Below are 56,123 nucleotides of genomic sequence, written 5' to 3' on the forward strand. Positions count from 1 at the left end.
GCGCTGGGGGCGGGGGGCCGGGGGCTCGCGCCGGGGGGGAGCGAACGACCGGGTTCGAACCGGCGACCTCAACCTTGGCAAGGTTGCGCTCTACCAACTGAGCTACGTTCGCAAAGCGCCGCTTGCGCGGTGCTCCGTGCGCCGAAGCGCGACGCCTACTATACCCAACCTCGCTCGCGTGCGATCCGCACCGCCGTGTGCCGGTTCTCGGCGCCGAGCTTGGACACGGCCGACGACAGATAGTTCCGCACGGTGCCCTGCGACAGGGCGGCCCGTTCGGCGATCTCCGCCACCGGCGCCCCGTCGGCGGCGAACTCCAGGACCTCCGCCTCGCGCGCGGTCAGCGGCGAATCCCCGGCGGAGATCGCGTCGGCCGCCAACTCCGGGTCCACGTAGCGGTTTCCGGCGTGCACGGTCCTGATGATCTCGGCGAGCCGCTGCGCGCTCACGGTCTTCGGTACGAAGCCTCGTACGCCGGCCGCGAGCGCCCGCTTCAAGTGGCCCGGGCGGCCGTGGCTGGTGACGATCATGGTCCGGCAGCCGGGCAGTTCGGCGCGGAGCCTTGTGGCGACACTCACACCGTCCGCGCCCGGCATCTGCAGGTCGAGCACGGCGACATCGGGCGCGTGCGCCCGCGCCATGGCGAGCGCCTCGGGCCCGGTCGCGGCCTCGGCGACGACGACGAGATCCTCCTCGAGCGCGAGCAGGGCGGCAAGAGCCCCGCGGATGAGGTGCTCGTCATCGGCGAGCAGCACACGCAGCGTCATCTGCCCTCCCCGCCCCGAGGCCCGCCGTGGGCGGCACGGACACCGGGCCCGGCATGTGCCTCCGACGAGGGGTGCGTCCCGGATGTCCTGGGCGCCTTCGGCGGAACCCCCGTCACGGGCGCCTCGGTGGGCTCCGACGGGGGACGAGCCTCGGGTGCCCGACCCGTTCCTGGCGCCCCATAAGCCTCCTGCACCTCATGAGCCTCCTGCACCTCAAACTCCCCGGGCGGCATCCCCCGTACCTCCTCCCCCGACGGAGTCACCGGTACCGATGCCGTCACCCGGAACACCCCCTCGCGCACCACACCCGCCTCCAACGTCCCGTCCACCGCGACCAACCGCTCCCGCAGCCCCGCCAGCCCCGATCCCCGCCCGGCGGCATCCGGCCCGGGCCGGGCCCCCGTGCCGGTCGCGCCGTCGTTCTCCACCGTCAGGACGACCTCGCGCTGCCCGGCGCCGAGCCGCACCGCGCAGGATTTCGCGTCACCGTGCCGCAGCACGTTCGTCGTGGCCTCCCGGACCACCCAGCCGAGCGCGGACTGCACCTCGGGCGGCAGCCCCGCCGCCGAGCCGGTGACCGTGCAGGCGATGCCGGCCGCGCCCAACACCCCTTTCGCTCCGGCCAGTTCGGCCCCGAGGTCGGCCTCGCGATAGCCCCGTACGACCTCGCGTACCTCCTTCTGCGAGTCCCGGGCGATGCGCTGCACCTCGATCATCTGGGCGACCGCGTCCTCGGTGCGCCCGCGGCGGGCCAGCTGGACCGCCAGCTCGCTCTTGAGGGCGACGACCGAGAGATTGCGGCCCATGACGTCGTGCAGGTCCCGGCCGAACCGCAGCCGCTCCTCGGCCACGGCGAGCCGGGCCTCGACCTCCCGCGCGTGCTCGGACTCCCACATGACGGAGAGGTTCCAGGCGCTGCACCGCGCGGTCAGCAGCTCCAGCGGGACGCTGATGCCCAGCACGACGGCGAGTCCGATCAGTTTGCCGACGCCCGCGCCGACCGCGGCGAACAGGACCAGCGCCGCCGCGACGCCCAGGGCGCTGCGCCGCAGGAACGTGCGGACCGGCACCGTCAGGACGTAGGCGCAGGCGAACGGCATCGGCACGAACAGCAGCGGCAGGACGATCAGGTTGTCCCGCATGCTGTCCGTCGCTATGACGGCGGCGACCAGGCCGAGCGCCGCCACGGTCAGCCCGGCCGCCACCCGCGTCTGTACGGGAGGCACGGTCCCGCGCCCGAGGTACTGGTCGAGGGCGCTGCGCAGATGGACGTGGGCGACGGCGCACTGGGCGAGGTTCACCGCGGCCAGCGCGGCGCCCAGGGCCACCGCGACCGCGTCGTGCCGCAGGGACCCGACGAGCGTGGGGCCCGACCAGGCCACGAAGTACACCCAGTTCACCGCCCGCAGCATGAGCCGGCTCTGCCATTCGACCCGCTCGACCTTGCTGCGCGCGCGCCAGCGGCCCCGCATCCGCATCATTACGCTCCTGCCCGCTTCACCGCCGCGGCTCCCACCGGAACCACCGTCGTACAGCAAACACCGCGAGGATGATCCAGGCCACCGCCGTGACCAGCGCGACCAGCACGTCCTGGGCGGCCGGCTCACCGCTCCAGCCGCCGCGGATCAGCGTGAGGGCCGGGGTGAGCGGCAGCAGTTCGCAGACGGACGCCAGCTTGTCGGGCATGACCTCCAGGGGGACGACCGTGCCCGAGCCGAGCATCGAGACGAGCAGCATCGGCATCGCCGCGACCTGCGCGCTCTCCACGCTGCGGCTGAACACGGTGGTCAGCGCGGCAAGGGCGACGCACAGCGGGATGCCCGCCAGCAGCCCCAGGACGGCGTAGTACGGGGCTTCGGGCGCGCCCACGTCGAGCACCAGGGTGCAGGCGACGGCGAGGACGACGCACTGGAGGAGCCCGATGGCGACGGACGGCAGCGCAGCGCCGGTGAGGATCTCGGCGTCGCGCAGTTCGCCGGTGCGCAGCCGCTTGAGGACCAGCTCCTCGCGCCGGGCCGCGTACACGCTGACGAGCGCGCTGTAGACGGCGAAGAGGAGGGAGAAGCCCATCGCCCCGGACAGCACGACGACACCGATGCTCAGGCCGGTGCCCTTGAGCGCCTTCTCGTCGAGTGCCATGCCGGCGCTGAACGGCAGCACCAGGGGGACGAACACGGCGCTGAACAGGACACCCTTGCTCCGTCCGAGGAGCGTCAGCTCGGCCCGCGCGAGCGCCCGCAGCCGCCCCGCCGGGGTGGTCGTCACCGTCGCGGTACTCATGCCGCCATCTCCTTCGTCCGCTCGTTCTCCGGCTGTCCCGTGCCGCGCTTCGCGTCCTGCGCGATCCGCAGGAACGCCTCTTCGAGGGAGGCCCCCCGCACGTCGAGCCGGCGCAGCTCCACACCCGTGTCCCTGGCCCACACCAGCAGCCCGGTGGCGGCCCGCTGGAGGTCGTCGGTGCGCAGCCGGACCAGGCGCCCGGTGATGTCGTGTCCGCTCACGCCGAGCTGCCCGAGGGGCGGCAGATCGCCCAGGTGGTACCCGTCGGGCAGCTCGAAGGCGATGTGCGAGGGCTGGGCGGCGACGACCTCGTCGACGCGGCCCTCGGCGGCGATCCGTCCCTCGTGCAGGATGGCGAGCCGGTCGGCGAGCGCTTCCGCCTCCTCCAGGTAGTGCGTGGTGAGCAGTACGGAGGTGCCCTCGTCGCGGAGCCGGCGCACCAACTCCCAGGTCTCCCGGCGCCCTTCGGCGTCGAGACCGGTGGTGGGTTCGTCGAGGAAGAGCACCTCGGGCCGGCCCAGCAGGGCGAGCGCGAGGTCGAGCCGGCGCTTCTCGCCGCCGGACAGCTGCTTGACGCGGACCCGGCGCCGGGCGCTCAGCCCGACCATGTCGAGCGCCTCGCCGACCGGGCGCGCGCCGCTGGTGCAGCCGGCCCACAGCCGTACGGTCTCCGCGACGTCCAGCTCGGCCGGGAAGCCGCCCTCCTGGAGCATCACGCCGATCCGGGGCCGGATCTGGTCGCGTGCGGTGTACGGGTCGTGCCCGAGGACCCGCACCCGGCCACCGGCGGGCGCCGCGAGTCCTTCGAGGAGTTCGACGGTGGAGGTCTTGCCCGCGCCGTTCGTGCCGAGGAGCGCGAAGAGCTCGCCGCGGCCCACGGAGAAGCTGACTCCGCGCACCGCCTCGAAGGAGCCCCGTCGGCCGTCCCCGTACACGCGGCGCAGATCGGTGACGTCGATCACGCGCTCGTTGCTGGTCATGGGTCAAGCCTCGGGGCGGCCGGGGCCGTTCGGCAGTGCGCGCTGTCATCGACGGCCATGACAAATGTCAGCAGCGCGGGCGGTCGAGGCCCGGACACGGAAAGGCCCCGCATCCGAAGATGCGGGGCCTTTCCGATATGGAGCGAACGACCGGGTTCGAACCGGCGACCTCAACCTTGGCAAGGTTGCGCTCTACCAACTGAGCTACGTTCGCATTGCCTCCGATCAGTACGCTTCTGAGAAGCGCGACCCGATCGGCGCGAGCATCAGCCTACCGCACCCGGAGGGGCACTCGGTACGCGATGCGGAGCGGGTGACAGGAATTGCACACTGCGCCTTCCCCCTGGAAGGGGGATGTTCTACTACTGAACTACACCCGCGTGACTCCGTGAGGTTCGGCCTTTTCGGCCTCGCCCCTCGGCGTGCTCCAGACTCTAGCCGACCGCTGGGGGTGCAACGCAAGTCGGTTGTGCCGAGGGGCTCCTGACGGCGCCGGCCGCACACTCAGTCGGCTTCGGCGAACGCCTCGTAGACCCGCTTGGGGATCCGGCCGCGCGGCGGGACGTCGAAGCGGTGCGAGCGGGCCCACGCGCGGACTGCCGCGGGGTCCGGGCTGAGGTCGGTGCGGGTGAACGCCGTGCCGGTCCTGGTGGACTGCTTGCGCCCGGCCCGGAGGTACGGGGCCAGGGCCGTGCGGAGTTTCTTCGCATTGGCTTGGGTGAGGTCGATCTCGTACGACCTGCCGTCGAGACCGAAGACGACCGTTTCCGCCGCTTCTCCGCCGTCGATGTCGTCAAAGAGAGTGACCACGACACGCTGCGCCACGAATATCGGTCCCTTCGTCCAGCACCCCCGCTTTGACGTGCGGTGATGCCGACTGTCCAGCTCTGAATGAGCAAGGCCCGGGTAATGCCGCTCCCCGAGTTCAGGCCGGTTGCCTGTCTGCGCCTTTTCCTTTTTACCCTGCCCGGCAATGCGCTGGGAAGCCCTGTCAATAACCTCCGCGTGTCCGCCGGGACAGTTATCAGGACTCTTTCCCTTAATTTTCCGTGCGGATCCGATGCCGTTGCCGTAACGTGATCCGGCTCTCGTAGCTTCCTACGGTCTACGCGAGTAGAAGATTTGGGCAGGTACGCTGAACGGACCTGCTCAGCACCACACACCGGGAGTGCCAGTGGCACGCGTCGTAGTCGACGTCATGCTCAAGCCGGAGATCCTCGACCCCCAGGGCCAGGCGGTGCAGCGTGCGCTGCCGCGCCTCGGTTTCGACGGTATCTCCGACGTTCGCCAGGGAAAGCGATTCGAGCTCGAAGTGGACGGGCCGGTGGATGACGCCGCCCTCGCCCGTATCCACGAGCTCGCGGAAAGCTTCCTCGCCAACACGGTGATCGAGAACTTCACCGTGAAGGTGGAAGACGCCGCGGGCGTGGAAGCGCCCGTTTCCGCTGCGGCGGGGGCCGAAAAGTGACGGCTCGTATTGGCGTCGTCACCTTTCCGGGTTCCCTCGACGACCGGGACACCCAGCGCGCCATCCGCCTCGCCGGTGCCGAGCCGGTCGCCCTCTGGCACAAGGACAAGGATCTGAAGCAGGTCGACGCGGTCGTCCTGCCCGGCGGATTCAGTTACGGCGATTACCTGCGCGCGGGTGCCATCTCGCGTTTCTCGCCGGTCATGGAGCCGCTGATCGACCAGGCGAAGGCGGGCCTTCCCGTCCTCGGTATCTGCAACGGATTCCAGGTCCTCACCGAGGCTCACCTGCTGCCCGGCGGGATGCTCGGCAACGACCACCTGCACTTCATCTGCCGCGACCAGAAGCTGCGCGTGGAGAGTGCGGACACCGCCTGGACGGTCGACTACGAGTCGGGCCAGGAGATCCACATTCCGCTGAAGAACATGGACGGGCGGTACGTCGCCGACGAGCGCACCCTCGACATGCTGGAGGCGGAGGGCCGCGTCGTCTTCCGCTACCTCGACGTCAACCCGAACGGCTCGCTGCGCGACATCGCCGGCATCACGAACGAGGCGGGCAACGTCGTCGGTCTGATGCCGCACCCGGAGCACGCCGTGGAGCCCCTCGTCGGGAGCGGCCGCACCGACGGCCTCCCGTTCTTCACCTCGATCTTGAAGAAGCTGGTCGCCGCCTCATGAGCCTCGACACCGTAGAGAACGCGAGCAAGACCCCCGACGTCGAGCTGCCCTGGGCCGAACTCGGCCTGAAGAAGGACGAGTACGAGCGCGTCGTCGAGATCCTCGGCCGCCGCCCGACCGGTGCCGAGCTGGCCATGTACTCGGTCATGTGGTCCGAACACTGCTCCTACAAGTCGTCCAAGGTGCACCTGCGCCAGTTCGGCGAGAAGGCGCCCCACTCCGACGCCATGCTGGTCGGCATCGGGGAGAACGCCGGGGTCGTGGACGTCGGCCAGGGTTATGCCGTCACCTTCAAGGTGGAGTCCCACAACCACCCCTCCTACGTAGAGCCCTACCAGGGTGCTGCTACCGGAGTGGGCGGCATCGTGCGCGACATCATCGCCATGGGCGCGCGCCCCGTCGCCGTGGTCGACCCGCTGCGCTTCGGCGCCGCCGACCACCCCGACACCAAGCGGGTGCTCCCCGGCGTCGTCGCCGGCATCGGCGGTTACGGCAACTGCCTGGGTCTGCCGAACATCGGCGGCGAGGTCGTCTTCGACGCCTGCTACCAGGGCAACCCGCTGGTCAACGCCGGTGCGATCGGCGTCATGCGGCACGAGGACATCCACCTCGCGAAGGCGTCCGGCGCGGGCAACAAGGTCATCATGTACGGCGCCCGGACGGGCGGCGACGGCATCGGCGGCGCCTCCATCCTGGCCTCCGAGACCTTCGACGACGCGAAGCCGTCGAAGCGCCCGGCCGTCCAGGTCGGTGACCCCTTCCAGGAGAAGCTGCTCATCGAGTGCACCCTGGAGGCGTTCGCCGAGAAGCTCGTGGTCGGCATCCAGGACCTCGGCGCGGCCGGCATCTCCTGTGCGACCAGCGAGCTGGCGTCGAACGGCTCGGGCGGTATGCGCGTCGAGCTGGACGACGTACCGCTGCGCGACTCCACGCTCTCTCCTGAGGAGATCCTCATGAGCGAGTCGCAGGAACGCATGTGTGCCGTCGTGGAGCCGGAGAAGGTCGACCGCTTCCTGGAGATCTGCGCGAAGTGGGACGTCATCGCCACCGTCATCGGTGAGGTGACCGACGGCGACCGGCTGGAGATCTTCTGGCACGGCGAGAAGATCGTCGACGTCGACCCGCGCACCGTCGCGCATGACGGCCCGGTCTACGAGCGCCCCTACGCGCGCCCCGAGTGGCAGGACGCGCTCCAGGCCGACGACGCGAACGCGCTGCCGCGCCCGTCGACCGGCGACGAGCTGAAGGCCCAGGTCATGGCCCTCGTCTCCTCGCCCAACCAGGCGTCCAAGAAGTGGATCACCTCGCAGTACGACCACTTCGTGCAGGGCAACACGGTGCTCGCGCAGCCCGAGGACTCGGGCATGATCCGCATCGACGAGGAGTCCGGCCTCGGCGTCGCCATCGCGACGGACGGCAACGGCCGGTTCGCCAAGCTCGACCCCTACAAGGGCGCGCAGCTCGCTCTCGCGGAGGCCTACCGGAACGTGGCGACGACGGGCGCCAAGCCCCTCGCCGTCTCCGACTGCCTGAACTTCGGTTCGCCCGAGGACCCGGCCGTCATGTGGCAGTTCGCGGAGGCCGTCCGCGGTCTCGCGGACGGCTGCCTGCAGCTCGGCACCCCGGTGACCGGCGGCAACGTCTCGCTCTACAACCAGACGGGCGAGGCGGCCATCCACCCGACGCCGGTCGTCGCGGTGCTCGGCGTCATCGACGACGTGGCCCGGCGCACCCCGGTCGCGTTCCGGGAGGAGGGCCAGCTGCTCTACCTGCTTGGTGACACCCGCGAGGAGTTCGGCGGTTCGGCCTGGTCGCAGGTGGTCCACGACCACCTCGGCGGCCTGCCGCCGGAGGTCGACCTGGAGCGTGAGCGGCTGCTCGGCGAGATCCTCATCTCGGCCTCCCGCGACGGCATGATCGACGCGGCGCACGACCTGTCCGACGGCGGTCTGATCCAGGCCGTGGTCGAGTCGGCGCTGCTCGGCGGCAAGGGCGCGCGCCTGGTCGTCCCGGACGGCCTGACCGCGTTCACCTTCCTCTTCTCGGAGTCGGCGGGCCGCGCGGTCGTCGCCGTCCCGCGCAGCGAGGAGCTCCGCTTCACCGACATGTGCGGGGCGCGGGGTCTGCCGGTCACCCGGATCGGTGTCGTGGACGGCACGGGCGAGGAGGCGACGGTGGACGTGCAGGGCGCGTTCGCGCTGCCGCTCGGGGAGCTGCGTGCGGCTCACGAGGGCACGATCCCGGCGCTGCTGGCCTGACGCCCGGCCGGAACCTCGGCCGAAGCCCCCTCCCCGTACTGGGGCGGGGGCTTCGCCGTGTCCGGGTGGGTGCGGTGATCTACCGGAGCGGTCCGTGGGCCGGGTTCCCTCGAACGAGGGATTGGATGGTTCTGCGTAATTACGTAATCTCGAAACATGACGGAACTTGAGCGGCGGGTCGCGGAGCTGGAGCGGCGGTTGGAGGCGATCGAGAGCGGGCCGGGTCCGGTGGCGCCGACGGTCGCGCCGGGCACGTTCTGGGCGCTCGACGGGCTGAAGGAGCAGCTCGTCGAGGTCGCGAGCGGGGGTGTGCTGTTCACCGGCGCGGTCCGCCTGCCCGGCGGGGAGGGCGAGCGGACGTACGAGTGGCAGTACGGCACCGTCACCGGCGAGTTGCTCGCCTCGGACTGGACGGAGGTGGCCGAGGCGTTCGCGGCCCTCGGGCACGGGTTGCGGCTGCGGCTGCTGCGCGAGGTGCTCAGCGGCCGCACCTCCGCCACCGAGCTGGCCGACCTCGACGACGTGGGGACGAGCGGTCAGATCTACCACCACCTGCGACAGCTGACCGCCGCGGGATGGCTGCGGTCCGCGGGGCGGGGCCGCTACGAGGTGCCGGCCGGCAGAGTCGTCCCGCTCCTGGTGGCCCTGACCGCGGCCCGACCGGTCTGGCCCGGGGCCGGGGCCGGGGCCGGGGTTGGGACGGGGACGGGGACGGGGGTGAGTGCCGGGTGAGGGCGGGGGCCAGGGGGGACAGGTCTCGGACCAGGGCTTGAGGTACGGCTCGGGCCAGGGCCGAGGCCAAACCTCAAGGCAGGCCTCAGGCCATGGCTCAGGCAGGTCGCGGGTCAGGGCAGGAAAGGGGCCGAGTGGGTGCGGTCGACGGGCGTAGGGTCGCCGTCATGACTCCTCCGCCGACCAGGAGCGGCCCGGGTGCCGCGGGCAAGAGGCGCCCCCGCTCCTATGCCGCAGCCAAGATCCGCACCGCTGTCCTGACCCAGTTCGGGCACGTACGGGAGGCGGCCGGGACCCTGACGCCCGAGCAGCTCTCCGGGCCGACGCGGCTCGGTGACTGGACGGTGCGGGAGCTGCTCGCCCACGTGTCGACGGCGTTGGGCGCGGTCGAGCGGGCCCTCGCGCTGCCGGAGCCGGCCAAGGCCGAGGTCGCCGCGCTCGACTGGCCCTTCGGCACGGCCGCGAACGCCGAGGGGATCGCCGACCGGGGCCGGGCCCTCGCCGACGGCGCCCCGGACATCGCGGCGCTGCTCGCCCGCACCGAGGAGCGGTTCACCGAGATCCTGGAGACCACCGCCGACGCCCGGCCGCTCGCGGTGGGGGCGGGTGCCATGTCCCTCGCGGACTACCTGGTCACCCGGACCGTCGAGCTCGTCGTCCATACGGACGATCTGAACGACGCGGTGCCCGGTCTCGACGTGCCCTTCGACCGGCAGGCCCTGGCCGCGTGCACCCGGCTGCTGGCCGACGCGCTCGCCGTGAAGGCGCCGGGAGCCTCGACCGAGGTGCGGATCCCGCCGTTCGCCGTCGTCCAGTGCGTCGAGGGTCCCCGCCACACCCGCGGCACCCCGCCGAACGTCGTGGAGACGGATCCGCTCACCTGGATCCGGCTGGCCACGGGACGGACGCGGTGGGAGCGGGCGGTCGACGACGCGGCCGTCAGGGCGAGCGGTGAACGGGCCGATCTGGGCGCACTCCTGCCGCTCATGGCCTGAGCGTCCGAACGTGGTGGGACCGGTTCCGGGAGGGGGCGGGCCCGCCACTTCGCCATGGTCACGCGACGCAGCGCCCGCGCCCCGGGTACGAGGAGGGGGCCGATCAGGCCCCCGGATAGGGCAGAAGCTCCCCGTTCGTGCTCTCCCAGACGGACTTCAGCTCGGCCAGCAGTTTCGGGCGGTCCGCGGCCCGGTCGGCCTGTTCGCGCCGGTCGGCCGCCAGGTCGAAGAGCTGGTCGGCGCCGCCCTTGCCGCGGTAGTACTTCCAGTCGCCGCGCCGCAGGGCCCGTTCGCCGCGCACCCGCCAGAACAGATCACGCTCGGCCAATGCCTCGCCGCGCAGCAGATATCCCGCGAGGCTCGTGCCGTCGAGCGGGTGGGCCGGGGCGGGGCGGGCCCCGCCGATCTCCAGCAGCGTCGCCGTCCAGTCGGGCGTGAAGACGGGCTCGTGGCTGACCTGGCCGCCGTCGATCCGCGCGGGCCAGCGCACGATCGTCGGCACGCGGATGCCGCCCTCCTGGAGGGACGCCTTGTTGCCGGAGAGGGGCCAGTTGTAGGAGAAGCGTTCGCCGCCGTTGTCGGAGGCGAAGAAGACGAGCGTGTCCTTCTCCCGGCCGGAGTCCTTCAGCGCCTTCAGCACCTGCCCGACCGAGCGGTCCAGGTCCTGGACCATCTCCGTGTACTTCTCGACGGACCCGCCGTCGGTGTGGAACAGCGCCCTCGCGTCCCCGGCCTTGATCTTCCGGACGATCTCGGCGCTCTGCGCCTTGTCCCCGTCGGCTATCCAGGGCCAGTGCGGCGTGGTGAAGTTCAGGTTCAGCAGCCAGGGGCGGCCGCCGTGGTCGCGCCGTACGTACTCGCTCGCGCGTTCGGTCAGGATGCGCGTGTAGTACCGCAGGTCCTTGTACTCCGCGTCGCCCTCCCGCACACCGCCCTCGTACAGGTCGTACTCCCCGCCGAGCCCCAGCTTGGAGTAGTACTCCAGGGCGCCACCGAAGTTCCCGAAGAACTCGTCCCAGCCGGACCTGGTCGGCGAGTAGTCCGGGAGGTAGCCGCAGTGCCACTTGCCGATCAGCGCGGTGGCGTACCCGGCGCCGCGCAGCAGCGAGGCGAGCGTGGGGTGGTTCGGGTCGAGGCCGACGGACCGGTCGGCGATCGGTTCCGCGAGTCCGCCCCGCGTACGCCCCGGGTAGCGGCCCGTGTAGAGGCTGAACCGGGTCGGCGAGCAGGTCGCGGAGCCGCTGTACGCGTCGGTGAAGCGGACGCCCTGCCGGGCCAGTGTGTCCAGGTTCGGGGTCTTGATGTGCGGGGCGCCGTACGAGGAGAGGTCGGCCCAGCCCAGGTCGTCGCCGAGGATGAACAGGATGTTGGGACGTTTGGCGCTCCGCCCGGTGGCCGCGCGGAACGGCCGTTCCGCGGTGGCGGTCGCGGTGTCGGCGGTGGCGGGCGCGGCGGCCGCGCCGAGGGCGGCGGCGGTCGCGGAGGCGCCGACCACCCCGCCGAAGGCGCGCCGGGACAGGTTCGAGGCATGCGAGGACATGAAGAGGCTCCGGATGAGCTGGAAGGAGGGAAACGGAATGGCGTCCCGCTCCTCCGGCGCAAAGGAGCGGAACACGGGTGTTCCGGGTGGATCGGACCGGCGGCCGCGACAGCGGGGGCGCCAGGCAGCGGTGCGGACTCAGGCGCAGCGACAGATCGCGCTGGCGACACGGACGAGGTCGACGTGCCGGCGCGCCACAAGGGTGACCGTCCGGCCACGGTGAGGCTGCATGACGCAGGACCATGCCCAGTCCGCCACCCCCCTGTCAACGCCGTCCCGCACTCCGGATACCCCTCGCCTCGCACTCGGCCGCACCGAGCCCGCCCTCCGGATACGGCTCGCTCCGCACTCGGCTCCCCCCGATCCGCTCCGGCACCGGGCCCGTACCTGGTCCACCCCCGAAACCCGGACGTGCACCCAGGGCCCGCCCCCCCCCGAACCCCCGACGTGCGTCCCGTCACACTCCCCGCCCCCGGCACCCCACCCCCGCCCCGCCCCACCCCGCGTCCCCATGAACCCCGCTCGAACCCCGGAATTGCGGGCCTGTGGCCCCCTGGCCCCGGCTTCGCGCTACGCGCGTCCAGTGGGTTCGGCCAACCGCGGAGGGCCCGCGCAGACGTAGGAAGCCACCGTCTCCAATTCGGACCCGTGGTCGATCTCGCCTACACTCGGTGGCGTGCCACGTGGTGACGGTCGACTCAGTCATGATCTGCTCCCCGGCGAGAAGGGCCCCCAGGACGCTTGCGGCGTCTTCGGTGTCTGGGCTCCGGGTGAAGAGGTCGCGAAGCTCACTTACTTCGGGCTCTACGCCCTACAACACCGGGGTCAGGAATCCGCGGGGATCGCGGTCAGCAACGGTTCCCAGATCCTCGTCTTCAAGGACATGGGACTCGTCTCCCAGGTCTTCGACGAAACCTCCCTCAGCTCCCTCCAAGGTCACATCGCGGTCGGTCACGCCCGCTACTCGACCACGGGCGCCTCCGTCTGGGAGAACGCCCAGCCGACGTTCCGTGCCACCGCGCACGGCTCGATCGCGCTCGGTCACAACGGCAACCTGGTCAACACGGCGCAGCTCGCCGAGATGGTCGCCGGCCTGCCCAAGGAAGGCGGCCGGGCCACCCAGGTCGCCGCCACGAACGACACGGACCTGGTCACCGCGCTGCTCGCGGGCCAGGTCGACGACGACGGCAAGCCGCTGACCATCGAGGAGGCGGCTCCCAAGGTGCTGCCCCAGGTCCAGGGCGCCTTCTCGCTTGTCTTCATGAACGAGAACACCCTGTACGCGGCCCGCGACCCGCAGGGCATCCGCCCGCTGGTCCTCGGCCGCCTGGAGCGCGGCTGGGTCGTCGCCTCCGAGTCCGCCGCGCTCGACATCTGCGGCGCCGCGTACGTGCGCGAGATAGAGCCGGGCGAGTTCGTCGCCATCGACGAGAACGGCCTGCGAACGTCCCGCTTCGCCGAAGCAAAGCCCAAGGGCTGTGTCTTCGAGTATGTCTACCTGGCCCGCCCGGACACCGACATCGCCGGCCGGAACGTGTACCTCTCCCGGGTGGAGATGGGCCGCCGTCTGGCGAAGGAGGCCCCGGCCGAGGCCGACCTCGTCATAGCGACCCCGGAGTCCGGCACGCCGGCCGCGATCGGTTACGCCGAGGCCAGCGGTATCCCGTTCGGTGCGGGTCTGGTGAAGAACGCCTATGTGGGCCGCACCTTCATCCAGCCCTCCCAGACCATCCGCCAGCTGGGCATCCGGCTGAAGCTGAACCCCCTCAAGGAAGTGATCAAGGGCAAGAAGCTCGTGGTCGTCGACGACTCGATCGTCCGCGGCAACACGCAGCGCGCCCTGGTCCGCATGCTCCGCGAGGCCGGCGCGGCCGAGGTCCACATCCGGATCTCCTCCCCGCCCGTGAAGTGGCCCTGCTTCTTCGGCATCGACTTCGCGACCCGCGCCGAGCTGATCGCCAACGGGATGTCCGTCGAGGAGATCGGCACCTCGCTGGGCGCCGACTCGCTCTCGTACATCTCCATCGACGGCATGATCGAGGCGACCACCATCGCCAAGCCGAACCTCTGCCGCGCCTGCTTCGACGGCGAGTACCCGATGGACCTTCCCGACCCCGAGCTGCTCGGCAAGCAGCTCCTGGAGACGGAACTGGCAGCGGGCCCGGCGGCCACGGCCGCGAACGACGCGATCCGTCGTCCGTAACCTCCGCAGCATCGACACGAAAGCTCTGATCACCCATGTCTACTGAGTCCTCCGAGCGCGCCCCGCACGCGGGCACCGGTGCCAGCTACGCCTCCGCCGGCGTGGACATCGAAGCAGGTGACCGAGCCGTCGAGCTGATGAAGGAGTGGGTGAAGAAGACGCGGCGCCCCGAGGTCCTGGGCGGCCTCGGCGGCTTCGCCGGCCTCTTCGACGCCTCCGCCCTCAAGAAGTACGAGCGGCCGCTGCTCGCCTCCGCCACCGACGGTGTCGGCACGAAGGTCGACATCGCGCGCCGCCTCGGTGTCTACGACACGATCGGCCACGACCTCGTCGCGATGGTCATGGACGACATCGTGGTCTGCGGCGCCGAGCCGCTGTTCATGACCGACTACATCTGCGTCGGCAAGGTCCACCCGGAGCGCGTCGCCGCGATCGTGAAGGGCATCGCCGAGGGCTGCGTCCTCGCCGGCTGCGCCCTCGTCGGCGGCGAGACGGCCGAGCACCCCGGGCTGCTCGGCCCGGACGACTTCGACGTGGCCGGCGCCGGCACCGGCGTCGTGGAGTACGAGAACCTGCTCGGCCCCGACCGCATCCGCGAGGGTGACGCGGTGATCGCGATGGCGTCGTCCGGGCTTCACTCGAACGGGTACTCGCTCGTCCGCCACGTCCTGCTGGAGCGCGCCGGGATGGAGCTGGAGCAGCGGATCGACGAGCTGGGCCGCACGCTCGGTGAGGAGCTCCTGGAGCCGACGAAGATCTACTCCCTGGACTGCCTCTCGCTCACCAGCACCACCGAGGTCCACGCCTACAGCCACATCACCGGCGGCGGCCTCGCGGCCAACCTGGCCCGGGTGATCCCGGACGGCCTGCACGCCACCGTGGACCGCTCCACGTGGGCCCCGGGCGCGATCTTCGACCTCGTCGGCCGGGCGGGCCAGGTGGAGCGCCTGGAGCTGGAGAAGACGCTGAACATGGGCGTCGGCATGATGGCGATCGTGCCGCAGGAGTCCGTCGACGTCGCTCTGGCGACCCTGGCCGACCGCGGCGTGGAGTCCTGGGTGGCCGGCGAGATCACCGACCGCGGAGCGCACACCACGGGCGCCGAGCTGACGGGCGACTACGCGAAGTAGCCACGACTGCGCAGGCCCCGCGGACCGGTTCCGCGGGGACCGCGCGGACGGGCGGTACAGCACGCGGACAGCACAAAACCCGGTCCGGCGCTGAAACCACCCCGGACCGGGTGCGTGCAGCAGTAAGCAGAGATCAGAAGGCCGACATCAGTTACGTGCTGACAGTGCTACGAGGTCAAGCGCCGCGGCGCTGAGACGAGGGACCGGACTCACCGGAGTCCTCGTCCTCGCCCTCGTCGTACAGATCCGCATAGCGGGCGTACGGGTCGTCTTCCTCGTCGTCGTCATCGAAAGGCTCGCCGTTCGGCGGCTGATTCGATACTGGGTTCGACGTCGATGCGCCCAGCTCATTGGCCAGACGCGACAGATCTGTCCCGCCGCTGCTGTACTTCAGCTGGCGGGCGACCTTCGTCTGCTTGGCCTTTGCCCGGCCGCGCCCCATGGCTCGACCCCCTCGGATACGGGGCTCGGTGGCCCCAGAGTCTTGACACGCGTTCATGATCTGGAACGGACTCCCCATGAGGAGACCGGTCCGTAGGGCTCCCACGGTACCTGAGCCCACGCCCATACGGTACGTCGCCCGCACCACGCGCCTGTGCACAGGACCAGCAAGGAGCCCCGTCCTCGCTGGTCAGCTGCGATTTTAACCTCTTCTGAGCGGGCGACCCGCCGATCGGCGTGACACTCGTTACGTACCGCCCGCGATCAGCGTGCCGCGCGTGCCTCCGCCATCCGCTGCTCGGCGATCCGGTCCGCCGCCGCGGCCGGCGGAATCCCGTCCGCCTTTGCGCGAGCGAAGATGGCGAGGGTGGTGTCGAAGATCTGCGCGGCCTTGGCCTTGCACCGCTCGAAGTCGAAGCCGTGCAGCTCGTCGGCGACCTGGATGACGCCGCCGGCGTTCACCACGTAGTCCGGGGCGTAGAGGATGCCGCGGTCGGCGAGGTCCTTCTCGACGCCGGGGTGCGCGAGCTGGTTGTTGGCCGCGCCGCACACCACCTGCGCGGTGAGGACCGGCACGGTGTGGTCGTCCAGGGCGCCGCCCAGCGCGCAGGGGGCGTAGATGTCGAGGTCCGCCACCTGGATCAGCGCCTCGGTGTCGGCCACGACGGCGACCCCCGGGTACTGCTCCGTGACGCGCCGCACGGACTCCGCGCGGACGTCGGTCACCACGACCTCGGCGCCGTCCGCCAGCAGGTGCCCGACCAGGTGGTACCCCACCTTGCCCACGCCCGCGACGCCGACCTTGCGGCCGCGCAGCGTCGGGTCGCCCCACAGGTGCTGGGCGCTGGCCCGCATGCCCTGGAAGACGCCGTAGGCGGTGAGCACGGACGAGTCGCCCGCGCCGCCGTTCTCCGGCGAGCGTCCGGTGGTCCAGCGGCACTCGCGCGCGACGACATCCATGTCGGCGACGTACGTGCCGACGTCGCAGGCCGTCACGTAGCGGCCGCCGAGCGAGGCCACGAAGCGGCCGTAGGCGAGCAGCAGCGCCTCGCTCTTGAGCACGGCGGGGTCCCCGATGATCACGGCCTTGCCACCGCCGTGGTCGAGCCCGGCCATCGCGTTCTTGTACGACATGCCGCGCGCCAGGTTCAGGGCGTCGGCGACGGCCTCGGCGTCGGTGGCGTAGGGGTAGAAGCGGGTGCCGCCGAGGGCCGGGCCCAGGGCGGTGTCGTGGAGGGCGATGACGGCCTTGAGGCCGCTCGCGCGGTCCTGGCAGAGCACGACCTGCTCGTGGCCGCCCTGGTCCGAGTGGAAGAGGGTGTGCAGGACGTCCGGGGCTGCTGCGGTCCCGGAGTGGGTGACGACTTCGCCGGTCACATCGGTCACTGTGGTGACTCCCAAGTACGTAGCGGCGGTGGGGCGGAATCCCGTGCGGGTGGCGGGCCTTCCGTCGTTCGGTGGGCACGAGGTTAGAACGTGCGCGGGCCCGCCACGGCCGCAGTGCCGAGGATCACTCTCTCGCGTCCGGGCCCGGTGGACGTACGGTCGAATCCCGTCGCGTCCCGCGCGCTCCCGTCGTGGGACGATTTGCAGTGTTTCGAGCCGTCGGCGGGGGAGGAGCAGCCGTGCCCAAGGTGTCGTCGGTGACCGTCCCGTATGCGGCGTACTTGCGCGTGTACGAACCGCTCGCGGCCTTCCCGCAGCCGGAGCGCGGCCACTGGGAGCGGTACGCGAAGCGGGAGCGCCATCCCTCGTACCAGGACGAACTGCGGCGCTCCCTGGCGGACTTGCTGCCCACCCCGCCGGTCGCGGTGCCGGTGCACGAGAGCGACGACGCGTTCGTGCTGGAGGCCGAGGGGGTGCTGTGCGTCTGTCCGTGGCGGACCCGGCTGCGCGGCTGGCAGGCCCTGGACGCGCTGCCCGGGCAGCTGCCGGGCCCGGTCCTGGACGCGGTGCTGCCGCCGGTCGTGCGCCGGCAGGCCTGCGACGACTACGAGCGCTGGCTGGAGCGCAATCCGGACGCGCGGCCCTGGATCCGCACGGCGACCTGGCAGGTGCCGCTGCACTGGTTCGTGCTCGTCGCCGACGAGGAGCGTGAGTACGCGGCGGAGCCGGAGAGCGGCGCCGGGCCCAGGCTGCGCTACCGCACCCCGATGGTCCAGGCCAGGCGCCGGGTCGCGCGCGGGCTCAAGGCGCTGCGGGACGCGGTCGACGACGGGCCGCTGACCGAGAGCCTGGTGGACGTGGGGCGCTGGCTGGAGGAGTTCCACCCGCGCTCGTACGTCGAACTGGACTACGGCGGGCTCGTGCACACCCTGTCGGCCGACCTGCTCGACGAGGACCACTCGGCGGCGGACGTCGCCGCGGGCATCGAGGCGCTGCGCCGCGGGGACGACGCCGGCGCGGGCGAGGCGTACGGCCGGCTCGTGGACCGCTGGCGGGCCGTGCGGGACCGGCTGCACGCCAACTGACCGGACACCGGGGCCCCTTCGGGACCTACGTCCCGATCCGGGCTTTTGGCTCAAGCGTGACGGACGGCACTAACTGCGCCCTTGCGCCCATCGCCCCTCCTCGTGCCAAAATAGGACAAGGAGTCCGGGGAGGGCTCCGTTCGTCCGTCTATGCCCATCCATAGGCATGCATGGGCGGATTACTCAGCATTGCACTGCCGTTGGGGGGTCTGACGACTCCTGATCGCTCTGTGACTGATCGTCACTGTGGCGTGACTGTCCGCTATGGCATGGTCCATCGGCTTCCGTCGCTGATGAACACCTGGGAGGGCAATTCCATCGGTTTGGCCGACGAGGCTGGACGGATGGTGTAGTTGTAGTGCCGAGGACAAGCCGTTCGTCCTATAACCGACTCGACCCGTGTCCGCCATTTCGGGCAACGCGGGTCAAGGTGCAGAATTTAAAGGAAAGAACCGAGATGGTTCGGTTCTCCCGAGGAGGCCGCTCATGACCGCTCGCACCCCTGATGCCGAGCCGCTGCTGACCCCCGCCGAGGTCGCCACGATGTTCCGCGTGGACCCGAAGACGGTCACGCGCTGGGCGAAGGCTGGCAAGCTCACGTCGATTCGTACGCTCGGCGGGCACCGTCGTTACCGCGAGGCCGAGGTCCGCGCCCTGCTTGCGGGCATTCCGCAGCAGCGCAGCGAGGCCTGAGGCACCGCACACCCCAGTAATACCGGGCGTTGCGGGCCCCCCAACCCGTTCCGCGCCCACTCTTGGCTCCATCCGACGCGGGTCCTGCCCCAACAGGCCCTCCGCCCACCGAAGCGTCATCTCCACTGCATCACTGGGTGCGTCGTCGATCGCGCTGGACTCCGCCGGGTCCAGCGCGATCTTTTTTGTGCGCCGGGGCCGGCCGGCCATGGTGCGCGGCGGTGGTCTCTGCGGGTCCGTGGTGGATCCTGGGCGGTCTCCGCGTGCTGGTGGGCCGGGTCCTGCGGGGTACTTGATCGTCACCTGTGCACGTAGTGCAATTGCACATATTAAATTGAGCAGTTGTAGGAAGGGTGTAAGAAACGGTGTTTCCAAAACTAGTTCAGTGACACCCGTCACACCCGCTACCGCTTGATGCCGGTGTCGCCCGTGCGTTAGAGGGGTTTTCGGCGGGCGGCCTACTTCCAGACTCCCACCGCACGAGCGCCCCGTGGACCGGCTTTGGTCACCCCTGGCGGGGACTTTCGTCCCCGCCGCCCTCCCGGGCGCTCTCGGCGTCCTCCTGGGCCTCTGCGGCGGGGTCCAGGGGCGGATGCGGGGGCCGGCGGCGGGCCGGGCGGTGCCGGGCGAGGTGGCGGTGGCCGGACGCGGCGCGCGGGAGCGGGGGAACGAGAAGAGGCCCGCACCGAATTCGGTGCGGGCCTCTCATCTACTGCGGTCCTGACGGGATTTGAACCCGCGGCCTCCACCTTGACAGGGTGGCGAGCACTCCAAACTGCTCCACAGGACCTTGCTCTGCTGCGCTGTTACCGCGTTGCGCTGCGAACAGGACTGTACAGCAGTGCAGGCCCGCCGGTCGAACTCACCTGGCGTGCGCGGGCGGTCACGGTGCGGCCGCGTCGATCGCCTTCACGATCCGCTTGTCCGAGACGGGGTACGCCGTGCCCAGCGCGTGCGCGAAGTAGCTCACGCGCAGCTCCTCGATCATCCAGCGGATGTCCAGGACCTCCCGCGGCACCGGCCGTCCCTGCGGCAGCTGTTCGAGCAGCCACGCGTACTCGTCCTGCATCTCGTGGACCTTCTCCATGCGGGTGGTGTCCCGCTGGACGGCGGTCGGCATCTGCTGGAGCCTGCGGTCGGCCGCGACGAGGTAGCGCATCAGGTCGGGCAACCGGCGCAGGCCGGTGTCCGTCACGAACCCGGGGTGCACCAGGGCCGTCAACTGCGTGCGCACGTCCTGCCGGTTGGGCAGCAGCGTCGGGCTGGTGGTCGCCTTCAGGCGCCGCTCGCAGGCCTGCCAGGCGGCCAGGACCTGCTGCACCTGCTCCACGGTCCGCACGGTCGTGTCGACGATCTCCGCGCGCACCTTCTCGTAGAGCTTGCGGTACGACTCCTCGTCCCAGGCCGGGCCGCCGAAGTCCGCGATCAGCTTGTCCGCCGCCGCGCTCGCGCAGTCGTCGAAGAGGGCCTGGACGGTGCCGTGCGGGTTCGCGGACAGGGCCAGCTTCTGGGCGTTGCTCAGCTTGTCCGAGGCGAACTTGCCGGGGTTGACCGGGATGTTGCGCAGGATCAGCCGGCGGGTGCCCTTCCACATGGCCTGCGCCTGCTCGGCCTCGGTGTCGAAGAGGCGGACCGACACCGTGCCCGCCGCGTCCCCGTCGTCGACGAGCGCCGGGTACGCCTTGACCGGCTGGCCGGCCCGTCGCGTCTCGAAGACGCGGGAGAGCGTACCGATCGTCCAGTCGGTGAGGCCGGCGCGCTCGACGGACTCGCCGCCGGAGCGCTCGGCCGTCGCCGCGGCGGCCTTGGAGATGGCCTGTCGGGCCTTGGGCCGCAGCCGGAGCTTGAGCGCTTCCAGGTCCTTGTCCTCGGCGACCGTGCGGCGCCGCTCGTCGACGATCCGGAAGGTGATCTTCAGGTGGTCCGGTACCCGGCTCAGGTCGAAGTCGCCGGCCGCGACCGGGACGCCGACCATGCGCTGCAGCTCGCGGGCGAGCGTCACCGGCAGCGGCTCCTGGAGCGGCACGGCCCGGTCCAGGAACGCCTTCGCGAAGTTCGGCGCGGGCACGTAGTTGCGCCGGATCGGCTTGGGCAGCGAGCGGATCAACTCGACCACCACGTCCTCGCGCAGGCCGGGGATCTGCCAGTCGAAGCCCTCGTCGGTGACCTGGTTGAGGACCTGGAGCGGGATGTGGACGGTCACACCGTCCGCGTCGGCACCCGGCTCGAACTGGTACGTCACCCGGAACTTCAGGTTCCGCTGGCGCCAGACATCCGGGTAGTCGTCCTTGGTGACGGCTTCCGCGGACTCCCGGATGAGCATGGAGCGCTCGAAGTCGAGCAGCTCCGGCTCCTCGCGCTGCCGCTTCTTCCACCAGGAGTCGAAGTGCGCGCCGGAGACGACGTCCGCGGGCACCCGCTGGTCGTAGAAGTCGTAGAGCGTGTCGTCGTCGACCACGATGTCCCGGCGCCGGGCCCGGTGCTCCAGCTCCTCGACCTCGGTGAGCAGCGCGCGGTTGGCGGCGAAGAATTTGTGGTGGGTGCGCCAGTCGCCCTCCACCAGCGCGTTGCGGATGAACAGCTCGCGGGAGGTCTCGGGGTCGATCCGGCCGTAGTTGATCTTCCGCTGGGCGACGAGCGGGACGCCGTACAGCGTCACCTTCTCGTACGCCATCACGGCCGCCTGGTCCTTCTCCCAGTGCGGCTCGCTGTACGTGCGCTTGAGGAGGTGCTCGGCAAGGGGCTCGACCCACTCGGGCTCGATCCTCGCGTTGACCCGCGCCCACAGCCGGCTGGTCTCCACCAGCTCCGCCGACATCACGAAGCGCGGCGGCTTCTTGAAGAGGGCCGAGCCGGGGAAGATCGCGAACTTGGCGTTGCGGGCGCCGACGTACTCGTTCCGGCTGCCCCCGCGCTCGCGCTGCTTGGGGTCCTTCTGGGCGGACTCCTTCGTCTCTTTCACGTCCTTCATCCCGATGTGGGAGAGGAGGCCCGAGAGGAGGGAGATGTGGACGGAGTCGCCGGGGGCGTCGTCCTCGTTCAGATGGATGCCCATCTGCTTGGCGACCGTACGCAGCTGCGTATAGATGTCCTGCCATTCGCGGATGCGCAGGAAGTTCAGGAACTCCCGCTTGCACATCCGGCGGAAGGCCGAGGAGCCCAGCTCCCGCTGCTGCTCGCGCACATAGCGCCACAGGTTCAGGAAGGCGAGGAAGTCACTGGTCTCGTCCTTGAAGCGGGCGTGACTCTGGTCCGCCTGCTGCTGCTTGTCGGAGGGGCGCTCGCGCGGGTCCTGGATGGACAGGGCCGCGGCGATCACCATGACCTCGCGCACGCAGCCGTTCTTGTCGGCCTCCAGGACCATGCGGGCCAGCCGCGGGTCGACCGGGAGCTGCGCGAGCTTGCGGCCCTGCTGGGTCAGCCGCTTGCGCGTGTCCTTCTCACCCGGGTCCAGCGCGCCCAGTTCCTGGAGGAGCTGGACGCCGTCGCGGATGTTGCGGTGGTCCGGTGGGTCGATGAAGGGGAACTTCTCGATGTCGCCGAGGCCGGCCGCCGTCATCTGGAGGATGACCGAGGCGAGGTTGGTCCGCAGGATCTCCGCGTCCGTGAACTCGGGCCGGGACAGGAAGTCGTCCTCGGAGTACAGGCGCACGCAGATGCCGTCGGAGGTACGGCCGCAGCGGCCCTTGCGCTGGTTGGCGCTGGCCTGGCTGACCGCCTCGATGGGCAGCCGCTGCACCTTGGTGCGGTGGCTGTAGCGCGAGATGCGGGCGGTGCCCGGGTCGATGACGTACTTGATGCCCGGGACGGTCAGCGAGGTCTCGGCGACGTTCGTGGCGAGCACGATGCGGCGGCCGGTGTGCTGCTGGAAGACGCGGTGCTGCTCGGCGTGCGAGAGGCGCGCGTACAGCGGAAGCACCTCGGTCGACCGGTACTTCTTCTTCTCCAGCGCGTCCGCCGTGTCGCGGATCTCGCGCTCCCCGGAGAGGAAGACGAGGATGTCGCCGTCGCCCTCGCGCTGCAGCTCCTCGACGGCGTCCGTGATCGCGGTGATCTGGTCGCGGTCGGAGTCCTCCGACTCCTCCTCCAGGAGCGGGCGGTAGCGCACCTCCACCGGGTACGTACGGCCGCTGACCTCGACGACCGGCGCGTCCCCGAAGTGCCGGGCGAACCGCTGCGGGTCGATCGTCGCCGAGGTGATGACGACCTTGAGGTCCGGGCGCTTGGGCAGCAGCTGGGCCAGGTACCCCAGCAGGAAGTCGATGTTCAGGGACCGCTCGTGCGCCTCGTCGATGATGATCGTGTCGTAGGCGCGCAGCTCGCGGTCGGTCTGGATCTCGGCGAGCAGGATGCCGTCGGTCATCAGCTTGACGAACGTGCCGTCCTGGTCGACCTGGTCGGTGAAGCGCACCTTCCAGCCGACCGCCTCGCCCAGCGGCGTGCGCAGCTCGTCGGCGACGCGCTCGGCGACGGTGCGGGCCGCGATCCGGCGGGGCTGGGTGTGCCCGATCATGCCGCGCACGCCCCGGCCGAGGTCGAGGCAGATCTTCGGGATCTGCGTCGTCTTGCCGGAGCCGGTCTCGCCCGCCACGATCACGACCTGGTGGTCGCGGATCGCGGCGGCGATCTCGTCCTTCTTCTGGCTGACGGGCAGCTGCTCGGGGTAGGTGACGTCGAGCGCGGCCCGGCGCTCGCGCCGGACGGCCGTGCGTACCTCGGCCTTGGCGGCCTCGGCGTCGATCTCGGCGACCACGGCGGCGCGCGCCTCGGGCTTGCGGATCTTGCGCGCCCCTTCGAGCCTGCGGCCCAGGCGGTGCGCGTCACGGAGGGACAGCTCGGAGAGGCGCCGGGCGACGGCGGCGAGCTGGTCGGCGGCGGGGGCAGGCTGCGTAGACATACGTCCTCCAGGATCTCACCTCGGGGAAATCCGTGGCGAACGGTTTTGCCACCGCCGGAAGATCGGGCGGTTCTCAGGGTGTACGTCCTTTATGTCTGCCTTAGCGTTTCAGCTATGTCCTCCTTGTCCGATCCGGAAGAGCCGCGCCCGCATCCGCCGCACGGTGAGCACGGCCGCCCGCCGAGCGGGGCCGAGCGCTGGGCCTCGTACAAGAAGTCGCCGTTCCTGCCGGCCTGCGTGCTGGTCGTGATCCTGGCCGCGGCGGCGGCGCTCTTCGCGGCCTCGTACACCTACTCCATGGCCAATCCGACGCCGCACGACATCCCGACGGCGGTCACCGGGGAGCCGGACGCCGCGCGGCGCAGCGCCTTCGTCGGCGCGATGGAGAAGGCGCTCGACGCCCAGCTCGACCTGAAGCACTACGCCACCCGGGCGGCGGCCCGCGACGCCATCGAGGAGCAGCGGGTCTTCGCGGTGCTGGACGTCCGCGACCAGGGGGCCCGCGTCGAACTGGACCTGTCCAGCGCCTCCGGCGTCTCGGTGGCCCAGGTCTTCCAGGAGGCGGCGCCGGTGGTCAGCAAGAAGACGGGCGTCCCGGTCACCGTGAAGGACCTGAACCCGCTCCAGGAGGGCGACCCGCGCGGCCTCGCCATCTTCTACATCTCGCTGGCCGCCGTGATCATCGGGTTCGTCGGGGCGATCCAGCTGAGCGTGCACGCGCGCGGGCTCAACCCGGCCGAGCGGATCGCGTTCACGATCGTCTACGCGCTCTTCGGCGGCTTCGCCGTGGCGGCCGTCGTGGACTGGGGGCTCGGCGCGCTCGACCTGCCCTTCGTGGAGTCCTGGCTGATCCTCGCGCTGACGATGTTCAGCTGCGGGATGGTCTTCACGATGTTCAACACGTTCTTCCACCGCTGGGCGATGATCCCGACCTGGGGGCTGCTCGTCCTGGTCGGCAACCCGGCGTCCGGCGGGGCGGTGGCGCCGCCCCTGCTGCCGACGGTCATCGGCCGGCTCGGGCAGTGGCTGCCGCCGGGGGCGTCGGTCAACGCCCAGCACACGGCGGTCTACTTCCAGGGCCACCAGCACGCGTTCCCGTTCCTGGTGCTCGCCGGGTGGGCGGTGGTCTCCAGCGGCCTGTTCTGGTTCTGGCGGCACCGGCACCCGGGCGGCCGCGGCACGCAGCCGCTGCACGCGGCACCCGTGTGACGGGCCGGAGCACGCAATAGGCCCCGTCCGGAGACGGGGCCTAATTCCTGTGGCTGGGGCCGGGATCGAACCGGCGACCTATCGCTTTTCAGGCGATCGCTCGTACCAACTGAGCTACCCAGCCACGAAGTCCACGAGGAACTTCAGCGGTCCTGACGGGATTTGAACCCGCGGCCTCCACCTTGACAGGGTGGCGAGCACTCCAAACTGCTCCACAGGACCTTGCTGTTGTGTGCAACAGTGTCGCACACGGACTTGCGTGCCCCCAACGGGATTCGAACCCGTGCTACCGCCTTGAAAGGGCGGCGTCCTAGGCCGCTAGACGATGAGGGCTATCGGCCCGCCTGGGCGCTTCGCAGCGCGTCGGGGACGTGAGAAGCATATGGGATGCGGGGAGCTATCGCCAAAACGGTTTACCCGGGTCCGGGGGAGGCCGCTTCGGAGCCGGTGGGCGAGGGGGTCGCGCCCGGCCGGTTCTCCTTCGGCAGATGGCGGCTGACCTCGGCGGTCGTCAGGCCGAGCCCTCCGAGTCTGATCTCGTCCCAGGCCTGGAGGCGCTTGGTGGTGCTGTCCAGATAGAGCACGGAGGCCTCGACCGGATCGGGGTACTTGTCGTCGACCGCGCGCAGCCCGCTGCCCCCCGTCGAGCCCTCGATGCGCAGCCGGGTACCCAGAGGGAGCAGCTCTGTCTTCTGGCGGTGGATGTGCCCGGCCAGCACCAGCGGCACGGCGCCGTCCGTCTCGCGCGCCGCCGTCGGGTCGTGCGCCAGCGCGATGTCGACCGGGGTGCCCGCCGCCCGCTGGTCGCGCAGGGCCGAGGCGAGCCGGATGCCCGCCATGTGCTCGGCCGGATCGCCCAGGGCCCGGGTGGAGCGGTCCGGGGTGTACTGCGGGTCGCCGGTGCCCGCGATGCGCAGGCCCGCGACCGTCACGGCCCTGCCCTCGTCGAGCACATGGACGTTCTTGAAGCGCTTGCGGGAGGCGAGGTAGCGCTGCGTCGTCCGCGAGTCGTGGTTGCCGCGGATCCACACGTAGGGCGCGCCCAGGTTCTTGATCGGGTCGAGGAAGGCGTTCTCGGCCGCCGAGCCGTGGTCCATCGTGTCGCCGGTGTCGATGATGACCGAGATCCGGTACTGCGCGACCAGCGAGGCGATGATCTTCCACGACGCCGGGTTGAGGTGGATGTCGGAGACGTGCAGCACCCGGATCGTGCTGGGGTCGGGGGAGTAGGCGGGCAGCGTGGACGTCGCGTCGTAGAGCTTGGTGACGTTGGTGACCAGGCGGGCCAACTCCCGCTGGTAGACGTCGAACTCGGTGACGATCGAGCGGGCGCTGCCGACCACCGAGGGCGCCGAGGAGAGCAGCCCGGAGAACTTCGGCTCCAGGACCGAGTCCGGTTTCCAGGTCGCGTACGCGGTCCCGCCCGAGGCCGCGAGGAGCGCGAGGGCGAGCCCGCCGGCGGCCAGGGCGCGGCGCGGGCGCCGGTAGACGGCGAGGCCGAGCGCCGTCGCGCCGGAGACCACCGCCACGCAGGAGCGGACGGCCAGGTCGAGGGTGCCGTGCTCGACGTCGCGGACCACCTCGTCCTGGAGTCCCGAGAGCCGCTCCGGATGGTCGACCAGGGCGCGCGAGCGAACCGGGTCGAGCCGGTCCACGTCGACGTCGAGGCGGATCGGGGCGGTGTGGGAGTCCAGTTCCAGGGCGCCGAGCGGGGAGACGTTGATCTTCGTGCCGCCGGAGACGGAGGGACGCAGCGTCATCCGGGTGTCCATCGGCCCCACGGGTGCGCGGACGCTGCCGACGGCGAGCAGGCCCAGCCAGGCACCGAGCAGGACGACCGCGACCAGGCCGAGGGCGCGCACGAACGGGTGGGGCGGGCGCTCCGGCAGCAGCGCCGGAGCCGGCCGGCGGCGCGAGCGGCGCCGCAGGCGGTGCAGGGTGCGGCGCACGGCGACTGCGGGCGGTCGGGCCATTGCTCCCGTATGCCCATGTGGACGGGTCGATATGCGGTGTCGTACCGGACAATGGACGGGTGCTGGAGATGACGCGCGAGGAGTTCGAGGAACTGGTGGCCGAGGCGCTCGACCGGATCCCGCCGGAGCTGACGCGGCTCATGGACAACGTCGCGGTGTTCGTCGAGGACGAACCGCCCGCCGACGACCCCGGGCTGCTCGGGCTCTACGAGGGCACGCCGCTCACCGACCGCGGTGAGTGGTACGCCGGGGTCCTGCCGGACCGCATCACGGTCTACCGCGGGCCGACGCTGCGGATGTGCGACTCCCGGGAGGACGTCGTCGCGGAGACCGAGATCACCGTGGTCCATGAGATCGCGCACCACTTCGGGATCGACGACGCGCGGCTGCACGCGCTCGGGTACGGCTGAGCGCCGCCCGCCTCTTTGTGCGGGCTTTGTGCGGTGGGCGCGCGGCGCGTGTCTTCTTGCCGGGCGCCGGAGTTGGGAGAGGTGACCCCGTCACGTGCCCGGAGGTGCTCGCCCGTGCGCCAGCTGCCCGTACCGCTTTGTGCCCTACGACTCAGTCGCCTGGCCGCGACGACGGTGGCCGTCGCCGCGGCCGCCGGGTGCATGAGCGTGGCCGACGACGGGCGGCCGCCCGCGCCCGCGCACTCCGCGGCCCACCGCGGCGCCGGGGCGGCGCCCGACGGGGGCACGCTGGTCTCGGACGGCGGGGGCCGCGTCGGGGCGCGGGCCCCGCAGGAGGCGGTGGACGCGGACGGCGCGGCCGCGGCCGCGGACAGCGCGTCCCCCGCCGCCTCCACCTCGCGCGGGGCGCCCTCGCCCCGCCGGACACCGCCCCCGAAGGCGCCGCCCACCCGGGCCACCCCCACGGCCAGGCCGAGCACGCCGCGCGCCACCCCACCGCCGCCGACGCCGCCCAAGGAGACGCCGACGCCGACGCCCGACCCCTCCCCGACGACCGCGGAGCCCTCCTCGTCCGCGCACGAGCAGCAGGCCGCGGCGCACCGGGTGCTGGGCGTACCGGCGCCGCAGGCCGGGAGTCCGGCGTGAGCCCGGCCCGGGTGTGAGCGGGGTCTCAGGGGAGCGGTTTGCCTTGGGGGGTGGTGGGTGCGTATGGTGGTAGATCGTTTGATCCCATTTGCCCGGCGCCGTACAAGAGCGCCGCGTGGCGCGTACTCTCCCTTGCCGTGGCTGGACCGCATTGAGGCGGTCGATTTGCGAAACCGCGAATACACGGAGTTGACGGGCGCGTGCCGAAACTCCGGAAGGTTTCGCATTTCGCATGTCCATTTCTGCTGACCAGAACATCGAGAACACCCCCAACGACGACGCCGTCGAGGCCGTCGAGACCGCCGCTCAGATCGCTGAGACGGCTGAGACGGTCGACACCGCGACCGCTGTCGCCGAGAACGCTGAGCAGGCCGAGGGCGCCGAGGGCGCCGAGCCGACGCTCACCTTCGCCGACCTCGGGCTGCCCGAGCCGGTCGTGCGCAAGCTCGCGCAGAACGGCGTGAGCACCCCCTTCCCGATCCAGGCCGCGACCATCCCGGACGCCCTGGCCGGCAAGGACATCCTGGGCCGCGGCCGCACCGGCTCCGGCAAGACGCTCTCCTTCGGCCTGCCCGTGCTGGCCCGCCTCGCCGGCGGCCGCACCGAGAAGCACAAGCCGCGCGCCGTCATCCTCACCCCGACCCGCGAGCTGGCGATGCAGGTCGCGGACGCCCTGCAGCCCTACGGCGACCAGGTCGGCCTGAAGATGAAGGTCGTCTGCGGCGGTACCTCGATGGGCAACCAGATCTACGCCCTGGAGCGCGGCGTCGACATCCTCGTCGCCACCCCGGGCCGGCTGCGCGACATCATCAACCGTGGCGCCTGCTCCCTGGCGAACATCGAGGTCGCCGTCCTCGACGAGGCCGACCAGATGTCCGACCTGGGCTTCCTGCCCGAGGTCACCGAGCTGCTCGACCAGGTCCCGGCCGGCGGCCAGCGGATGCTCTTCTCGGCCACGATGGAGAACGAGATCTCCACGCTGGTCAAGCGCTACCTGACGAACCCGGTCACGCACGAGGTCGACAGCGCGCAGGGCAACGTCACGACGATGTCCCACCACATCCTCATCGTGAAGCCCAAGGACAAGGCGCCGGTCACCGCCGCGATCGCCTCCCGCAAGGGCCGCACGATCATCTTCGTCCGCACGCAGCTGGGCGCGGACCGCATCGCCGAGCAGCTCTGCGACTCGGGCGTGAAGGCCGACGCGCTGCACGGCGGCATGACGCAGGGCGCGCGCACCCGCGTCCTGGAGGACTTCAAGAAGGGCTACGTCAACGCGCTGGTCGCGACCGACGTCGCCGCGCGCGGCATCCACGTCGACGGCATCGACCTGGTCCTGAACGTGGACCCGGCCGGTGACCACAAGGACTACCTGCACCGCGCGGGCCGCACCGCCCGGGCCGGCCGCACCGGCACGGTCGTCTCCCTCTCGCTGCCGCACCAGCGCCGCCAGATCTTCCGGCTGATGGAGGACGCGGGCGTCGACGCCGGGCGCCACATCATCCAGGGCGGCGCCGCCTTCGACCCGGAGGTCGCGGAGATCACCGGTGCCCGGTCGATGACCGAGGTCGAGGCCGAGTCCGCGGGCAACGCCGCGCAGCAGGCCGAGCGCGAGGTCACCGAGCTGACCAAGCAGCTGGAGCGCGCGGGCCGCCGCGCGACCGAGCTGCGCGAGCAGGCCGACCGCCTCACCGCCCGCGCCGCCCGTGAGCGCGGCGAGGACGAGGAGGGCGTGGCCGCGGCCGTCGCCGCCGCCGCGGAGGCCGCCGCCGTGCAGGCCGCCGAGGCCGTCGCCGCCGAGGTGCCGCAGCAGGCGGAGCGTTCGTCCTCCTACGAGCAGCCGCGCCAGCGCCGCGACGAGCGGGGCAACTTCGAGCGCCGCGACCGTCGTGACGGTGACCGCGGTGGCCGGGGTGGCTTCGAGCGCCGCGACAACGACCGCGGTGGCTTCCGCCGTGACGACCGCGGTGACCGTGGCGGCCGGGGCGGCTTCGAGCGCCGGGACGACAACCGGGGCGGTTTCCGCCGTGACGACAACCGTGGTGGCGGCTTCAACCGCGACTCGCGTGACAGCCGTGGCGGTGGCTTCAACCGTGACGACCGCGGTGACCGTGGCGGCCGGGGCGGCTTCGAGCGCCGGGACGACAACCGGGGCGGTTTCCGCCGTGACGACAACCGTGGTGGCGGCTTCAACCGCGACTCGCGTGACAGCCGTGGCGGTGGCTTCAACCGTGACGACCGCGGTGACCGTGGCGGCGTCGAGCGCCGGGACAACGACCGGGGCGGCTTCCGCCGCGACGACCGTCCGTCCGGCGGCCACCGGGGCAGCGACCGCCCGTTCAACCGCGACCGTCGTGACGACCGGCCCGCCACCGGCGGCCACCGTCCCTACGGCCGCCGCGACGACCGCGCCGGTTCGGGCACGGGTTCGTCCTTCGGGCGCCGTGACGAGAAGCCGCGCTGGAAGCGCAACGGCTGACGCCGGCTGATCCACTGAGGCGGGCCCACCCCATCCGGGGTGGGCCCGCTTTGTCGTGTACGCGCTGCTAAGCTCCGGGGGCCCGTGTACGGGCCATCACTTTTCCTGCTGCCGAGGGGCCCCACACCCTCCATGGCTCACCCATGGTTCAAGGAGGGGCATTGCCTCGTCGTGGTCTTCTGCCGGTGTCGATAGCCGCCCTCATGGCGCTCGGCACGGCGTCCCTCACCGTCGCGGAGCCCGCGGGGGCCTCCTCCGCCGCCGAGACCGTCGTCCCGACGGACGGCCTCTGGGGGCTCGACATCGCGGGCGGCTACCTCAGCACCGTCGAGAGGGCCCCCAACGGGGACCCGTACGTCACCAACCGCACCGTCTCGGCGGACGGCGCCACGGTCGGAGCCGCGGAGCGGCGCGGATTCGCGGGGACGTACGCGGTCGGGCAGCACGCCGAGGGCGTCCCGTGCGACGCGGGCAGCTGCGTGCCGCTGCGGGCGACCGGCAACGGCAACGTCGGCTACTTCAGCGTCAGGAGCGACGGCACCGAGCGGGCGCAGCTCTGGACGAGCCCGGACACGTACCACGGCACCGAACCCGCCGTCACCGGTGGCCGGTTCACCGATGTCAGCGGCCGCTTCTTCGCCTACTCCGCCGCCTCCACCGGCAAGCAGTACGTCGATGTGGTGCAGCAGTCCCGGACGGCGGACGTCCGGCTGACCCGCACCGCGAGCGCCGCGTCCCTGTGGGGGACCCGGCTGTGGGCGCCGGGGTCCGGGGCGGGCGTCGTCACCTCGTACGACCTGAAGACGAAGAAGACCGTCGCGACGGTCTCCACCGGGGCGCCGTGCACGGTCAAGGAGCTTCAGGTGACGGGGCGCTGGCTGTACTGGAACTGCGGGCCGGCCGGCGCGGCGGGCGTCTACGACCTCACCGCGAAGAAGAAGACCACCGTGCCGTCCGGGCCCGCGCTCGTCGGCGACGGCTACCTCGTCCAGCACGACCGGAGCGCGGGGCAGCTGAAGCTGACCGACTTCCACACCGGCACCGCGCAGGCCCCCCGGGCGGTCGCGGAGCTGCCGGCGGGCACCACCGCGGACCAGCGGCGCCAGACCTGGGCCGTGGACCGGTTCGGCGGCGACATCGCGTACCTGGGCCCGGACAAGGCCGTCCACATCGTGCAGAGCGGCGTGCCGTCGCAGGGCCTGGCGAAGATCGAGTCGGACGTCGACGGCACGACCCTGGACGTCAAGGGCCGCAACGCCGCCCCCACGGCCTGGGACAGCAGCTGGCAGTTCAACAAGCCCGCCACCTGGACGTTCACCGTCAAGGACGGCCTCGGCAAGGAGGTGCGCACCCTGCGCGGCGGGGGCAGCGCCGCGGCACGGGTCGAGTGGGACGGCAGGACGGACGCGGGCGGTTACGCCTACAACGGCACCTACTCCTGGACCCTGGCCGCGACCGCCGCCGAGGGCACCGGCACCTTCACCACCACCGGCACCCTCGGCCTCACCGGCGGGCTCCAGGGCCACCACGACCTGGGCGGCGCCCGCTTCGGCGAAATGGTCACCCTCAACTCCTCCGGTGGCCTGACGCTGCACTACACCAAGGGCACGGGCACGCTCGACTGGAAGCAGTCCGGCTCCGGCTGGCCCGCCGGGACGCTGGCCGTCCCGTTCGGCGACATGGGCAGCGACCGCTGCGCCGAACTGCTGGTGCGCACGCCCTCCGGCGAGCTGCGCCGGTACGCGGGCACGTGCGGCAGCGGCGCGTACGTCCCGAACAGCGGCCACACCTCGCTGGGCACCGGGTGGAACGCCTACAACGTGCTGACGGCCCCCGGTGACCTGACCGGTGACGGCCGCACGGACCTGCTCGCCCGCAAGGCTTCCACCGGCGACATCTACGTCTTCGCGAACGACGGCCACGGCACGCTGCTGCCGGGCAGGAAGATCCGGACGGGCTGGCGCACGTACAACCACATCGTCGGCGCCGGTGACCTCACCGGTGACGGCGTCGGCGACCTGCTCGCCCGCGAGAAGGACGGGACGCTGTACCGCTACGACGGCCGGGGCGACGGGACGCTGAAGGACCGGGTCGCCGTGTTCGGCAAGTGGGGCGACGGGTACAACGCGATCGTCGGCGCCGGCGACCTCACCGGTGACGGCAGGAACGACCTGGTGGAGCGGGACACGTCGGGCAACCTCTACCGCAACGACGGCAAGGGCAACGGCTCGTTCACCGGCCGGACGAAGATCGCGACAGGGTGGAGCACGTACAAGGGCGTTTTCTAGGGCTTGTCCGGTCATGATCGGCCGCATGCTGTGCCCCCGGCGAGGGAATCGCTGGGGGCATGACAAGCGAAGCGCACGACGCCACCGACCGGGAACCGCCCCCGAGCGCGCCCGGCTCGGACGAGGAACGGCTCGCCCAGCTCGGCTACACGCAGGTCCTCGCCCGCCGCATGTCCGGGTTCTCCAACTACGCCGTCTCCTTCACGATCATCTCGGTCCTCTCCGGCTGCCTGACGATGTACCTGTTCGGCATGGACACCGGCGGGCCCGTCCTGATCACCTGGGGCTGGGTCGCGGTCGGCCTGATGACGCTCTTCGTGGGCCTCGCGATGGCCGAGATCTGCTCGGCGTACCCGACCTCGGCGGGCCTGTACTTCTGGGCGCACCGGCTGGCGCCGCGGCGGTCGGCGGCGGCCTGGGCCTGGTTCACCGGCTGGTTCAACGTGCTCGGGCAGGTCGCCGTGACCGCCGGCATCGACTTCGGCGCGGCGTCCTTCCTCGGCGCGTACCTGAACCTGGAGTTCGGCTTCGAGGTGACGCCCGGCCGCACGATCCTCCTCTTCGCGGGCATCCTCCTCCTGCACGGCCTGCTCAACACCTTCGGCGTGCGCATCGTCGCCGTCCTCAACAGCGTCAGCGTGTGGTGGCACGTGCTCGGCGTCGCCGTCATCGTCGCCGCCCTCGCCTTCGTCCCCGACCACCACCAGCCGGCCTCCTTCGTCTTCGGCGAGTTCGTCAACAACACGGGCTGGGGCAGCGGCGCGTACGTCGTCCTCATCGGCCTGCTCATGGCGCAGTACACCTTCACCGGCTACGACGCCTCGGCCCATATGACCGAGGAGACGCACGACGCCGCCACGGCCGGCCCCCGGGGCATCGTCCGCTCGATCTGGACGTCGTGGATCGCGGGCTTCGTCCTCCTGCTCGGCTTCACCTTCGCGATCCAGTCCTACGAGGGCGCCCTCGGCTCGGCGACCGGCGCGCCCCCGGCGCAGATCCTCCTGGACGCGCTCGGCGCGACCGCGGGCAAGCTGCTCCTGCTGGTCGTCATCGGCGCCCAGCTCTTCTGCGGCATGGCGTCCGTCACCGCCAACAGCCGCATGATCTACGCCTTCTCGCGCGACGGGGCCCTGCCGTTCTCCCGCGTCTGGCACACGGTCAGCCCGCGCACGCGCACGCCGGTCGCGGCGGTCTGGCTGGCGGCCGGCGGCGCGCTGGTGCTCGGCCTGCCGTATCTGATCAACGTCACGGCGTACACGGCCGTGACCTCCATCGCGGTCATCGGCCTCTACATCGCCTACGCCGTCCCGACGTTCCTGCGGCTGCGCAAGGGGGCCGCCTTCGAGCGCGGCCCCTGGCACCTGGGCCGCTGGTCCGGCGTGGTGGGTGTGGTGGCGGTGGGCTGGGTCGTGGTGATCACCGTGCTCTTCATGCTGCCGCAGGTCTCCCCGGTGACCTGGAAGACCTTCAACTACGCCCCGGTCGCGGTCCTCGTCGTCCTCGGCTTCGCGGGCATCTGGTGGCTGGCGTCGGCCCGCCGCTGGTTCCTGCGCTGACGCGCGTCGCCGATACCCGATCGGTGTTCGCGCCGCGTCGGGCTATGCTCAGGGGTGCGTCGGGGCGGCCCGGCGCGTGGACCCTTAGCTCAATTGGCAGAGCAGTGGACTTTTAATCCATTGGTTGTGGGTTCGAGTCCCACAGGGTCTACCGGGTTGGAGCGCCCCAATCGGGCGCTGGCCAGCAGATACGCCCCCTGAGTCGAGTTCATCGGCTGGGGGGCGTCATCGTTCTCGAGCGTCTCCGCGTCACGGGAACACCACGTCCACTTCACCAAACCCCCACATCGCGGATGATGCAGCTTCACCAGCTCATCCCAGGGGGGACCATGCACCTACGCGCCACCCTCGGCATCCTCGCCACCGGACTGCTCGTCAGCACGTTGGCCGGGTGCAGCACCACCGAGGAACCGAAGACCATCCGCGTCACCGTCACGGAGACCGTCACGAAGGCGCCCGGGCAACAGGCCCCCGAGAAGGACGGCCCGCTCGCGCTGGGCGACGGTGGACGCCAAGGTGTGCAACACCACCGGCGCCGACTTCAGCGTCAGCCAGTCATCTTGGTCCCCGTCGTACAAGGACGGCACCAGCATGGAGACCACCGGCCTGTCCGGTGGTGACATGCCCAAGCCCGAGTTCCCCATGGACAAGACCCTCAAGTCCGGCCGATGCGCACGCGGGAAGATCGCATTTCCCGTGCATGCCGCCACCCGCCCGACCGAGATCGTCTACGAGACCGACGACGGTGCGGCCCCCGCCGAGTGGGCGGTTCCGAAGGTGTGAGGACGTGAAGACGTGGCGCCCGTGGCCGGGACCGCGACCGGCGCCCGAGCCGACCGCCGGTCTCGGCCTCGTACTCAGTCGTCATGTCCCGGCGCGGTCGAGTGCCTTGATGGCCACAGAACCGCCCCCACCCACGGCAGTCCGCGGATGAGGGCGGTTCTTACGTCAGCCGGGAACTCAGTTGTTCTCGCACTGGTTGCCGAACGCCGGGTTGAGCAGCCCGATCACGTCGATCGAGTTGCCGCAGACGTTGACCGGCACGTGCACGGGCACCTGGATGTTGTTGCCGGACAGCAGGCCCGGGCTGTTCTGGGCGTTGCCGTTGGCGGTGGCGCCGCCGCCGGGGCCGTCCCACGCGGAGGCCAGGCCGGCGGAGCCCATGACGACGGTGCCCGCGAGAACCGCGGCGGTGGCGAATGCGCGAATACGCATCGAATCTCCCTGAGAGATGGGGAAAAGGGGATGACTCGACTATCACACTGCCCGTCATGACTTGGCTCGGCGAATTGGTCCATTGGAGGACGTGTCAGGAAAATCAGCGATCGCGGCCCGGCGCCGGCTCGACCCGCACCCACCCGCGGGCCGGCCGGGCGGGCCGCGGAACCCCCGGCACCGCCCGGCCGTGCGCCTGCCAGAGCCGCACCAGGGCCTCGTAGATGGGGGTCTCCGAGGCCCGGTGCGGGTCGCGCTCACGTGGTCCGGTCACTTGTTCTGCAGGACGCGCGCGATCCGCGGACCGAGCCAGCGTTTGAACGAGCGCAGGCTCTGCGTCCGGTCGATCGCCCGGTCGACCCGGTAGTACAGCTGCGGCGGCACATAGGGCAGCAGCGGCGAGTGGCGCTGGCCGAGCAGCGCGAACATCTGGTGGGGCGCCAGATCGACGTAGCGCGTCAGGTTCTCGTACCAGCCGGCGCTGTGCCGCGCCGCGCTCTGCAGGGGCAGCAACGCCCGCTTGCGTACACGCTCGTACTCGCCGAGCGCCGGCTGGAGGGCGGCCGCTCCGCGCAGCGCCTGGGCCAGGGCCATCGCGTCCTGCATCGCCAGGGTGGTGCCGGCGCCGATGGAGTAGTGCGTGGTGTGGGCGGCGTCGCCGAGCAGGACCACATTGCCGCGGGACCAGACGCGGTTGGTGACGGTGCGGAAGTGCTGCCACTGCGCCGGGCCCGCGACATCGGTCCGGCCGATGAGCGGGTGGCCCTCCAGCGGTTCGGCGAGCAGCTTCTCCATGAGCCGCAGGGCGTCGTCCCGCTCCATGGTGTCGAACCCGAGCCCCGACCAGGTCCGCGGCGCACACTCCACGATGCAGGTGCTGTGCTCGCCGTCGAAGCCGTACGCGTAGCACCACAGCCAGCCGTGGTCGGTCTCCACGAACGCGAAGGTGAACGAGCGGAAGACCTTCGTCGTGCCGAGCCAGACGAACCGGTTGCGCCCCGGGGTGACCTGCGTGCCGAAGTGGTCGGCGTACCGCTCGCGCAGCCCGCTGCGGGCGCCGTCCGCGGCCACCACCAGGTCGGCGTCGAGCAGCGGGTCCTCGGGTGTCACCGCCCGGTCGAAGTGGACCTGGACGCCGAGGGAGGCGGCCCGTTCGGTCAGGATGCGCAGCAGCCGGTGCCGGCCGATCGCGAAACCCTCGTCACCGTGGTGGACCGTGACCTGGTCGCGCACGTGCGCGACGCCGTCGCTCCAGCGCACCGAGTGTTCCTGGATGCCGCGCGCGGACGGCGCGTCGTGGGCCATGAGGGTGTCGAGCATGTCGGGCCAGTAGGTGACGCCCCAGCCGTAGGTCGCTCCCTCCGGGTTCTTCTCGAAGACGGCGATCTCGTGGCCGGGGTCCTGCGATTTCAGCAGGATCGCCAGGTACAGGGCCGCGGGCCCTCCCCCCACGCAGTGCACCTTCATGTGGTTCCTCTCGTCACGGGGCCGGCGGCACGGGGCCTCGTCCGGGAAACGACGGCACGTCCCGATGGTTCTTTCGGGAGGTGTCCCGGTACTGACCGTTACTGACCGTGTGCGCTGCCGTTGAACACCCCGACGGCTGCGACTCCGCGGCCGCACTGCCAAGCAGAAGGAGAACGTGATGTCGCGCATCGCGAAGGCAGCCGCTGTCGCTCTCGGCACGGGTGCCGTGGTGGTCGGTGGAGCCGGTCTGGCCGCGGCCGACGCCGGTGCTCAGGGTGCTGCCACCAACTCCCCGGGTGTCCTGTCGGGCAACCTGCTCCAGGTCCCCGTCCACATCCCGGTCAACGTCTGCGGCAACACCGTGGACGTCATCGGCCTGCTGAACCCGGCGTTCGGCAACCAGTGCGCCGGCGACACCGACCGTGACCACGGCCACCACGGCCACGGCGGGTACGACGACAACGGCAACGGCGACCACGGTCACGGTGGCCACGGCCACGGCGACCACGGCTACGGCGGCTGAGTATCGCGCGTTCCTGACGGCCCTCGGCACGGTGATGCCGGGGGCTTTCGCCTGCCCGGGGCCGCTCACGCGTACTGGTACAGGGCGTGGTGGTCGAGCATGGCGCTGACCGGGATGTCCCACGGCGGCATCGTCTCGTCCGCGGCCAGGACCCGGCGGCGCTGGGAGTCACCGATCCCGAGCGGCCGGGCGGGGAGATAGGGGACGGCGTCCGGATGGCGCTCCCGCCACCGTGACCAGCACAGGTCGACGAAGGCGTGGTGCAGCCAGAAGACGGGGTCGTTGACCGAACCGGCGCCGAGCATGTGCCCGCTCACCCAGCGGTGGACGCGGTTGTGGTTGTACCAGGTGCGGTCGCCGCGGCGGCTGGGCCAGCCCTCCAGCTTGTTGCGGAACCCGGCGGGCACCAGCGAGTTGTACGGCGGCGCGTCGTAGACGGACTCCCGCATCGCTCCGGCGAGTTCTTCCTCGTCCGGCAGCTGGACCGGGTCCTGCGGCCGGCCGAAGTCCCGGGTGAGGAAGTCGCCGTCCGTCACGGAGACCTTGACCGGCCACGCGCCGTGCGCGGAGGCGAAGGGGCCGGTGGTGACCTGGTGGTCGGAGCGGCGGCCGTTCCCGCCGAGGAAGTCCGCGTCCCACAGGGAGGCGCCCGGGGTCCGGTCCACGGTCCAGTCCCAGTACGGCACGGTGACCGAGGGGTCCACCCGTCGCAGGGCCGTCTCGAAGTCCAGCAGGAACTTGCGGTGCCAGGGGAAGAACGACGGGGTCATATGGGCCACGCGCAGGCCGCCCTCCCCGTCGGCGGTGTAGAAGTCGATGTGCGTGCGGACGAAGTCGTCGTAGCGGCCCGTGCGTTTGACGGCGAGCACGGCGTCGACGAAGCGCTTCTTCTCCGTCTTCGTCAGCGCGCTCTGGTTCTTGCGGATGTGCACCACGGGCCGTCACACCTTCCGGTCGCGCAGGGGCGTCGGCCGGCCTTCGTGGGCCCGCAGGCGCTGGCCGCCGAGCTCCACGACGGCTCCGCGCGCGGCGGCCAGCGGGTCGGCGTACGAGTCGTAGTGGTCGACCATGCTCAGGTACGTGCCGTCGGCCCGGCGCATGAGGTGCAGCGGGCGACCGTCGACGGTGACCTGCCAGGACTCCTCCCCGCCGGGTGCGGCGGCGGGCAGCCGGATCCCGGTGATGCGCCGGCCCAGGTAGATCTCGTCGAACGCGCCGGGGCCGGGGGCCGCCCGGGGGCCCGGCTCCGGGTCGGGCCCGGCGGGGGAGCGGAGCCTGACCACCGCCGCCGTGGTGGCGGCGGCGCCCAGCAGGACCAGGGCCGCGCCGCGGCGGGTCAGTGGCATTTCGGGATTCACGTCCGCCTCCTCGGCGAGCAGATGGCAGGGGTCAGCTCGTCCAGAAGTCCCACCAGCGCGTCAGCACGAGCATGCCGACGGCGGCGACGTGCAGGGTGGGCGGCACCCAGGTGAACTCGGCGAAGAAGGTGCGCACCGCGGCCGGGGCGGGCAGGAAGCCCGCGCGGACGGTGAACGAGGTCAGGGACCAGAACAGGATGATCGTCGCCGTCCAGGCCAGACAGCACCACAGGCAGAGCGAGTTGATCCGGTACAGCGACTGGAACTGCAGCCAGGACACGAACCCGACCCCGAAGAGGCAGCCCGCGGTGCAGGTCAGCCAGTACCAGCGCGGGAAGCGCGCCCCGGCCAGCAGGCTCACCCCCACGCAGAGCACCACCGCGTAGGCGACGAGCCCCAGCATGGGGTTGGGGAAGCCGAAGACGGCCGCCTGCTCGCTCTTCATGATGTTGCCGCAGGAGACCACCGGGTTCAGGCTGCATCCGGGCTGGAACCCCGGGTCCTCCAGCAGCTTGAACTTGTCGAGGGTGATGACCCAGGACGCGAGGACACCGGCGGCCCCCGCGAGTACGAGGACCAGCGCGAAGGGCAGGCTCCGGTCGGCGGGGGCCGGTCCTGCGGACCGGGGCCCGCGTCCGGACTGGGCGGGGACGGACGCGGCGGCCCGCTGTTGGTCGATGCTCACGCGTGACTCCTTGACGGCCCGGACGGGGTGCTGGGACGGCCCGCGGGCGCTAGCTGCGGATCCGGCGGACCGGCAGCAGGCAGTGCGCGGCGGCCGTCAGGGTCGCCTCGTCGCCCACGAAGGCCTGCAACTCCTCCTCGGTGACGGGCTTGCCCGGGGCCGCGGCGGGCCAGGGCCGGGTGGTGAAGATGAAGTAGGCGGTGCCCTTGGCCTCCGCGGCCGCGAGCCACTCCGGCGGGGCCGGGCACTGGGCGTTCAGCGGCGCCATGGAGACGACGGCCTGGCCGGCCTCGACGAGCAGCGAGACGGGGAAGCTCGGCTGGCGCACGCCGCTGTGGACGGTGGCGCCCACGGTCAGTCCGTTGTTGCCGAGGAGGGTGCGGATCGCCGTCTCCGCGGCCTCGGGGCCGGCCGGGGAATCGCCCAGGGAGTAGGCCAGGAGGAAAGGCGTGTCGCCGTCGCCTTCGGCGCTCTCTCCGCTCCAGGCGATGACGGCCAGGGTGCCCAGATCGGCCGGACGGAATGCGGTCTCAATGCTCGGCGTAGAAGTCACCGAGCAAGCCTAGCGAGGCCGCGGCCGGGCCTGGTTCGGAATTCACTCGATCGGTGGAATTCTTGAGGTAAAAAGCCGGAGGCCGTCCGGGAACCGGAATTCTCGGACGGCCTCCGCGGAGCCCGCGGACTTTTATTCGAACGAAAAGACGGGCCTTTTACCGGCCGAGCGGGAGACCGCCGAGGAGGCCGGCCGGAGCGCCGGCGGTGCCCTTGGCGTTCAGCCCCTCGGTGACCCCGGTGACCGTACCGACAAGACCCTTCTCGTGCTTGGGGTCGAGGAGGTTGGTGTCCACCGGCGACGCGAGCGTCGGCTGGTTGGTGATCGTCGTCAGGGCGTCGCTCACTCCGCCGTTCAGGCTCATGGGGGGCATGTCCGAGGCAAAGGCGGGAGCGGTGGCCCCGGCGATCACCAGGGAGCCGGCTACGACAGCGGCGGCCTTCAGAGCCTTCATGGTGGGTCCTTCCTTCGACGATGATCCTGCTTCGACCGCTACAACGAGCGGCCGCGCCGACAGAAACTGCGCCGGCTCCCGATCCGCCGATCCCACCCGAAGGAAGGCCGCCGCCGTCGCACAGCTGGACTCAGGCGCCGGGCGCGGTGGACGACTGCTGCTGGACGGGGGCCGACAACTCCTTGACCAGCGCGGTCACGGCCTGCGACAGCTGCTTGGTCGCGGCCGCCATGTCACCCGACGCCGCGCCCTTGACCAGGGCGTCGACGGCGGACGACAGCTGGGCGGCGGCGTCCGACGGCTCGGCGCGCTCGTCTGTCGCCTCGTCAGCATCCGTCTCCCGCGCGGCCTGCGGCTCGCGCGCGGCGTGCTCCTTCTCGGCCTTCGCGAGGGCGTCGTCGATGGCGGCGGTGTGCTTCTGCACTTCCTGCGGGGCCATCTTGGCGCCCTGCGGCTGCAGAAGGCCGTTGAGCAGGCTGGTGATCGGGGTGAGCAGGCTGGTGACGCCCGCCAGCGGGTTGGGCGCATCGGCGGGCGCGGCGGGGGCCGTCCCGGGCGCGGGGTCGAAGGACACGAACGTACGACTGTCCCGCTCGCCTGCGGAGTTCGCGGCGAACGCGGGCGTCGCGGCACCGATCAGGAGGGAGGCGCAGAGAACGGAGGTCGCGAGGCGTCGTACGGGCAGTGCGGGCATGGGTTCGCCTTTCGAGCGTGAGTTGACCTTGAGATCACGGTGGAGCGACCCACCACGACCTGCAACCGAACCGCGCTCATACGGGCCAACGCAGAGCGGCCGCCCCCCGGAAAGGGGGGCGGCCGCTCACGAGCCGACTGGCCGTCAGTCGTTGGCGCAGGTGTTGCCGAAGGCCGGGTTCAGCAGGCCGATGACGTCGACGGTGTTGCCGCAGACGTTGACCGGCACGTGCACGGGCACCTGCAGGAGGTTGCCCGAGATGACGCCGGGCGAGTTGGTGGCAGCACCCTGCGCGCCGCTGTCGGCGGTGGCGATGCCGGCGCTGCCGGCCATGGCGGCGGCGGCCACAGCGGAGAAGACGACTGCCTTGGCGGTACGCGACATGAACATGCTCCTTGGGGGTCGTTCTGTTCGGCCGGGGCAGGCGCCCGGCTTGTGGTGCAACGCGGCGGCGGTCTCCGGGGTTGCGGCTCCGAACGGGTGAATAGCCGTTAGGGCATTGCAGTGCGTCACGGAGTGGCGCGGTGTGGCCAGCGGTAATTTCACAAGTCCAACACACATCATGTATCAAGTGAAACTCGCTGTCCCGTGACTACTGTTGGCCGTCCCTCGTTCGGGTCGGTATCCACCCCGGGGTCAACAGGTAAGTGTGACTTTCTTATTCGCCGCTCGTTGCTGCAAGAACCTGCTCATTCCTGAAAGGGAAGTCGGCCGTGCGAAAAGTCCAAGGCTGTCTCCTGCGCCGTACGACGGTGTGCCTGCTGTCCCTGGCGGTGCTGTCCCTGCCCGGCCGGGCGACCGCGACGGCGCCGGGCCCCGAGAAGTCCCGTATCCCGTTCGCCACGCGGTACGACGCCGTGCTGCACGGCGGGGTCGTGCGGGCGGCCAACGCGGCGATCACCTGCCGGGGCGCCGACTCGGTCAAGAAGGTCGGCTGCCCGGCCGCGCGGTCGGGCGCGGCGGCGGGCAACGGCGACTTCGACATGTTCTACACGGATGTCGACAGCGACCCCAACACCTACAACTCGACCCGGGCGGAGGTCCGGGTCCCGGCCGGCGCCCGGGTCACGTACGCGCGGCTGTACTGGGGCGGGAACCTGCGGGTCGGCGAGCAGAAGCCGCCGCGTGACAACGGCCGCGTCCTCGTGGCCGAACCGGGCGGCCAGTACAAGGAAGTGCTGGCCGACACCCCCGTCGGGCACCGGGTGGCGCACGGCGCCGACGCCTTCCAGGCCTCCGCGGACGTCACCCCTCTGGTGCGCTCCGGCGGGTCCGGGCTGTGGACCGTGGCCCAGGTGAACGTCGCGATGGGCCGCTCCGCCGCCGGGGCCTGGGGCGGCTGGACGCTCGTGGTCGCCTACGAGAAGAAGTCCGCGCCGCTGCGCCACGTCTTCGTCCAGGACGGCTTCGACGCCGTCGGCAAGGGCCGCCCCGCGCAGACCTTCCACCAGCGGACGGCCCCGGCCGCGGGCACCGGCGGAGTCGTGGGACTCGTCGCCTACGACGGTGACCGGGGGACCGGCGGCGACGCGCTGACCCTGGCCACCGGCCGCAAGAAGTCCGTGGCCCTCTCCGACCGGGCCAACCCGGCGCGCGACGTCCTCAACTCGACCATCAGCGAACCCGGCACGCACCCCGCCCGGCGCCTGCCCGCCCATGCCAACACCCTGGGCTACGACTCCGACGTGTTCCCGCTGGGCCGGTCCGTGCGGCGGGGCGCCAGGGCTCTGGACCTGCGCCTGGCCTCCTCCGCGGACGCGGCCTGGACCGGCGTGCTCTTCGGCGCCGTCGACGTCCGGTCCTGAACCGCACCCCGGCCCGGCCGAACTCCGTTCCTCAGCCAAGGAAAAAGGCGATGCCTGTGACGTCCGCACCCGTGCCGCCCCACGTGCTGCACGTGACGCAACCGGTCGACGGCGGAGTCGCGCGCGTGGTGGCCGACCTCGTCCGCGGGCAGCTCGCCGCCGGGATGACCGTCTCGGTGGCCTGCCCCGCGTCCGGCAGCCTCCCCCGGCTGCTGGCCTCCTCGGGCTGCGCGCTCCTGACCTGGGAGGCGTCCCGCTCCCCGGGAAAGGGGCTGGTCCGCGAGGGGCGGCGGCTCGCGGCGGTGGTGGCGCGGGTGCGGCCCGACCTCATCCACGCGCACAGCGCCAAGGCGGGCCTGATCACCCGGCTCGTCGTCCGGGGCCGCGTCCCCACCGTCTTCCAGCCGCACGCCTGGTCCTTCGAGGCCGTCCGGGGCGTTCCGGCCCGGCTCGCCCTGCACTGGGAGCGGCTCGGCGCGCGCTGGGCCGCCCGGCTGGTCTGCGTCAGCCGCGCCGAACAGCGCACGGGCACCGGCCGGGGCATCGCGGCCGAGTGGCGGCTCGTCCCGAACGGGGTCGACCTGCGGCGCTTCCACCCGGCGGCGCCCGACGACGCGCCCCGCGACCGGGACGGCGCGGGACCGCTCGTCGTCTGCGTGGGCCGGCTCTGCCGGCAGAAGGGCCAGGACCTCCTCGTCCAGGCGTGGCGGGACGTGCTGCGCGAACTGCCGCGGGCGCGCCTGGTGCTGGTCGGTGACGGGCCCCAGGAGCAGGAGCTGCGGACCATGGCGCCGCGGGCGGTCCACTTCGCCGGGGCGGTCGACGACCCGGTCCCCTGGTACCGCGCGGCGGACCTGGTCGTCATGCCCTCCCGCTGGGAAGGCATAGCGCTGGCGCCGCTGGAGGCCATGGCCTGCGGGAGCCCGGTGCTCCTCACGGACGTGGCCGGGGCCCGCGAGAGTCTGCCGGCCCCGCTGGCCGAGGCGTGCGTCGTCCCCCCGGAGGACCCCGCGGCCCTGGCCCGCGCGCTCGTCCGACTGCTGCGCGACCCCGAAGGGCTCCGCGCCCACGGCCGCGCCGCCCACCGCCACGTGCACGCCCACCACGACGTACGGCACACAGCCGCGGCGGTCGCGGAGGTGTACGGCGAGCTTCTGGGTCTGGAGACCACCGCACACAGAGAGCCGAGCACGACGTGACCCCGGATCAGACCGTTGCCCCCGCCCTGGTCGTCCCTCAGCGGACCACCGTCGGCGCCAAGTTCGACCCGGTCGGCGGCCCCGCCCGGGACCACTCCACCCATACGCTCCTGCTCGCCGCCGACACGACGGCGGCCCTGCTCGGCACGGCCGCCCTCACGCCGGTGGAGCCCCGGCCGCTGCTGATGGCCTGCTTCGTCCTGCTGGTCCTCGCCCTGCACCGGGGCGCGGGCCTGTACCGGCGGACCGAGGGACGGCACGTCCTCGACGACTGCCCCGCCCTCACCGGCCGCGTGCTGACCGCGTGGTGCGTGCTGACCGCCGCCTCGGCGACCCTGCCCCTGCTGCGGCCGCTCCCGCTGCGCGCGGTGGCGGCCGGGTGCGCCCTGCACGCGGTGCTCGCCGTCGCGGGCCGGGCGTTCGTCCTGTGGCGGCGCCGGGTGGCCCTGCTGCGCCGGCCCTGCGCGACCCTCCTGCTGGGTCCGGAACCGGCGGCGAGCCGGGTCGCCGCGGCCCTCCAGCGCCACCGGCCCAGCGGCGTCCGCCTTGTCGGCATCGTCAGCGAGGAGCCGCCCGGCCCGCGCGCGCCGGGCGAGGAGCCCACCGTGCCGGTGCTGACCACCGCGGACGACGTACGGCGCGCGGTGATCCAGAACGGGGTGCGGCGGGTGATCCTCCTGGGCAGCGCCGGCTCCCCCGCCTACCGCCCCTGGCTGCGCGGCCTGGCGGAGCTGCGGTGCGAGTTCTGGGAGCTGGACCCGCACGTGTCGGCGTACGTGCCCGATCGGGGCGGGGCCGACAGCCATCTGGCCGGATTCCGCTGCCGGCCGCTGAGCGGGGCGGCGCAGCGGCTGCACCCCGGCAAGCGCGCCCTGGACCTGGCCGTCTCCGGCGCACTGCTGGTCCTGGTCAGCCCGGTGCTCCTGGTCTGCGCGCTGTGGCTGCGGGTCAGCGAGGGGCCCGGAGTCGTCTTCCGCCAGGAGCGCGTCGGCAAGGACGGCCGGACCTTCACCCTGCTGAAGTTCCGCACGCACCGCCCGGCGGACCCGATGGAGGCCGCGACGCGCTGGAGCGTGGCCAACGAGCACCACATGCCGTGGTTCTGCCGGTTCCTGCGCCGCACCTCGCTGGACGAACTCCTCCAGCTGTGGAACGTCTTCCGCGGCGACATGAGCCTGGTCGGTCCCCGCCCTGAACGCCCGTACTTCGTCATGAAGTTCGGCGAGACCTACCCCGGCTACAGCGAGCGGCACCGCGTACCGACCGGCATCACCGGTCTCGCGCAGATCAACGGGCTGCGCGGCGACACCTCCATCGAGGACCGCTGCCGGTTCGACAACGCCTACATCGACAGCTGGTCGCTCTGGCGGGACCTGACCATCCTGGCCCGCACGGCGACCGAGTTCTTCCGCCCTACGGGAAGTTGACGAAGTGACAGCCGTCCCCGCGTTCACCCCGGTGAGCGCCCGTCCCGCGGCGCCCTGGCAACGGGCCGTGCGCCGCGCGGGCCCCGTGCTCCCCGTCCTGCTGGTGATCGGCATGCTGGCGCTGCCGCTCGGGCCGGGCGCCGAGGGCGACAGCGGGGGGCTGACACCGGCCGACGCGCTCTCCGGCCTCCTGGTGCTCTACTGCGCGGTGCGGGCCGTGCGCGGCGGGCAGCGTCCCCTGACCCGCACCGCGTACCTCGTGCTCGGGCTGCCCGTGCTGGCCTTCGCGGTGGCCGCCCTCGGCGCGGACTCGGCCTCCCACACCCTCCAGGGGCTGGCGCGGTACTACCAGATCTTCGTGCTCGTCCCGGCCGCCGTCCTGCTGCTGGTCCGCGACCGCGGCGACTTCCGCCTCGTCGGCTGGGCCCTGGTCGGACTCGGGCTCTGGCAGGGCGCGATCGGCGTCTACCAGTACCTGACCGGCACCGGTGCCTCGTACGCGGGGGAGGACATCCGGGCCGTCGGCACGTTCGGCGCGACGGACGTGATGGGCATGTCCACGGTGGTCGCCTACGGGCTGCTCTGCGCCGTGGCCCTCGCGCTCGGCGGCGGCGCGGTGCGGGTCCGGCTCACCGCGCTGGCCTGCGCGCTCGCCCTCCTGGTGCCGCTGGCGCTCTCCTTCAGCCGCGGCGCGTGGATCGCCACGGCCGTCGCCTGCGTCCTGCAGATCGTGCTCGCCGGGCTGCGGCGCGCGGCGCGGCTCTTCGCCGTGGGGGCCGCCGCGGCGGTCGTCCTCGTCGGCGGCTTCGGGGTCGGGACCTCGATGCTCCAGGAACGGCTGAGCAGCATCACGCAGGTCACGGCCACGCCGGACCAGTCGGTGACCGACCGGTACACCATGTGGGCCGCGGCCGTCGGCATGTGGCAGGAGCATCCGGTGACCGGGGTCGGGCTGAAGAACTTCCCCGCCTACCGTGACAGCCACGCCTCCATCGCGCTCTCCGCCGGCAGCGACGTGGCGGGCGCGGGGGCCGCCTTCCGCCGGCAGCCGCTGCTGTCGCCGCACAACATGTACCTCCTGGTCCTCAGCGAGCAGGGGCTGCTCGGCCTCTGCGCGATCGTGGGGAGCTGGGCGGCGCTCCTGGTGTGCGGGGTGCGGCGGCTCGCTGCGGCCCACCGGCGCGCCCGCGGCCTCGACTGCGCGCTCCTCGCGTGCGGGCTGCTCACCTGGCAGCTGATCGACTTCGCGTACGCGGACATCGGCGGCCCCTCCACGGTGCTGACCGCCGTCGTGTTCGGGCTGGCCGCCTGGTGGGCCCTGGCACCGGCCGCGACCGGCGCCGGCGAAACGGCGGCCGGGCGATGAAACCCACCCTTCCGGTCGGCGGCGAGGAGACCGGGCGCTCTCCCGCCATGCCGGCCCAGCAGACCACCGAGCCGCCCGTCGCCGACAAGGGCCAGGACCCGCACGGCAGTTCCGGCACCTTCCTCGCCCGCGCCGCCCTGCTCACCGCCCTGCTCTCCGCCGCGGGCTCGCTGCTCGGGCTCGGCCGGGACCAGGCACTCGCGCACCTGTTCGGAGCGGGCAGTGAGACGGACGCCTTCCTCGTCGCGTGGACCGTGCCCGAGGTGGCCACGACGCTGCTGATCGAGGACGGGCTCGCCTTCATGCTCGTCCCCGCCTTCAGCGCCGCGATCGCCGCGCGCGCGGCCGCGCCGGTCCTCGGCCAGGACCCGGTGCGCGCCCTGGTGGCGGCCTCGCTGCCCCGGCTGACCCTGGCGTTCCTGGTCTCCGCCGTGCTCCTGGTGATCGGCGCGCCCCAGCTCGTCGAGGTGCTCGCCCCGGGCCTGCCCGATCCCCGGCTCGCCGTCGACTGCACGCGGCTGACGGCGACCTGCCTGCTGACCTTCGGCCTCACCGGGTACTGCAGCGCCGCGCTGCGCGCCCACAGCAGCTATCTCGCCCCGGCCGCCATCTACGTCGCGTACAACACGGGCATCATCGTCACGCTGCTGCTCCTGGCCGACCGCTGGGGGGTGCGCGCCGCCGCCGCGGGCGTGGCCGCGGGCGGCTGCCTGATGGTGCTCGTCCAGGCGCCGGTACTGCACCGGCGGCTGCGCGGCGCGGGCCCGAAGGCCCCCGGCGGCCGGGCCGGGAACGTGAAGGCGTCGAAGCGGCAGGCCATGGACCTGGCGCTCATCGCGACCGTGCTGCTCTTCGCGCTCTGCCGCCAGTCGCAGGTCTTCATCGAGCGGTTCCTCGCCTCCTCCCTGCCGTCCGGCGCGATCTCGCACCTGAACTACGCGCAGAAGGTGGCGCAGCTGCCGATGGTGCTCTCCCTGATGCTGTGCACCGTCACCTTCCCGGTCGTGGCCAAGGCGCTGGCCCGCGGCGACACCGAGCGGGCGCGGCAGCGGGTGGAGCGCGACATCGCCCTGGCCGCCTGCATCGTCCTGTTCGGTGCGGCCGTCGTCTTCGCCTGCGCGCCCGACATCATCCAGCTCCTCTTCCAGCGCGGCGCCTTCACCTCCGCGGACACCGCCGCGACCGCGGACATCATGCGCGTCTACTCGCTGGGCCTCCTCGGCCACTGCCTGGTCGGCGCGCTGGTCCGCTCGTACTTCTCCGCCGGGCGCCCGACCTGGTACCCGGTGGGCGCGATGGCCGCCGGGATGCTGCTCACGGCCGGTGCGGGCACCTGGGCCGTCCCCGTCTGGGGCGTCGGGGGCATCGCCGCCGCCAACGCCCTCGGCATCACCTTCACGGCCGTCCTGCTGCTGACCGCGATGGACCGGCGCAGCGTCCCCGTACGGCTACCCGCGGTGCTGCTCGAACTCGGCAAGACGCTGCTCGCGGCGGTGGCCGCCGCGGGCGCGGGCCTGCTGTGCGCGGCCGGCCCCGGGCACCCGCTGGCCGCGCTCGCCGCCGGCTCCCTCGCCATCGCGGCCGTCTTCCTTCTCCTCCTGTGGGCCCTCAACGTCCAGGCGTTCCTGCCGGCCGTCCGCATCGCGACCAGAAAGCTTCGCAATGTCAGCTGAAACAGCGCTCCAGGAACCACCCCTGACCCGGCCGAGAGACCGGCTGCCCGGCCGCTCCCCGTGGGTGGCGATGTACCACTCCGTGGACGACTGCCCCGACGACCCCTACAACGTCACGGTCACCCCCGACCGGCTGCGCCAGCAGCTGCACTGGCTGCGCTCGCGCGGCCTGCGCGGCGTCAGCGTGGCCGAACTCCTCGACGCGCGCAGCTGCGGCGCCGGCCGCGGCCTGGTCGCCCTCACCTTCGACGACGGCTACGGCGACTTCGTCGAGAACGCGCTGCCGCTGCTGCGCCACTACGACTGCTCCGCCACCGTCTTCGTGCTGCCCGGCCGGCTCGGCGGCGAGAACGGCTGGGACGCCGAGGGCCCGCGCAAGCCGCTGCTGAGCGCGCAGGGCATCAGGGCGGCGGCCGCGGCCGGCATCGAGATCGGCTCGCACGGGCTGATGCACGTCGACCTCACCCGCGTGGGCGAGGAAGAGCGCCGCGCCGAGATCCGGCACAGCAAGGCGCGCCTCGAAGAACTCACCGGCCACGAGGTGCACGGCTTCTGCTACCCGTACGGGGCGATCGACGCCGCGACGGTCGACGCCGTGCGCGGCGCCGGCTACCGGTACGGCTGCGCCATCTCGCCCGGCCCGCTGACCAGCGTGCACGCCCTGCCGCGGCTCTACGTCGGCCAGCGGGACACCCCCTGGCGGCTCGAACTCAAGCGCCGGGTCCACCGGGTGCGCCGGCGCGCCTGGCACCTCGGGGAGGACGCGCGGTGAAGGCCCTCCACGTCATCACCGGCCTGGGCGCGGGCGGCGCGGAACAGCAGCTGCGGCTGCTCCTGCGCCACCTGCCGGCCGGGCACGACGTCGTGACCCTGACCAACCCGGGCCAGGTCGCGGGCGGGCTGGTCGCCGACGGCGTCCGCGTCGCCCACCTCGGCATGGCGGGCAACCGCGACGGCCGCGCCCTGCCCCGCCTGGTGCGGCTGATCCGGGCCGGCCGGTACGACGTGGTCCACACCCACCTGTACCGGGCCTGCCTGTACGGGCGGACCGCGGCGCGCCTGGCCGGGGTGCGGGCCGTCGTCGCGACGGAACACTCCCTGGGCGACGCGCAGATCGAGGGACGACCCCTCACCCGCGGCGTCCGCGCGCTCTACCTCGCGGGCGAGCGGCTCGGCCGGGCGACCATCGCCGTCTCCCCGGCGGTGGCCGAGCGGCTGCACGGCTGGGGCGTGGCCCCGCACCGCGTCCACGTCGTCCCGAACGGGGTCGACGTCGACCGCTTCACCTTCGACGCGCGGGCCAGGACCCGGGCCCGCGCCGCCCTGGGCCTGCCCGCCGACGCGTTCGTCGTCGGCGGGGTCGGCCGCCTGGTCCCCGGCAAGCGGTTCGACGTCCTGGTCGCGGCCCTGCGCGACCTCCCGGACGACGTACGGCTGCTGCTCGTCGGCACCGGCCCGCAGGAGGACGCGCTGCGGCAGGCGGCGCGCGACGCCCAGGTCCTGGACCGCGTCGTCCTCGCCGGAGAGCGCCCGCACACCGCCGCCGGCCCGGACGCGGTCGACCTGCCCGCGCTGCTGTCGGCGATGGACGTGCTCGCCTCGCCCTCGCTCGACGAGGCGTTCGGCCTTGCCGTGGTGGAGGCGCTCGCCAGCGGCCTGCCCGTCCTCCATGTGACCTGCCCGGCCGTCGACGACCTGCCCACGGGCCTGGCCGCCGGCGCCGTCCGTGTCCCGTGCGCGCCCGCCTCGTTCGCCCGGGAGATCCGCACGCTCCGCGGCCGGCGGGCCGGGAGCCGGCCGCCGTCACCGGCCGCCCACCACTACAGCATCGCCCGCAGCGCCGAGGCACACCTCGAGGTGTACGCGTCGGCCATGGGCGCCTCTACCCCAGGAGTGAGTACGCGATGACCGAAGCCGCCCAGGAGAGGGCCACCTCCCGCCCACTCGGCGCCCGCGTCGACGCCCGCACGAGGAGAGTGCCGCGCTGGTGGCCCCTGCCCGCGGGCATCCTGCTCGGCGCCCTCGCCGGCGGTGTCTACGGCGGGGTCAGCGCGCCGCAGTACACGGCGACCAGTTACGTGATCGCCGTCCCCGCCAAGGGCTCCGACCCGATGTCCGCGACGGGCTTCGCGCAGGCCTACAGCAAGGTGGCCACCCAGGTCGCGGTGTTGAGCGACGCCCAGGTCGCGGCGGGCGTGCCGGTGCGGACGCTGCGGGCGGACGTCCGCGCCGAGACGTCGCCGGACGCGCCCATGGTCGCGATCTCGGCCTCCTCGGACCGGCCCGCCACCGCGACGGCGATGGCCGACGCCGTGGCGCGCGCGCTGACCACCAACGCCCAGCACGCCAAGAAGGACACCCACGTCGAACTCCTGCGCTTCACCCGGGCGGTGCAGCCGACCGAGCCCTCCTCGCCCTCGGCCGCGCTGACCACCCTGGTCGGCGCCTGCGCGGGCGGGCTCCTCGGCGGCCTCGCCCTGCTGTTGCGGCCGCGCCGGGAGGCCGGGGGCTCGACGCCGACCGTGCCCGCACCGGCCGCGGGCGACCGGGACGGCGCCTGATGCGGGGGAGCGGAGCCGGCCCGGCCGTCACGCTCTGCACGGACAGCGCCGAGTTCGGGGCGCTGCGCGAGGAGTGGAACCGCCTGCACCGCTCCTGCGCGACCGCGACCCCGTTCCAGAGCCACGCCTGGCTGCACTCCTGGTGGCTCTCCTACGGGCGGCCCGGCCGGCTGCGCGTCGTGCTGGTGCGCCACGAGGGCCGGCTGGTGGCCGCGGCCCCGCTCATGCTGCGGCCGCGTCCCTTCCCCACGCTGACGCCGCTCGGCACGGCCATCTCCGACTTCAGCGACGTCCTGGTCGAGGACGGCCCGGACGGCCCCGCGGGGTACGCCGTCGCCGCCCTCGGCGCCGGTCTGTGGCGGCTGGCCGGGAGCGCGGTGATCGACTTCCGGGAGGTGCGGCCGGGCAGCACGGTGGAGTCCCTGTACGCCCGCTGGCCGGGGCCGAGCCGCCGGCTCGACGACTCCCCGTGCCTCGAACTGCCCGCGCTGCCGATGGACGACCTGGTGCAGCGGCTGCCGCGGCCGCGGGCGCAGCGGGCCCGGGCCAAGCTGCGCAAGCTGGACGCGGCGGGCATCGAGCGCCGCGTCGTCCCCACCGCCGAGGTCGGTCCCTCGGTCCGCCGCCTGCTGGAGCTGCACCAACTCCAGTGGCAGGAACGCAAGGTGACGACGGAGCACGTCCGGCCGCGCTTCGCGGAGCATCTGACCCGTTCGGTCACCGCGATGGCGCAGACCGGCGACGCCGTCGTCACGGAGTTCACCCTGGAGGGCTCGGTGGTCGCCGCCGACCTGACCTTCCTGTCGCCGAGGCTGGCGGGCGGTTACCTCTACGGCGCCCATCCGCGGCTGCGGGAGCGCAAGATCGACGTGGCGACCATGCTGCTGCGCTCGTGCGCCCAGCACCTGCAGAGCGGGCCGCGCGACGGCGTACTGAGCCTGCTGCGCGGCACCGAGCCCTACAAGCTGCACTGGCGCCCCGAACGCCGCGTCAACCAGCGGTTCCTGCTGGCGCGCCGCGGCACCGCCGTGCTGCTCGGCGCGCTCCTCGCCGATGTGCGGGCCCGGTCCCTGGCGAAGCGGGCGCGGCGGGCCTGGAAGGAGCGAAGTGGCGGCCCGGCCTAGAGACCGGACCGCCACCACCGCACCGTACGGCCGTGCCGCGTCAGGAGCGCTGCCCCCAGCGGCCCAGCCGCAGACAGACCCTGCCGCCGATCCACCGCTCCACCCACGTGCCCAGTCGGACCGGGACACACGAAGGGGGCGCGGCGGGCGTGGCCGGGGCGGTGGGCGCGACGGGCGGGGTGGGTGCGACCGGTGGGGTGGGCGCGGTCGGCTTGTCCCGGCCGGTCAGCGCGGCGCGGTAGACCTTGGAGGCCTGCGGGTTCCTGGCGCACTGCCACACTCCGTGCGGGCAGTAGTCCGTCAGGGTGTTGTAGAGCGCCTTGTGGTCGTCCATCCAGGCGAGCATCCGCCGCATGTACTCGGGGTTGTCGCCGTTGCGGAACAGCCCCCACTCCGGGTAGGAGACCGGCTTGCCGTGCTTCTTGGCGAAGTCGACCTGCCGTTCCAGGCCGTAGGGCTCGGAGATCTGCTGGTCGAAGGAGAGCCCCGCCGGCTGGTCGTAGGCGTCCATGCCGATGATGTCCACCACGCTGTCGCCGGGGTAGCACCGGGTCCAGGGCACGGCGTCGCGGCCGCGGCTGGGCGCGAAGTCGAAGCGGAACTTCTGGCCGGGCACGGCCCGCATCGCCGTGACGATCCGCGTCCAGTACCTGCGCCAGGACCCGGGGTCGGGTCCGCAGCGGTGCGTGTAGGTGACGCCGTTCATCTCCCAGCCGAGCACGATCACGGTGTCCGGCACCTTCAGGGTGACCAGATGTTCGGCGAGGGTGCGGAAGTGCTGGTCGAACTCGCCCGCCGCGCCGCGCTGGAGCAGCGCCCGCACGCCGCCGTCGGACACGCCCGCCTCATTGCGTTCGAGCATCGGCACGTTCAGTACGAAGAGCCGGTCATCGCGTTCGCGGCGCCACTTGGCCCAACTGTCGAGGAACTCCGGGGAGCCCTCGATGTTGCTCCACCTGTCACCGGGAAGATAGGTGTGCCCCACGCGTAGATCGGCTCCGCCGAGCCACTGCGACAACTGCGTCATCCGCGTCACACCGCGCGGCCCGTAATCCAGGTAGGCACCGAACGCCGGGAACCCGGTCGGTCCGGGCGCCGGGGTCACACCTGTCTGCGGGGCGGACGGTGTGCCGGACGGCGTGGGCGTCGGCGACGGTGAAAGCGACGGCGATGGTGAAGGCGACGGCATCAGCGTCGGTGACGGCGTCAGTGACGGCATCGGTGTCGGTGTCGGCGTCGGTTCGGGGGAGGGTACGTCGGACGTGATCCGTGCACCGCGTGGAGTCGTCGCGTCCGCCCGGTCGATGGTGATCGGACCTCCCGCGACCACCGCCGCGATCAGGGCGCCCGTCACGATCAGCGCAAGGCGTCTGCGTCTCGGCCGTAGGTGTTTTGTCACCATTACGTCTCCTCGTCCTGGGATCGCACCTTCCTGACAGACAGTCATATGAACGCTCTCGGCGCCATTCGTGGGACGGCCGATGGCGGCCCGGCATCACCCTCACGGATGAGTTCCCCGTATCAGTTCCCCGCACCCGTTCCCTGAAAGGACGTCAGATGCTCGACCCCTGTGTCCCGGTCGTGCTGCTACGGATCGACCCCAACCCCTTTCACCACGGGACGCTGGGGGCGGCCCGTTCCCTGGGACGCTGCGGTGCGGAGGTCCACGTGGCGGCCGGCGGGTCCGGTGGCCCGGTGCCCCGTTCGCGGTTCATCACCCAGGTCCACCCCGCCCCGCGCCCGGGCGCGTCCCTGGACGAGGTCGTCGCCGTCCTGCGCCGGGTGGCCGCCCGCGTCGCCCGGCCCGCGGTGCTGATCCCCATGGACGACGCCGGGGCCATCGCGGTGAGCCGGCTGCGCGCGACGCTGTCCGAGCTGTTCCTGCTGCCCGAACAGCCCGCACATCTCGCCGAGTACGTCGCCGACAAGGCGGAGCTGCCCGAACTCTGCCGGTCCGCGGGGATCGCCCACCCGCGCACGGTCCTGCCCCGCGACGAACCGCACGCGGCCGCCGCGGTCCGCGACCTCGGCCTGCCGGTCGTGGCCAAGTGGAGCCGGCCCTGGCTCCTGCCCCCGGGCTCGGGCCTGCGCAGCACCACGCTGGTCGGCTCACCCGAAGAAGCGAGCAGCCTGCACCGGCGCGGCCGCGGCACCGGCAGCCGGCTGCTGCTCCAGGAGTACGTGGCCGCGGGCCCGGGAAGCGACTGGTTCGTCCACGGCTACGCCGACCGGCACGGAACGCTGCACGGCGGCGGCACCGGCACCAAACAGCACGCCTGGCCGCGCGGGGCCGGCCTGACCGCGGTCGGCCGCTGGGATCCCGCGCCCGAACTGTCCGCCACGGTCGGACGCCTTGTCGACGCCCTGGGCTACCGGGGCATCTTCGACATCGACTTCCGTGTGGACGCCGCGACCGGCACACCCTGCCTGCTGGACTTCAACCCCCGCCCCGGCGCGCAGTTCCGCCTCTTCGCCGACGGTGGCGGCCTGGACGTCGTACGGGCCCAGTACCTCGACCTGACGCACCAGCCGCTGCCCGCGGCGCGCCCGCTGCCCGGGCGCACCTTCGTCGTGGAGAACTACGCGCCGCTGTCCGCGCTCCGGACCCTCGCGGCCCGCCGGGGCGCGCCGCCCCCCGAGTTCGCCTGGCACGCCCAGGACGACCCCGCGCCCGCGCGGGCCATGGCCGCCGCGTGGTCCCGGCACGCGGCGCACCGGCTGCTGCGCCGGCCCCGCCCCGCGCCCGGCGCGCCAGGCGCCGCGCCGGGCGGCCCGACCGTACCCGCGGCTGCCGTCCGGATCACGACGGCTGAACGAAAGGCGAGCTGCTGATGCACGACCTGTTGGTGGTGGGGGCCGGCCCCTACGGCCTGTCCATTGCCGCCCACGCCCAGGCCCGCGGACTCGACGCGCGCGTCTTCGGCCGCCCGATGCAGTCCTGGCGCGACCACATGCCCCGCGGCATGTTCCTCAAGTCGGAGCCCTGGGCCTCCAACCTCTCCGCGCCGGGCGACCGGTTCCGCCTCGACCAGTACTGCGCCCGGATCGGCGTCGCCGCCGAGCACGGCCGGCCGATCCCCGTCGAGACGTTCGCCTCCTACGGCCTGTGGTTCGCGCGGCAGGCGCTCTCGCCGGTGGACGAGCGGATGGTCGAGGACATCGACGCGGTGCCCGGGGGGTTCGCCGTACGGACCGAGGACGGCGAGGTCCTGCGCGGCCGCGCGGTGGCCCTGGCCAACGGACTGCTGCCCTACCAGCACCTCCCCGAGGCCCTGCGCGGGCTGACGGAGGATCACGTGTCGCACAGCAGCCGGCACAGCGATCTCGGCCGGTTCCGCGGCGCGGACGTCACCGTCGTCGGCGCGGGACAGGCGGCGCTGGAGATCGCGGCGCTCCTCGCCGAACAGCGCACCCGGGTACGGATCGTCGCCCGCGCCCGGCGGCTGGAGTGGAACACCGTCCCGCCGCCCTGGGTACGCCCCTGGCACCAGAGCCTGCGGGCCCCGCACAGCGGCCTGGGCTGCGGCTGGCGCAACTGGTTCTACGCCGAGAAGCCGGGCGCCTTCCGGCGGCTGCCGGAGCGGACCCGGGCCGCCATCGCCGCGTCCGCGCTCGGCCCGGCGGGAGCCTGGTGGGTGCGGGAGCGGGTGGACAGGAGCGCCATCGACATCCGCCTCGGGCGCGCCATCGTGGCGGCGCGCCCGGTCTCCGGCCGCCTCCACGTCCGTACGGCCGGCGCCGCCGGGGGTGTCGAGGAGTTCGGGACCGACCACGTCATCGCCGCGACGGGGTTCCAGGCGACGCGGGACCGGATGACCGTACTGGCGCCCGGGGTGCGGCACATGCTCGCCCAGCGGGCCGAGGACACCCCGTGGGTGGGGCGCGGCTTCGCGTCGGCCTGCCCGGGGCTCTTCCTGGCCGGGC

At 72.2% G+C, this 56,123-nt stretch carries 49 protein-coding genes and 8 tRNA genes (1 of these 57 running past the window's edge); 29 read left to right on the forward strand and 28 right to left on the reverse strand.

Translation table 11 applies throughout. The features are described 5' to 3' along the window. Window positions 1-39: 39 nt before the first annotated feature. From ABZY33_RS20255 to ABZY33_RS20290, 8 genes are all read right to left on the reverse strand, one after another. A tRNA-Gly gene (locus ABZY33_RS20255) sits at window positions 40-112 on the reverse strand. 46 nt (window positions 113-158) lie between these two features. Continuing rightward, on the reverse strand, window positions 159-767 hold the full coding sequence (locus ABZY33_RS20260) for a response regulator transcription factor (protein WP_356492989.1): 609 nt from the start codon (window positions 765-767) through the stop codon (window positions 159-161). Further along, window positions 764-2,248 carry a histidine kinase gene (locus tag ABZY33_RS20265; protein ID WP_356492990.1) on the reverse strand — a complete coding sequence of 495 codons (1,485 nt, stop codon included), beginning with the start codon at window positions 2,246-2,248 and terminating at the stop codon, window positions 764-766. Before ABZY33_RS20265 ends, ABZY33_RS20260 begins: the two co-directional genes overlap by 4 nt. 16 nt (window positions 2,249-2,264) lie before the next feature. Then, window positions 2,265-3,047 (reverse strand): ABC transporter permease, encoded by a 783-nt coding sequence (locus tag ABZY33_RS20270; RefSeq protein ID WP_356492991.1) that lies wholly within the window; start codon window positions 3,045-3,047, stop codon window positions 2,265-2,267. After that, entirely contained in the window at window positions 3,044-4,027 is a 984-nt protein-coding gene (locus ABZY33_RS20275) for an ABC transporter ATP-binding protein (RefSeq protein WP_356492992.1), read from the reverse strand. Before ABZY33_RS20275 ends, ABZY33_RS20270 begins: the two co-directional genes overlap by 4 nt. 138 nt (window positions 4,028-4,165) lie before the next feature. Then, window positions 4,166-4,241: transfer RNA gene (locus ABZY33_RS20280), tRNA-Gly, on the reverse strand. Between the two features lie 94 nt (window positions 4,242-4,335). Beyond that, window positions 4,336-4,407: transfer RNA gene (locus tag ABZY33_RS20285), tRNA-Gly, on the reverse strand. Between the two features lie 124 nt (window positions 4,408-4,531). Continuing rightward, the gene (locus ABZY33_RS20290; RefSeq protein WP_356492993.1) at window positions 4,532-4,852 is read right to left on the reverse strand and encodes an Lsr2 family protein; all 321 of its coding nucleotides are present in this window, start codon (window positions 4,850-4,852) and stop codon (window positions 4,532-4,534) included. 349 nt (window positions 4,853-5,201) lie between these two features. On the opposite strand from ABZY33_RS20290, the gene purS reads away from it, so the two are divergent. The 5 genes from purS to ABZY33_RS20315 all read left to right on the forward strand — a co-directional run bounded on the left by purS (window position 5,202) and on the right by ABZY33_RS20315 (window position 10,160). After that, window positions 5,202-5,495: a phosphoribosylformylglycinamidine synthase subunit PurS gene (purS, locus tag ABZY33_RS20295; protein ID WP_356492994.1), complete on the forward strand. Its 294-nt coding sequence runs from the start codon at window positions 5,202-5,204 to the stop codon at window positions 5,493-5,495. Continuing rightward, window positions 5,492-6,175: a phosphoribosylformylglycinamidine synthase subunit PurQ gene (gene purQ / locus ABZY33_RS20300; protein ID WP_356492995.1), complete on the forward strand. Its 684-nt coding sequence runs from the start codon at window positions 5,492-5,494 to the stop codon at window positions 6,173-6,175. The genes purS and purQ overlap by 4 nt, the downstream gene beginning before the upstream one ends. After that, complete coding sequence (gene purL / locus ABZY33_RS20305; protein WP_356492996.1) at window positions 6,172-8,433, forward strand: phosphoribosylformylglycinamidine synthase subunit PurL; 2,262 nt, start codon at window positions 6,172-6,174, stop codon at window positions 8,431-8,433. Before purQ ends, purL begins: the two co-directional genes overlap by 4 nt. A gap of 156 nt (window positions 8,434-8,589) precedes the next feature. Further along, entirely contained in the window at window positions 8,590-9,165 is a 576-nt protein-coding gene (locus ABZY33_RS20310) for an ArsR family transcriptional regulator (protein WP_356492997.1), read from the forward strand. 167 nt (window positions 9,166-9,332) lie between these two features. After that, window positions 9,333-10,160 carry a sterol carrier family protein gene (locus ABZY33_RS20315; RefSeq protein ID WP_356492998.1) on the forward strand — a complete coding sequence of 276 codons (828 nt, stop codon included), beginning with the start codon at window positions 9,333-9,335 and terminating at the stop codon, window positions 10,158-10,160. Window positions 10,161-10,263: 103 nt separating this feature from the next. On the opposite strand, the gene ABZY33_RS20320 is transcribed toward ABZY33_RS20315, so the two are convergent. Both ABZY33_RS20320 and ABZY33_RS20325 read right to left on the reverse strand, forming a co-directional pair. Continuing rightward, window positions 10,264-11,700, reverse strand: coding sequence for a sulfatase-like hydrolase/transferase (locus ABZY33_RS20320; RefSeq protein WP_356492999.1), 1,437 nt, complete (start codon window positions 11,698-11,700; stop codon window positions 10,264-10,266). A 138-nt stretch (window positions 11,701-11,838) separates the two neighbouring features. Beyond that, complete coding sequence (locus ABZY33_RS20325) at window positions 11,839-12,213, reverse strand: putative leader peptide (protein ID WP_356493000.1); 375 nt, start codon at window positions 12,211-12,213, stop codon at window positions 11,839-11,841. A 163-nt stretch (window positions 12,214-12,376) separates the two neighbouring features. Here ABZY33_RS20325 and purF point away from each other — a divergent pair, with 163 nt between their 5' ends. Both purF and purM read left to right on the forward strand, forming a co-directional pair. After that, the gene (purF, locus tag ABZY33_RS20330; RefSeq protein ID WP_356493001.1) at window positions 12,377-13,903 is read left to right on the forward strand and encodes an amidophosphoribosyltransferase; all 1,527 of its coding nucleotides are present in this window, start codon (window positions 12,377-12,379) and stop codon (window positions 13,901-13,903) included. Window positions 13,904-13,938: 35 nt separating this feature from the next. Next, window positions 13,939-15,033: a phosphoribosylformylglycinamidine cyclo-ligase gene (purM, locus tag ABZY33_RS20335; RefSeq protein ID WP_356493002.1), complete on the forward strand. Its 1,095-nt coding sequence runs from the start codon at window positions 13,939-13,941 to the stop codon at window positions 15,031-15,033. Between the two features lie 175 nt (window positions 15,034-15,208). Here the strand turns inward: purM and ABZY33_RS20340 are convergent, their stop codons facing one another. Continuing rightward, window positions 15,209-15,475 (reverse strand): DUF3073 domain-containing protein, encoded by a 267-nt coding sequence (locus ABZY33_RS20340; RefSeq protein ID WP_356493003.1) that lies wholly within the window; start codon window positions 15,473-15,475, stop codon window positions 15,209-15,211. 263 nt (window positions 15,476-15,738) lie between these two features. Then, window positions 15,739-16,860 (reverse strand): Glu/Leu/Phe/Val dehydrogenase dimerization domain-containing protein, encoded by a 1,122-nt coding sequence (locus ABZY33_RS20345; RefSeq protein ID WP_356493004.1) that lies wholly within the window; start codon window positions 16,858-16,860, stop codon window positions 15,739-15,741. 239 nt (window positions 16,861-17,099) lie between these two features. On the opposite strand from ABZY33_RS20345, the gene ABZY33_RS20350 reads away from it, so the two are divergent. Continuing rightward, window positions 17,100-17,945: a hypothetical protein gene (locus ABZY33_RS20350; RefSeq protein WP_356493005.1), complete on the forward strand. Its 846-nt coding sequence runs from the start codon at window positions 17,100-17,102 to the stop codon at window positions 17,943-17,945. A 486-nt stretch (window positions 17,946-18,431) separates the two neighbouring features. Beyond that, on the forward strand, window positions 18,432-18,638 hold the full coding sequence (gene bldC, locus ABZY33_RS20355; RefSeq protein WP_003949541.1) for a developmental transcriptional regulator BldC: 207 nt from the start codon (window positions 18,432-18,434) through the stop codon (window positions 18,636-18,638). A 715-nt stretch (window positions 18,639-19,353) separates the two neighbouring features. Here the strand turns inward: bldC and ABZY33_RS20360 are convergent. Further along, window positions 19,354-19,428, reverse strand: a tRNA-Asp gene (locus ABZY33_RS20360). Window positions 19,429-19,521: 93 nt separating this feature from the next. Then, the gene (gene hrpA / locus ABZY33_RS20365; protein WP_356493006.1) at window positions 19,522-23,535 is read right to left on the reverse strand and encodes an ATP-dependent RNA helicase HrpA; all 4,014 of its coding nucleotides are present in this window, start codon (window positions 23,533-23,535) and stop codon (window positions 19,522-19,524) included. A 114-nt stretch (window positions 23,536-23,649) separates the two neighbouring features. On the opposite strand from hrpA, the gene ABZY33_RS20370 reads away from it, so the two are divergent. Further along, on the forward strand, window positions 23,650-24,744 hold the full coding sequence (locus ABZY33_RS20370; RefSeq protein WP_356493007.1) for an ABC transporter permease: 1,095 nt from the start codon (window positions 23,650-23,652) through the stop codon (window positions 24,742-24,744). 50 nt (window positions 24,745-24,794) lie between these two features. Here the strand turns inward: ABZY33_RS20370 and ABZY33_RS20375 are convergent. The 4 genes from ABZY33_RS20375 to ABZY33_RS20390 all read right to left on the reverse strand — a co-directional run bounded on the left by ABZY33_RS20375 (window position 24,795) and on the right by ABZY33_RS20390 (window position 26,717). Further along, window positions 24,795-24,868, reverse strand: a tRNA-Phe gene (locus tag ABZY33_RS20375). A gap of 23 nt (window positions 24,869-24,891) precedes the next feature. Continuing rightward, window positions 24,892-24,966: transfer RNA gene (locus tag ABZY33_RS20380), tRNA-Asp, on the reverse strand. A 38-nt stretch (window positions 24,967-25,004) separates the two neighbouring features. Then, window positions 25,005-25,077 (reverse strand) — tRNA-Glu (locus ABZY33_RS20385). Window positions 25,078-25,157: 80 nt separating this feature from the next. Then, window positions 25,158-26,717: a metallophosphoesterase gene (locus ABZY33_RS20390; RefSeq protein WP_356493008.1), complete on the reverse strand. Its 1,560-nt coding sequence runs from the start codon at window positions 26,715-26,717 to the stop codon at window positions 25,158-25,160. Between the two features lie 59 nt (window positions 26,718-26,776). On the opposite strand from ABZY33_RS20390, the gene ABZY33_RS20395 reads away from it, so the two are divergent. The 7 genes from ABZY33_RS20395 to ABZY33_RS20425 all read left to right on the forward strand — a co-directional run bounded on the left by ABZY33_RS20395 (window position 26,777) and on the right by ABZY33_RS20425 (window position 34,878). After that, window positions 26,777-27,127 carry a metallopeptidase family protein gene (locus ABZY33_RS20395; protein WP_356493009.1) on the forward strand — a complete coding sequence of 117 codons (351 nt, stop codon included), beginning with the start codon at window positions 26,777-26,779 and terminating at the stop codon, window positions 27,125-27,127. Between the two features lie 114 nt (window positions 27,128-27,241). Then, entirely contained in the window at window positions 27,242-27,772 is a 531-nt protein-coding gene (locus ABZY33_RS20400; RefSeq protein WP_356493010.1) for a hypothetical protein, read from the forward strand. A gap of 232 nt (window positions 27,773-28,004) precedes the next feature. Then, window positions 28,005-30,251, forward strand: a complete 2,247-nt coding sequence (locus ABZY33_RS20405; protein ID WP_356493011.1) for a DEAD/DEAH box helicase — start codon at window positions 28,005-28,007, stop codon at window positions 30,249-30,251. A 161-nt stretch (window positions 30,252-30,412) separates the two neighbouring features. Then, a complete protein-coding gene (locus tag ABZY33_RS20410; protein WP_356493012.1) occupies window positions 30,413-32,539 on the forward strand; it encodes an FG-GAP-like repeat-containing protein in 2,127 nt (708 codons plus the stop codon). 59 nt (window positions 32,540-32,598) lie between these two features. Continuing rightward, a complete protein-coding gene (locus tag ABZY33_RS20415) occupies window positions 32,599-34,095 on the forward strand; it encodes an amino acid permease (protein WP_356493013.1) in 1,497 nt (498 codons plus the stop codon). A gap of 78 nt (window positions 34,096-34,173) precedes the next feature. Beyond that, window positions 34,174-34,246, forward strand: a tRNA-Lys gene (locus ABZY33_RS20420). A gap of 353 nt (window positions 34,247-34,599) precedes the next feature. Then, a complete protein-coding gene (locus ABZY33_RS20425) occupies window positions 34,600-34,878 on the forward strand; it encodes a hypothetical protein (protein WP_356493014.1) in 279 nt (92 codons plus the stop codon). Between the two features lie 177 nt (window positions 34,879-35,055). On the opposite strand, the gene ABZY33_RS20430 is transcribed toward ABZY33_RS20425, so the two are convergent. Together ABZY33_RS20430 and ABZY33_RS20435 are read right to left on the reverse strand one after the other, a co-directional pair. Then, window positions 35,056-35,310: a chaplin gene (locus ABZY33_RS20430; RefSeq protein WP_356493015.1), complete on the reverse strand. Its 255-nt coding sequence runs from the start codon at window positions 35,308-35,310 to the stop codon at window positions 35,056-35,058. Between the two features lie 270 nt (window positions 35,311-35,580). Then, window positions 35,581-36,777, reverse strand: a complete 1,197-nt coding sequence (locus tag ABZY33_RS20435; RefSeq protein WP_356493016.1) for an FAD-dependent monooxygenase — start codon at window positions 36,775-36,777, stop codon at window positions 35,581-35,583. A gap of 178 nt (window positions 36,778-36,955) precedes the next feature. Here ABZY33_RS20435 and ABZY33_RS20440 point away from each other — a divergent pair, with 178 nt between their 5' ends. After that, complete coding sequence (locus ABZY33_RS20440; protein ID WP_356493017.1) at window positions 36,956-37,300, forward strand: chaplin; 345 nt, start codon at window positions 36,956-36,958, stop codon at window positions 37,298-37,300. A 65-nt stretch (window positions 37,301-37,365) separates the two neighbouring features. Here the strand turns inward: ABZY33_RS20440 and ABZY33_RS20445 are convergent, their stop codons facing one another. From ABZY33_RS20445 to ABZY33_RS20475, 7 genes are all read right to left on the reverse strand, one after another. Continuing rightward, window positions 37,366-38,235, reverse strand: coding sequence for a tyrosinase family protein (locus tag ABZY33_RS20445; protein ID WP_356493018.1), 870 nt, complete (start codon window positions 38,233-38,235; stop codon window positions 37,366-37,368). 6 nt (window positions 38,236-38,241) lie between these two features. Further along, window positions 38,242-38,646, reverse strand: coding sequence for a tyrosinase cofactor (locus tag ABZY33_RS20450; protein WP_356493052.1), 405 nt, complete (start codon window positions 38,644-38,646; stop codon window positions 38,242-38,244). 43 nt (window positions 38,647-38,689) lie between these two features. Further along, window positions 38,690-39,250 (reverse strand): vitamin K epoxide reductase family protein, encoded by a 561-nt coding sequence (locus tag ABZY33_RS20455; RefSeq protein ID WP_356493053.1) that lies wholly within the window; start codon window positions 39,248-39,250, stop codon window positions 38,690-38,692. 142 nt (window positions 39,251-39,392) lie between these two features. Continuing rightward, entirely contained in the window at window positions 39,393-39,896 is a 504-nt protein-coding gene (locus ABZY33_RS20460; protein WP_356493019.1) for a DUF5949 family protein, read from the reverse strand. Between the two features lie 157 nt (window positions 39,897-40,053). After that, the gene (locus tag ABZY33_RS20465; RefSeq protein WP_356493020.1) at window positions 40,054-40,350 is read right to left on the reverse strand and encodes a hypothetical protein; all 297 of its coding nucleotides are present in this window, start codon (window positions 40,348-40,350) and stop codon (window positions 40,054-40,056) included. 130 nt (window positions 40,351-40,480) lie between these two features. Continuing rightward, window positions 40,481-41,044: a hypothetical protein gene (locus ABZY33_RS20470; RefSeq protein ID WP_356493021.1), complete on the reverse strand. Its 564-nt coding sequence runs from the start codon at window positions 41,042-41,044 to the stop codon at window positions 40,481-40,483. Between the two features lie 144 nt (window positions 41,045-41,188). Next, on the reverse strand, window positions 41,189-41,428 hold the full coding sequence (locus tag ABZY33_RS20475) for a chaplin (RefSeq protein ID WP_356493022.1): 240 nt from the start codon (window positions 41,426-41,428) through the stop codon (window positions 41,189-41,191). 329 nt (window positions 41,429-41,757) lie between these two features. On the opposite strand from ABZY33_RS20475, the gene ABZY33_RS20480 reads away from it, so the two are divergent. Genes ABZY33_RS20480 through ABZY33_RS20520 form a run of 9 tightly spaced genes read left to right on the forward strand, consistent with a single transcriptional unit; the run spans window position 41,758 to window position 52,199 of the window. After that, window positions 41,758-42,849 carry a DUF3344 domain-containing protein gene (locus ABZY33_RS20480; RefSeq protein WP_356493023.1) on the forward strand — a complete coding sequence of 364 codons (1,092 nt, stop codon included), beginning with the start codon at window positions 41,758-41,760 and terminating at the stop codon, window positions 42,847-42,849. 50 nt (window positions 42,850-42,899) lie between these two features. After that, window positions 42,900-44,048 (forward strand): glycosyltransferase, encoded by a 1,149-nt coding sequence (locus tag ABZY33_RS20485; protein ID WP_356493024.1) that lies wholly within the window; start codon window positions 42,900-42,902, stop codon window positions 44,046-44,048. Beyond that, the gene (locus tag ABZY33_RS20490; protein ID WP_356493025.1) at window positions 44,045-45,475 is read left to right on the forward strand and encodes an exopolysaccharide biosynthesis polyprenyl glycosylphosphotransferase; all 1,431 of its coding nucleotides are present in this window, start codon (window positions 44,045-44,047) and stop codon (window positions 45,473-45,475) included. Before ABZY33_RS20485 ends, ABZY33_RS20490 begins: the two co-directional genes overlap by 4 nt. Before the next feature lie 31 nt (window positions 45,476-45,506). Next, window positions 45,507-46,841, forward strand: a complete 1,335-nt coding sequence (locus ABZY33_RS20495; RefSeq protein WP_356493054.1) for an O-antigen ligase family protein — start codon at window positions 45,507-45,509, stop codon at window positions 46,839-46,841. Then, window positions 46,838-48,514, forward strand: a complete 1,677-nt coding sequence (locus ABZY33_RS20500; protein WP_356493026.1) for a lipid II flippase MurJ — start codon at window positions 46,838-46,840, stop codon at window positions 48,512-48,514. The genes ABZY33_RS20495 and ABZY33_RS20500 overlap by 4 nt, the downstream gene beginning before the upstream one ends. After that, window positions 48,504-49,286: a polysaccharide deacetylase family protein gene (locus tag ABZY33_RS20505; protein ID WP_356493027.1), complete on the forward strand. Its 783-nt coding sequence runs from the start codon at window positions 48,504-48,506 to the stop codon at window positions 49,284-49,286. The genes ABZY33_RS20500 and ABZY33_RS20505 overlap by 11 nt, the downstream gene beginning before the upstream one ends. Beyond that, window positions 49,283-50,422 carry a glycosyltransferase gene (locus ABZY33_RS20510; RefSeq protein WP_356493028.1) on the forward strand — a complete coding sequence of 380 codons (1,140 nt, stop codon included), beginning with the start codon at window positions 49,283-49,285 and terminating at the stop codon, window positions 50,420-50,422. The genes ABZY33_RS20505 and ABZY33_RS20510 overlap by 4 nt, the downstream gene beginning before the upstream one ends. After that, window positions 50,419-51,075, forward strand: coding sequence for a lipopolysaccharide biosynthesis protein (locus tag ABZY33_RS20515; RefSeq protein ID WP_356493029.1), 657 nt, complete (start codon window positions 50,419-50,421; stop codon window positions 51,073-51,075). Before ABZY33_RS20510 ends, ABZY33_RS20515 begins: the two co-directional genes overlap by 4 nt. Continuing rightward, window positions 51,075-52,199, forward strand: coding sequence for a GNAT family N-acetyltransferase (locus ABZY33_RS20520; RefSeq protein ID WP_356493030.1), 1,125 nt, complete (start codon window positions 51,075-51,077; stop codon window positions 52,197-52,199). Before ABZY33_RS20515 ends, ABZY33_RS20520 begins: the two co-directional genes overlap by 1 nt. A 40-nt stretch (window positions 52,200-52,239) precedes the next feature. On the opposite strand, the gene ABZY33_RS20525 is transcribed toward ABZY33_RS20520, so the two are convergent. Next, a complete protein-coding gene (locus ABZY33_RS20525; RefSeq protein WP_356493031.1) occupies window positions 52,240-53,601 on the reverse strand; it encodes a glycosyl hydrolase in 1,362 nt (453 codons plus the stop codon). A 155-nt stretch (window positions 53,602-53,756) separates the two neighbouring features. Between ABZY33_RS20525 and ABZY33_RS20530 the strand changes: the two genes are divergently transcribed. Both ABZY33_RS20530 and ABZY33_RS20535 read left to right on the forward strand, forming a co-directional pair. Next, window positions 53,757-55,031 carry an ATP-grasp domain-containing protein gene (locus tag ABZY33_RS20530; protein ID WP_356493032.1) on the forward strand — a complete coding sequence of 425 codons (1,275 nt, stop codon included), beginning with the start codon at window positions 53,757-53,759 and terminating at the stop codon, window positions 55,029-55,031. After that, a protein-coding gene (locus ABZY33_RS20535) for an NAD(P)-binding domain-containing protein (RefSeq protein WP_356493033.1) crosses the window boundary here: on the forward strand, window positions 55,031-56,123 show its 5' portion. It continues 182 nt past the right edge of the window; the window shows 1,093 of its 1,275 coding nt (coding positions 1-1,093); the start codon lies at window positions 55,031-55,033; its stop codon lies off the right edge, out of view. The genes ABZY33_RS20530 and ABZY33_RS20535 overlap by 1 nt, the downstream gene beginning before the upstream one ends.

It is taken from the genome of Streptomyces sp. NPDC006552, from assembly GCF_040611655.1.
Classification (GTDB): Bacteria; Actinomycetota; Actinomycetes; order Streptomycetales; family Streptomycetaceae; genus Streptomyces.

Coding starts and splice junctions, on each gene's coding strand:
- ABZY33_RS20260 (WP_356492989.1), bottom strand. CDS start 767: ATGACGCTGCGTGTGCTGCTCGCCGATGACGAGCACCTCATCCGCGGG.
- ABZY33_RS20265 (WP_356492990.1), bottom strand. CDS start 2,248: ATGATGCGGATGCGGGGCCGCTGGCGCGCGCGCAGCAAGGTCGAGCGG.
- ABZY33_RS20270 (WP_356492991.1), bottom strand. CDS start 3,047: ATGAGTACCGCGACGGTGACGACCACCCCGGCGGGGCGGCTGCGGGCG.
- ABZY33_RS20275 (WP_356492992.1), bottom strand. CDS start 4,027: ATGACCAGCAACGAGCGCGTGATCGACGTCACCGATCTGCGCCGCGTG.
- purL (WP_356492996.1), top strand. CDS start 6,172: ATGAGCCTCGACACCGTAGAGAACGCGAGCAAGACCCCCGACGTCGAG.
- ABZY33_RS20310 (WP_356492997.1), top strand. CDS start 8,590: ATGACGGAACTTGAGCGGCGGGTCGCGGAGCTGGAGCGGCGGTTGGAG.
- ABZY33_RS20315 (WP_356492998.1), top strand. CDS start 9,333: ATGACTCCTCCGCCGACCAGGAGCGGCCCGGGTGCCGCGGGCAAGAGG.
- ABZY33_RS20320 (WP_356492999.1), bottom strand. CDS start 11,700: ATGTCCTCGCATGCCTCGAACCTGTCCCGGCGCGCCTTCGGCGGGGTG.
- ABZY33_RS20325 (WP_356493000.1), bottom strand. CDS start 12,213: ATGGGGACGCGGGGTGGGGCGGGGCGGGGGTGGGGTGCCGGGGGCGGG.
- purM (WP_356493002.1), top strand. CDS start 13,939: ATGTCTACTGAGTCCTCCGAGCGCGCCCCGCACGCGGGCACCGGTGCC.
- ABZY33_RS20340 (WP_356493003.1), bottom strand. CDS start 15,475: ATGGGGCGCGGCCGGGCAAAGGCCAAGCAGACGAAGGTCGCCCGCCAG.
- bldC (WP_003949541.1), top strand. CDS start 18,432: ATGACCGCTCGCACCCCTGATGCCGAGCCGCTGCTGACCCCCGCCGAG.
- hrpA (WP_356493006.1), bottom strand. CDS start 23,535: ATGTCTACGCAGCCTGCCCCCGCCGCCGACCAGCTCGCCGCCGTCGCC.
- ABZY33_RS20370 (WP_356493007.1), top strand. CDS start 23,650: ATGTCCTCCTTGTCCGATCCGGAAGAGCCGCGCCCGCATCCGCCGCAC.
- ABZY33_RS20390 (WP_356493008.1), bottom strand. CDS start 26,717: ATGGCCCGACCGCCCGCAGTCGCCGTGCGCCGCACCCTGCACCGCCTG.
- ABZY33_RS20405 (WP_356493011.1), top strand. CDS start 28,005: ATGTCCATTTCTGCTGACCAGAACATCGAGAACACCCCCAACGACGAC.
- ABZY33_RS20415 (WP_356493013.1), top strand. CDS start 32,599: ATGACAAGCGAAGCGCACGACGCCACCGACCGGGAACCGCCCCCGAGC.
- ABZY33_RS20430 (WP_356493015.1), bottom strand. CDS start 35,310: ATGCGTATTCGCGCATTCGCCACCGCCGCGGTTCTCGCGGGCACCGTC.
- ABZY33_RS20435 (WP_356493016.1), bottom strand. CDS start 36,777: ATGAAGGTGCACTGCGTGGGGGGAGGGCCCGCGGCCCTGTACCTGGCG.
- ABZY33_RS20440 (WP_356493017.1), top strand. CDS start 36,956: ATGTCGCGCATCGCGAAGGCAGCCGCTGTCGCTCTCGGCACGGGTGCC.
- ABZY33_RS20450 (WP_356493052.1), bottom strand. CDS start 38,646: ATGCCACTGACCCGCCGCGGCGCGGCCCTGGTCCTGCTGGGCGCCGCC.
- ABZY33_RS20465 (WP_356493020.1), bottom strand. CDS start 40,350: ATGAAGGCTCTGAAGGCCGCCGCTGTCGTAGCCGGCTCCCTGGTGATC.
- ABZY33_RS20470 (WP_356493021.1), bottom strand. CDS start 41,044: ATGCCCGCACTGCCCGTACGACGCCTCGCGACCTCCGTTCTCTGCGCC.
- ABZY33_RS20475 (WP_356493022.1), bottom strand. CDS start 41,428: ATGTCGCGTACCGCCAAGGCAGTCGTCTTCTCCGCTGTGGCCGCCGCC.
- ABZY33_RS20485 (WP_356493024.1), top strand. CDS start 42,900: ATGCCTGTGACGTCCGCACCCGTGCCGCCCCACGTGCTGCACGTGACG.
- ABZY33_RS20500 (WP_356493026.1), top strand. CDS start 46,838: ATGAAACCCACCCTTCCGGTCGGCGGCGAGGAGACCGGGCGCTCTCCC.
- ABZY33_RS20505 (WP_356493027.1), top strand. CDS start 48,504: ATGTCAGCTGAAACAGCGCTCCAGGAACCACCCCTGACCCGGCCGAGA.
- ABZY33_RS20515 (WP_356493029.1), top strand. CDS start 50,419: ATGACCGAAGCCGCCCAGGAGAGGGCCACCTCCCGCCCACTCGGCGCC.
- ABZY33_RS20520 (WP_356493030.1), top strand. CDS start 51,075: ATGCGGGGGAGCGGAGCCGGCCCGGCCGTCACGCTCTGCACGGACAGC.
- ABZY33_RS20525 (WP_356493031.1), bottom strand. CDS start 53,601: ATGGTGACAAAACACCTACGGCCGAGACGCAGACGCCTTGCGCTGATC.
- ABZY33_RS20530 (WP_356493032.1), top strand. CDS start 53,757: ATGCTCGACCCCTGTGTCCCGGTCGTGCTGCTACGGATCGACCCCAAC.